This window comes from Vibrio sp. B172a, from assembly GCF_030248355.1.
In the GTDB taxonomy this organism is placed as follows: domain Bacteria; phylum Pseudomonadota; class Gammaproteobacteria; order Enterobacterales; family Vibrionaceae; genus Vibrio; species Vibrio owensii.
Map to the genome: position 1 here is coordinate 1 of NZ_JAHGAC010000026.1, position 57671 is coordinate 57671.

Consider the following 57671-nt stretch of genomic DNA (forward strand, 5'->3'; position numbering starts at 1 on the left):
GGAGCTTCCTGAGCACGAGAAAGCACGTCTGAAAGAGATGACGCCAGCGAACTACATCGGTCAAGCAATCGAGCTGACTGATAAGCTGTAAGAGAATCGAGAATCGAGAATCGAGAATCGAGAATCGAGAATCGAGAATCGAGAATCGAGAATCGGATAATAGTGAGGGTTGATGTGAAAGCGTCAACCCTTTCTTTTTATGAGAACGGGCTTCGCCCTAAGGAACACTAAGATTCGGGATAAAAGATAAGGTGGCAATTGCTATCAACACTTTCTAAACTCAACTTCCCTTCGTTAAACCTTCAACGCCCCACTCACGATTCCTAAAGCGATGCGCTCCCAAATCTCGATTCTTTATTTCTATTGCCTCTGGAAGAAAAGAGTAATCGTCCCTACTTCAACGCCAAACTTCTTAATCTTGGTGAGATTAAATACGTGCATTTCATCTTGGCGGTAAAGCCAGTCATCGAACGATACCGTGATAGTTGAATCATCCATCTTTAACTCGAAGTCGTATTGCCATTGCAGCGCATTACCCATCTCTTTGCCCGTGGCGACTCCAATAATGTCGTCCGCTTTGCCTTGATAGGTACCGTCTTCGAGTTTAGTAATGACCCATATACGCTGGTCTAGCTCGCCATCATCAAATACAAAGTCTTCCACAAGCGTCAGTTCATTGCCTTCAACCGTGCCAACGATATCGACTTCAAATCGACGAGTTTGTTTCTCGGTATAGTCCTGCACCATTCCCCATGCCTTGACGTCACCTTCGAAATAGCCAAACAGGTCAAAGGCTGGCGATGACGCTTGGTAATTATCAATGTCAGCAGAGCACGCGCTGAGCAACGTTACCGCCGCAATCAAGGGCGCTTTGAGCATTCGTTTTAGTAATTTCACTACCTTACCTGCCCTATCAGTTGTTTACGAAGTTTGGGAAATTCTGTTTGTGGCGACAGCCAAATAGAAAGGAATGCATCATTTAGGCGCTCATCCTTAACGTAGCCAACGGTTTGGTAAGGCTTGCTGCCTGCTTGGCGGTAAATAAGCTGACCGTTTTTACCATCGGTGAGGTAAGTAAGCTCGTCGCCTTTCTTGATGTCCGGGAACATCGTGTTCAATTCGGAAATCCACTGCTGACGATAGGCCTGAGTAAATCCCAGTTTCTGCCATTGTTCATCAGTAACATCCAAGAGCTGTTCCTTGCTTATATCGCGCTGGTAGTTAATCTCCAACGCAAAAGGATGTGGTGACACGTCACCAGACACTTGATATTGCCCATCGGGCGTTTTTAAACGAGACTTGTAAATGTCAAAAATAAACCACGTGAGCTGAGCTTCACCCACCGTCTGCCATTGTTGCCAACTGCTCGTGTCTGTTGTGATACTAGAACCCGCGACATTCTGAGCTTGCAAAGGCACCGCACAGAACAAGGAGGCGACCATTACACTGCTAATCAGCTTCCGTTTCCAATTTCTCTTCAAGCTTTTCATTTCCGTACACCTTGAGTATCAACAGCATCATTGCGCACCATTCGACGAATAAGATCATGAGAGTAGTGCCAACGCTAAATCCAAATTCAACGGCTTGGAGTTTATAGCCAGCAAAGTAGCTCGCTGTTCCTCCGAGTCCGCCTACTATTGATACGTAGATTTTTGGGAAACGGTACAAAATTGACTTAAGTTGATAGGCATACCAAGAAAACAAAACCCACAAGCATAATAACCAGATAGGCAGCCATGGGGTTGGAAAGACAAAAACAAAGAGTTGTTGATTGAGCGTATCAAGCACGAGCCCGATCGTGACGATCACACCAATACTTTTGAGCGAAGATGCGTCGGTTTTTAGACAATATAGTAGGGTTGCCAAAGTAAGGAATAACGTCACCCATTGCCATTGATAGGTTCCAAGCACTGCAGCAAACCAGCAGAGTTGGAACCATGTCGAAGCAAGAAATACCTTCATAACGAACTACGGGCGTTGAAACGTCATGTGAACGGCACTGATCGTGCGAGCCAAAAAGCCACCTTCACAGTAGCTCAAATAGTAGCGCCACATACGCACAAAGCGGTCGTCGTAGCCAAATGAGCGCACTTCACTCTCTGCTCGATTAAAACGTAGGTGCCATTCGTTCAGCGTCTTGGCGTAGTCCAAACCAATATCGAACAAGTCTCGCGTCACTAAGTCGCTGTACTTTGTTGTTGCTTGAGTGAGTGAGGTTACAGAAGGTAAAAAGCCACCAGGGAAAATGTACTTCTGGATGAAGTCGACATTGTTGCTGTAATAGTCATAACGCTGGTCGGCAATCGTAATCGCTTGAATCGCCATCAAACCACCAGACTTCAACAAAGACTCACAAACCTTAATGTACGAAGGTAGGAATTGTTTGCCCACGGCTTCAATCATTTCAATAGAAACAAGCTTGTCATACGTACCGGTTAGGTTGCGGTAATCTTCTTTGAGTAGAGTAATTTTGTCTTCTAAGCCACGCTCTTTGATCTTCTGCTCCGCGTACGCGTGCTGCTCTTCAGATATCGTTGTGGTGGTGACCTGACAACCGTATTGTTCGGCCATATAAATCGCCATAGCGCCCCACCCAGTGCCAATTTCAACAACATGATCAGTGGGCTTCAGCTCAAGTTGCTGACATAGACGATCCATTTTGTTGATTTGAGCCTGCTCTAGAGAGTCATCCGCATGATTGTAAAGCGCTGACGAGTACAGCATATTGGTATCAAGGAACGCTTCATAAAGGTTGTTACCCAAATCGTAATGGGCATGGATGTTTTTACGCGAGTTCTCTTCAGAGTTTCTGTTGGACCAATGACTGAACTTGTACAGCAGCTTAGTAAGCCAGCTGCCCTGCTCTTCCAGTTTGTCAAGCGCGCGCAAGTTAAGCGCCATCAGCTTCATTAGAGCCGTCAAATCTGGACTGTCCCACCAGCCGTCCATGTAAGCTTCGCCTGCGGCAATACTGCCACCTTGCAACAGACGCGAGTAAAATCCAGGATGCTTCACTTCAATGGTCGCCGCCACAGGTTCGCCATTGTAGTCTCCGTTTGGAGTTGAAAAGCGCTCACTGCGTTCCGTCGTCTCGGTCTTGAAGCTTTCAATCACCGTCAGACACCCAATTTCCATTTTTTGCAGACACTGGAAAAGAACTCCACGAGCCGCTTTTTGAGTCGTCGTTAATTCACGCGGCATTGCCATAGAAGTCGTATTTAACATGCAGAGTTCTCCTTGTGCTTATTATTCTTTTCTTCTTTACTCACTTGCTCAGGTTCTGTCGTTTCAGGTTGAACGTATTTAGGGTGTGAGTAAAACGGCGCGCCTTTAAGCCATAGTTTGAGAGCGTGCCAATAGATACCAACCATTACTTTTACCGTTTGAATTGGCGTAACGATCAAGCATTTCAATAAGGTTTTGCTTGAAAGCGGTTTGGCTTTCATTGCCATCGTGGCATCGAAGTGTTTTTCCCCTTTGTGACATTCAAGATGAATATTCAACTTGTCTGTCAGAGGCTTAACTTTCCAACGATAGAGTTGGTCAACCGGATTAAATGGTGAAACGTGGAACGCTTTGTCTTGCTCCCAACCAAATTCCTTGTCTTCTTTGTCTGCCGATACGGCGTAATAATGTCGTTCATTCCAAGGGGTATTACTCACCTCAGCTAGGAGGTATTTCCATTCACCTTCCTCGTTATAAACGTAGTAGAAATTAACTGGACTGAAATACAGCCCTAAATACCTCAGGTGACAAACTGCGACGACTTTGCCAGTACAGCGAACACCGGTCAGTTCTTCAACTTTGTTCTGCACTGCCGACTTAACGCTACCTTCACCGATGTAATCACTGCGCTTGAAGCGTGCCCAATGCCACCACCGCGAACCAAAGCCCCATACTTTTTTCTCTAAAGCATCAAGCTCATCTACATCGATGGCAGGCATAAACAATGAGTAGTTCAACTCATGATTCACGGGCGTGAATCGACGGTGGCGAACGTTTCCTATAAACAGTCGGCTGTTCATCTGGCTATCCATATCACGCCGCGCCTTTTTCAAAAGGAACCACATTTTGTTCGCGATACTTTTCTTCTAGCCCTTTAACTACGTCAATCGCGCTACGCACACCATCTTCATGGAAACCGTTGTACCAATAAGCACCGCAGAACCATGTGCTCTGTTTACCTTGAACTTCGTCTTTACGCTGCTGCGCTGCAATCGACTCCGTAGTAAACACAGGATGATGATAAGTGAATGAGCGCAGAATCTTGTTTGGGTTGATTTGATTGGTGCTGTTCAAGGTTACGCAAAATGTATGTTCTGATTGAACGTGCTGAAGGATGTTCATATTGTAAGTAAGCGAAGGAAGACGTTGCAGCTCATCCTCACTGCCTTCCAATAGGTAGTTCCAAGATGCCCACGCCGCCTTGCGTTTTGGCAATAGACCGGTATCGGTATGAAGAACAACCTCATTAGCTTGATACGTCATATCCCCCAATATTTCCTGCTCGATTGGGCTGATATCCTCTAGCATTCGCATTGCTTGATCGCTGTGACAAGCGAAGATCACGTCATCAAACCAATGTGTTTCTCCGCGAACTTGAACGCTAACACGCTTTTCGTTGCGAATTACTTTTTCGACAGGGCTGTTTAGACGAATATTCTCGGCAAAACCTTTGGTCAATGGTGGAATGTAAGAACGTGAACCACCTTTAACCACATACCATTGTGGTCGGTTGGTCACATCCAACAAACCGTGGTTGAGGAAGAAGCGCAAGAAGAACATGAGTGGGAATGCGCGCATATCCGCTAAAGTCGAAGACCAAATCGCAGCGCCCATTGGCAGAATATAATTGTCAGAAAAGAATGCACTGAATTTGTGCTCATCAAGAAAAGCGCCAAGCGTTTGAGATTGCGTTGATGGATCGTTAGCAAAGCGCTTTGCAAGTTTATTAAAACGCAAGATCTCGAAAATAAAGCGATAGAACTTAGGGTTTGCCCAGTTACGTTTTTGAGCAAACAATGTCGACACGGTATGGCCGTTGTATTCTAGTCCGTTCCCATCGTTTCTGACACTGAAGCTCATTTGAGTCGGCAGACCTTCAACGCCAATCTCGTTCATCATTTTGATAAAGTTTGGGTACGTACGATCGTTATAAACGATAAACCCAGTGTCGATTGCATACTCTTTGCCATTGAGGCTGACATCAACGGTTGCAGTGTGGCCGCCAATGTAATCATTCGCTTCAAACAGCGTTACGTCATGTTCTTTATGCAAGTAATAGCCACAAGTAAGGCCAGAGATACCCGTTCCAACGATGGCGATTTTCTTTCTTCCTGCCGTGTTCATGCTTCTTCCTTCTTATGATACGAGTTTTGCGGTTAGCCGAGCTTGCCAGCTGTATGGAAGCAACGAGATAAACCGTAAAATTCCGGTAAATCTCGCTGGGAAATAAATATGGCTTTTGTTGGCATCCAATTGTTTTCGGATGGCAGCCGAGGCCTGATTGGCCGTAACAATCATCGGCATATCAAATGTGTTCTTATCTGTGAGTGGCGTTTCAACAAAGCCAGGAAACACCGTCACGACTTTGATGCCTTTCTTTTTCAGGTCGACGGCTAGTGTGCGGGCAAAATAGCTGACTGCCGCTTTGGACGCGCCATAGGCTTCTGCACGAGGTAATGCCACCTCTGATGCGATAGAACCGACAATAACGACGCGATGCCCACGTTCAAACTGTCCCTGACACGCTTCAATACAATTCGCCACACCTACAACGTTAACGTTCATGACACGCGCCATGAGTTTCGCATCAACTATGCCGTCATCCATATATTCACAGTCGCCAGCGTTAAAGATCCAAGTTTCAGGAGTGAACGGCAGTTGTGAGAGCGCTTGAATCGTTTCATCGTACTGAGTCACATCGAAACGTGATGTCGAGATGTTAGTCGACGCTGCCTCTAGCTCAGCCAACACCGCTGCATTCCGGCCGCATGCAATCACTTTCCAACCTTCACTGGCGTAATCCAAAGCGAGCTGCTTACCAATGCCAGACGTCGCGCCAGTGATAAGAACTGAACCGCTCATTGTCCTAGCCTCTGCTTAATGGTTCTAACGACAGAGCCAAGTAGAGGAAGGTTTTCGTACAGCATCTCTCCTAAATCGAAATAGTCTCGATGGTAGATAACCTGACCTTCACTGAACTTGAGATGAGAAACACCATTGACTGAAATCGGCGCGCCTTTCTGTAGTTTTGGGTGCTGTAAATCCATGGTCCAAGTAAGAAACCCTGTCTCGCCCACCTGTTGATGATCGTGAATAATGAAGTCACAACGGATGACGTTGGTGTAGAGCGATTGAAAATAATCGGAAAGCGCAGGCCAGCCCTCTAGACGATGAGCAGCATCTTCAAAAACCACATCCTGGTGGTAAACCCCTTCAAGCAAGTGCAAATTCGCTTTGCTCAGCTTTTGATATATGTTGCCAACTGAATGAATGTCCATTTCTATGCTCCTATACTACTTCAACAGTTGTACAAAATTATTACATGTACAAGATAGACCAATCATGAAAAGTTGTACAAAAATATTTTTGTATAACTTTGTTTCTGTAGAGTGATACGTGATGGAGTGCGGTAGCGATCAATAGATACAAAAAAAGGCTTGGTCAAAAAACCAAGCCTTTTCAGGAGATTAACTATTTATTTGCTGAATGATTAGTACTGTTGGCTACGTAGTGCCGCAATACGCTTATCTAGCGGTGGGTGGCTCATTAGAAGCTCAGTCATTGAACGCTTACCGTTGATACCAAACGCCATCATAGTGCCATCCAGTTGAGATTCGTGGCTCATCTTCAAACGCTCAAGCGCCGCGATCATCTTCTCTTTACCCACAAGATGCGCTGCGCCTGCGTCAGCGTGGAATTCGCGATGACGGCTGTACCACATAGTCAGGAAGCTAGCTAGGAAACCAAATACCAGTTCAAGCACCATAGACACACCGAAGTAAACCATCATGTTTGTACCTTGGCCTTCCTCATCGTCATTCGAAGCAACAATGTTAGCAATGAAACGAGATAGGAAGATAACAAAGGTATTCACGACACCTTGCATTAGCGTCATGGTCACCATATCACCGTTAGCGATGTGGCTAACCTCATGCGCAAGTACCGCTTCCGCTTCATCACGAGTCATGTTGTGCAAAAGACCGGTAGATACTGCAACTAGCGAATCATCACGCTTAGCACCGGTTGCAAATGCGTTGATGTCTGCCGCATCATAAATAGCGACGGTTGGCATACCGATGCCCGCTTGTTGAGCTTGGCGACCAACTGTTTCTAGAAGCCAATGTTCAGTTTCGTTACGTGGGCTCTCAATCACCATGCCGCCTACCGAGCGTAGTGCCATGCTCTTAGACATCATTAGCGAGATGAATGCGCCACCAAAACCAAACACTGCTGCCATCAGTAGTAGACCAGACAGGCTGCCTGGCTGCATTCCAGTTACAGCGTAAACAATATTCAGAACAACACTAAGCACTAGCACGACTGCTAGGTTAGTTGCTAGGAATAACATAATTCGCTTCATTACTTTTCTCCGAGGAAGCTTATCGTTTTTATAAAAACGGTTGTTATATGAAACAGAACTCTACGAGGCGATTTCGCTAGATTCAAGCTCTGTTGCGTTATAGATATAGTCTATCCGCGTTAAAAACAAGGTTAAGCAATAAATTGCAACATTTGTTTTCGAGACTGAAATAATACACACCTTTTTACACTCTTAAATCAGCACTTTAGACCGAGTATAGACTTTGGTCTTATTGTGCGACTATCTGTACGTGCTAGATTCGGGTTAGATGAACGAAACGGGGTTAGCTTTTAGGACAATTAAGCAGCTCCAAACTTCCATGTCTTGAGGGAAAAATCATGGTAGAAACTAACGACTATCAAATGGCTATCGATTTACTTTGTTGTCACCTAGGTATCTCAGAGGATGAGGCAAAACAACAGCTAGGTATTTCAACAGATGCTCAAATGTCAAAGCGAGTTGCAGAAACACAACAAGCGTTGATGGGGCTTAGCCAAGAGAAATAAACTAAGCGTCGAATCTTACGATTAGGCACAAAGGTTTACATGAGAAAAGGGCTGCATGATGCAGCCCTTTTTGTATTTTTGTTTGTCGGTTAATTATACGTTTAGCAACGGTTCGACGTTGATGTATTTACCCAACTCTTTGCGCTTCGCACTTGGAATGTATGGGATCTCACCGAGTTTCGGCGCGTCTAGACGCTCTTCCAACATATCGATGATTTCTGCATAGTGCTCCGTGCCTGGGTTAACGCGGTTTGCCACCCAACCTACGAGATTCAGACCATCCGCTTTGATGATCTCAGCAGTGAGCAATGCATGGCTCAAACAGCCCAGTTTAATACCGACAACCAGTACAACTGGCAACTGTTCTTGTTGCACCCAAGTCGACAAACTGTCTGTGTCAGACACAGGCACACGCCAACCACCAGCACCTTCCACTAGAACAATGTCTGATTGCTCTTTGTGTTGAGCTAATTTTTCACTCAATACTTCGTATTTAATTTCTACATGTTCATGCTTTGCGGCGATGTGAGGAGAAGCAGGCAATTCCAAAGCGTATGGGTTTACATCGTCGTACGCGATATCCAGCGTTGCCGCTTTTTGCAGATGCAATGCATCCGAGTTGCGCCAACCTTCTGCCGTCTTATCGCTTCCTGCTGCCACTGGTTTGTAACCAATGGTGTTAAGCCCTTTCGCACCGAGTGCTTGCAAAATAGCTTTAGACGCTACCGTTTTTCCTACATCAGTATCCGTACCAGCAATAAAAAATGCATCAATCATTTAACTATGACTCCAAAACAAACCTGATAACTTGCAGGTAGAAGACCTTGATCGTTTCTAAATGCTTGGTACGCGCGCTCAACTTGCAATAAAGTGCGACGGCTCGTCAGGCCATGTGAGCGCCCGCTTACGTGATTTGCACCAATGCCTTTGAGATCACGCATGACAGAAAACGCTGAATCGTACCAAACTGTGATGGGGGTCAAGTCTAGATGATGGTTGTGGCACCAAGATTGCGCTAACGCAATTTTTACCTGATTGTGGGTAATAAAGTTATTCACGTGTTGATATGTATCAATTTTTGACCAAGCCTCACGTAACTCATAAAGCGAACCATCAACCAGCGTAGAGAAACACGCCTTTCCACCGGTTTTTAGTACACGCCGCGCTTCTCTCAATGGGTAGCTTAAATCTGTACACCATTGCAGCGCTAAGCTTGAAAACACGTAATCGAAGCTCTCATCGTCAAATGGTAAGTTTTCAGCATCAGCAATTTGGTAATGCATTCGCACTGCACCACAACGCAACTCAGCTTTATCTAACATGGCTTGAGATATATCGCCACAGACGACCTCCGCACCACGTTGTTGGAGCAGTTGGGAGAAGTAACCCGTGCCACACCCTAAATCTAATATACGTTTTCCCGTCAAATTTTCAGGAAGTTTATCAAGCAAGCGATGTCCAACATCACGCTGAAAGGCCGCGTGTTTGTCGTACGTTTCTGCTGCTTTACCAAAAGAAGAGGCGATCGCTTCTTTGTCTTGGTAAAAGCTCTCCAATGTCATATTTTCTGCATTATCCATTACAGCGCTCCTAATGCTTGCTTCAATGCCATTGAAAGCGTTTTAACTTGTTCGTTGGTGTGATTGGCAGTGAGTGTGATTCGAAGGCGAGACGTCCCTTTAGGCACCGTCGGAGGTCGAATAGCGGTAACCCAAATACCGTTTTGGCGACAAGCACCTGCCACTCGCAAAGCCAAATCAGATTCACCAATCACAAACGGCTTAATCGAAGTCTGAGTCTCAACAAAGCCCTCCAGATCGCTGAGGCAGTCTCGATACACTTCACTAAGCTCTGAAAGCTTTTCACGTCGCCAAGACTGCTCTTGAACCATAGAAACCGCATGCGTTAGCGCATAGGCTTGTGCCGGAGGCATCGCTGTGGAATACACATGGTGACGAGCAAACTGAGTCAAAAAGTCTCCCGTTGCGTGGTCACATAAAATAGCCGCGCCAGACATACCAAACGCTTTGCCGAAAGTAACGATCAGTATCTCGGGTTTAACCGTTGCCAACTCGCAAGAACCACCACCGGATTGACCTAGAACGCCAATACCATGAGCATCATCGACAGCAAACCAAGCATCATGACTGCGAGTGACTTTAGCTATATCACTAAGCGGCGCACGATCACCGTCCATGCTGAACACCCCTTCCGTCACAACTAGATGGTTGTCTTCGCTATTAATCAGCGACTTTAGGTGCTCGATGTCATTGTGTTTGAAGCGCTTCATCTTAGCTGGTGACAACGCCCCCGCTTCCATCAACGAAGCATGATTCAAACGGTCTTGGATCAATACGTCTGACTTTTCTAACAAGGTGAACAACAAGGCTTGATTAGCACTGAATCCAGAACCAAACAGAATTGCTCTGTCGTAACCCAGCCATTCGGTCAGTGCGGCTTCTAAATTACTGTGTGCTGCGCTAAAGCCAGTGACCATTGGCGATGCTCCACTGCCACTGCCGTATACGCTTAAACCTTGCTGCCAAGCTCGAACAAGCGCTTGGTCATTGGCCAATCCCAAATAATCATTACTTGAGAAATTAATGTAGCGTCTACCTTCGTGTTCCAAAACGGACTGGTTACCGGCAAACACCACATTCATAGAACGATTCAACCCTTGCGTTTTACGCTCAGCAAGGGCGGACTCGATACGAGATTTAAACGCTGGCATCGTAGAAAAGGTCGTCTTTTGTTGGACGAGCAGCAACACGCTCTACGACGCGATCCAGCAACTCGTCTTCTTCGATTTCATCAGGTTTTTGAGACACCTCTTGGCTGTTAATGCCGAGCTTGTTGAACAGCATCATGTCTTTGTCTTCAGAAGGGTTTGGCGTGGTCAGAAGTTTGCAGCCGTAGAAGACGGAGTTTGCACCCGCCATAAAACACAGCGCTTGCATTTGTTCGTTCATGTTTTCACGGCCAGCGGATAAACGAACGGCTGATTGAGGCATCATGATTCGTGCAATCGCAATCAGGCGAATGAAATCGAATGGCTCAACATCATCGACTTCTTCCAATGGTGTGCCCTTCACCTTCACGAGCATGTTGATTGGAACGCTTTCAGGATGTACCGGTAAGTTAGCCAATTCAACCAACAAACCAGCTCGGTCGTTAGCACTTTCACCCATGCCGATGATGCCACCGGAACAGATCTTCATGCCAGCGTCACGTACGTGAGACAAAGTATCTAAACGGTCTTGGTAAGTACGTGTGGTAATGATGTTGCCGTAAAATTCAGGTGAGGTATCGAGGTTGTGGTTGTAGTAATCCAGACCTGCGGTTGCCAATTGCTTTGCTTGATCTGGCGTCAGCATGCCTAATGTCATACACGTTTCTAAACCCATGCCCTTCACGCCTTTGATCATGTCAGTCAAATGCGGCATGTCACGCTCTTTCGGGTTTTTCCATGCTGCGCCCATACAGAATCGAGTAGAACCAGCATTTTTGGCTTTTTGCGCAGCATCGAGTACGCGTTCAACTTCCATCAGACGCTCTTTTTCGATGTCTGTGGTGTAACGAGCACTCTGAGGACAGTACTTACAATCTTCTGGACAAGCACCTGTCTTAATCGACAGAAGCGTGCTTACTTGAACATGGTTGGTTTGTTGATATTGACGATGTACAAGCTGCGCTTCGAATAGGAGATCCATGAATGGTTTTTCCATGAGATCGCGCACTTCAGCATGCGTCCAGTTATGACGAACTTCCACGTGTATTCCTTTAGTCACTTTTGTTGTTGTGTTGACAGTCTACTGAGTCTCGATAAACTGTCAACACAACACAAAAGAACAAAGTTTACACCTGTTTATTTTTTAATCTAAATTATTATTGGAATCGCACATGGATCTCGCCTTCGACCGCCAGCATATCTGGCATCCTTACACTTCGACATTGACACCTCTGACCTGCTACCCAGTGGCATCGGCAAATGGTGTTCACATTAAACTGGAAGATGATACTGAGCTTGTCGATGGCATGTCTTCTTGGTGGTCGACGATCCACGGCTACAACCATCCGCACTTAAATCAAGCCGCGCACAAGCAAATCCATCAGGTCTCTCACGTGATGTTTGGCGGGATTACCCACCAGCCAGCAATCAGTTTGTGTAAAAAGTTGCTATCCCTAGCCCCAAGTAATCTTGAACATGTATTCCTTGCCGATTCAGGCTCCGTTGCCGTGGAAGTCAGCTTAAAAATGGCACTGCAATATTGGCATGCAAAAGACGAACGCCGACCGAAGTTTCTTACTTTGCGACACGGTTATCACGGCGATACGTTTGCAGCCATGTCGGTTACCGATCCTGATAACTCAATGCACTCTCTCTACAAAGGCTTTTTGCCTGAGCATATCTTTGCGGAGTCACCAACCTGTGGTTATTGGGATGAATGGAAGCCAGAAGACCTTACCGACTTCGAGCACAAGATTGAGACTCACCATAAAGAACTTGCTGCGGTGATCCTAGAGCCTATCGTTCAAGGCGCAGGCGGCATGCGTATCTACCATCCAGAATTTCTCAAAGGCGTGCGTGAGCTTTGCGACAAATACGGCTTGTTATTGATTGCAGATGAGATCGCTACCGGTTTTGGACGTACCGGCAAATTGTTTGCCTGCGAACATGCAGATATTCAACCAGACATTCTGTGTGTTGGGAAAGCACTCACTGGAGGCTACATGACCCTCTCTGCGACCCTCGCGAGCAAACACGTAGCAGACACCGTTTGTGGCGGTGATGCAGGTTGTTTTATGCACGGTCCAACCTTTATGGGGAATCCACTCGCTTGTGCTGTAGCTACTGCAAGTTTGGAATTGATCGAACAAGGTGATTGGAAGCAACAAACCCAACAAATTGAAACGCTGTTTTCTGAGTTACTACCAAAACTTGAAGAATACGACTTGGTGAAAAACACCCGTTGGTTGGGTGCTATTGGCGTAGTGGAGACGCATCGCCCTGTGAATATGGAAACCATCCAAGCCTTGTTTGTTGAACACGGAGTGTGGATTCGTCCATTTGGCAAACTGATTTATATGATGCCGCCATTCATCAGCAAGCCGGAAGATATTGAGAAGCTAGTTAATGCGATTGATGCAGCGTTGCAACGTAAAGACTGCTTCGCTTCATAATCCAATTCAATACAAAAACGGTTTGAGTATGAGACTCAAACCGTCTCGTTATTTATTAGAGCAGTAAAGCTATCGAAGTTGACTGTCTTTACTCGCTCGTCGATTGAACAATGCTTGGCGTTGAGATACCAATTCGATTGTTGACTGACATTCGATACACAAACGAACGCCTTTCATTGCAAGACGACGCGCTTCTGGGATCTCATCACCACACTCATCGCAGTAATGGGCGCTCTCACCCTTTGTGATACTTCCACGAACACGGGAAATCTCGTCGTCTATTGTGTTTTGAATTTGTTGGCTGACGCTATCGTCGTTTGCCCACCCTACGGCCATAAGCCCTCCTCGTTACTTGAATGAGAAAATCTACTTACCGTGGTAAGGTGGATGATTATATCGATTACAAATAACAAGGTAATTAGGGTAAATTCGAAAACACTATTACGTTTTGGTAATAATCAATCTGTAATCGATTATTCGGCACTCTCATGGAAAAGCAATGCAAGGTTACTCATACTCCCTTCCTCGCATTCAAAATACTGTGTTTGCTCAAGCTCTCTCAAAGTAACACTAAGTATCTTCTCTGCCTCACCAAACTCCTCGCTAAAGTACTCACTGACTAATATGACGCGCTCACTAATACTAAATTCCAGTGACTTCTCATCTACCAACGCTCGATGGTAATGTTTGATACGATAATCTTGAGATTTAATGCGCAGTAAAACTTGGCTTTGATTCACAGCGGACTTATTAAAGATGAGCCCACCTTTACCTTGCTCTATCGAAATACTAAAGTTCGTAGTTTGGTTTACTGAACATTCAAAGACTTTTCTGGGCGAGGTGCTAGCAACGGCAAACGTGCTCATCATAGCAACACTTAAACCCCAAGTGACCACCAATCGTTTCATTACCATTTAGCCAACACTGTAAATAGCGCTTGTTCAGACATACGGGTTAATACATATCCGTGTGAAGATGAATATGAGCCACTGAGTACACTATTCTCTTTCTCAATGACGATATCCTCGATGCCGTCAGCGTTGTAATCACCTTTTGCTACAATCGTAATGACTTGAAAGCCATCGGTCGCGTCAAAGTACTCTGCTCTCACTTCACTGGAGACATGAGTTCTTTGGATATGGTCTGCTTCATCCCACGTTAATAGTGTCTTTGCTTTCTCAGCACTTTCGTTAGAAATAACAAAAGCAAGCGCACTTGGAGTCAAACTAGGAAAGCTATCATCTAACTTAAATTTCGATATATATGAGCGCTTAGAGGCGGTTAACTTTGCCATCTCACTCCATGTTTGGCACTGAGTTAAATACGCCTTATACGCGCCGTATTCATAAGCTTTAGCCGCAGTAAAGCCCGCAGAGTTTGCAATCGCTAAGTCTTTGCAATTAGACACCGATTCCGTCTCACCAGACGCACTTGCCAACTCAAGCCCGTACCCCCAGTCTAGTGAATTACGCAGCTCCATATTTTCTTTGGAAGGTTGCGCTAATTCGCGCGCAAAAAAGCGATCGGTTCGCTCACTATCTAAGTATTGAGGCCGAATAAGTTCACTTGCGATAACACTCTCACTAACGAGTAAGGTAAGCGCAAAAGTGACGAGAAATGAAAGATGATTTACTGGCATAACGTTTAACAACAAGGGCAGATGAAGCCATTAGCTTGTCACGTGAAATACCGCTTAGAAAAATATCATTTATCTCGTACTGCCAGATTCTGGGCGAGCTCGTCACTAATGCGTGTGCTAATTACATAACAACGTATTTTCGCTCGACGCAGATAACAAAAAACCCAGCACTAAGGCTGGGTTTTGGTGTTCTAGTGGTTAACGAATTAACCGATGTGCGTTGCGCCCGCCATGTACTTCTGAAGTACTGTAGGGATTGCAATGCGGCCGTCTGCTTCTTGGTTGTTTTCTAGGATAGCAACCATTGTACGACCTACAGCTAGACCAGAACCGTTTAGCGTGTGTACAAGCTCAGGTTTCTTCTCGCCTTTACGACGGAAACGCGCTTGCATACGACGAGCTTGGAAGTCCCACATGTTAGAACATGAAGAGATCTCACGGTAAGTTTCTTGAGCAGGAACCCAAACTTCTAGGTCGTAAGTCTTACGAGCGCCGAAGCCCATGTCACCTGTACATAGAACCACTTTACGGTAAGGAAGCTCTAGAAGTTGTAGAACTTTCTCAGCATGACCTGTTAGCTCTTCTAGTGCGTTCATTGAATCTTCAGGCTTAGTGATTTGTACTAGCTCAACTTTGTCGAACTGGTGCATACGAATCAGACCACGAGTATCACGACCGTAAGAACCTGCTTCTGAACGGAAACATGGCGTGTGAGCCGTCATCTTAATTGGTAGATCCGCTTCGTCAGAAATCGTGTCACGAACTAGGTTCGTTACAGGCACTTCTGCAGTAGGGATTAGAGACAGTTTACGCGGCTCTTCGTCGTTTACTTTTTCTACTAGCGGCTCAGTGTGGAAAAGGTCTTTACCGAACTTAGGAAGCTGACCAGTACCGAATAGGCTGTCAGAGTTTACTAGGTAAGGTACGTACATTTCTGTGTAGCCGTGCTCTTCAGTGTGAAGATCCAGCATGAACTGAGCGATTGCACGGTGTAGGCGAGCGAATTGGCCTTTCATCACGATGAAACGTGCGCCAGTGATCTTAACTGCACTTGCGAAGTCTAGACCGTCACCCATTTCGCCTAGGTCAACGTGATCTTTCAGTTCGAAGTCGTAAGACTTTGGCTCACCCCAACGAGAGATTTCAACGTTGTCGTTTTCATCTTTGCCATCTGGCACTTCATCTGCTGGGATGTTTGGTACAGAAAGCGTGAATTCGTCTAGTTGAGCCATTACTTGCTCAAGTTCAACTTTCTTCGCATCAAGATCGCTACCTAGAGTACCGATTTGTTTCTTGATCTCTTCTGCACCTTCTTTGTCGCCAGCCGCCATTTTTTGGCCGATTTGCTTGGAGATGGAGTTACGCGTGGATTGTAAATTTTCTACTTCTACTTGAATGGACTTACGTTGTTCTTCAAGTTTACGAATAGTATCTACGTCTAGCTTAAAGCCACGACGCGCCAGTTTAGCAGCTGTTTCATCCAGCTCTGTACGAAGTAATTTAGAATCCAGCATTGTTAATCCTATGCTTTTTGTTGTGAAATCACGCGCACTTTCCAAGCGTACGCGTTAAAAAAATTTACTGAACAAATGTATCCAAAAACGCCTACTTTTCATAGCGCTTTTGTGGGCTATTTGCGTCTAAAGTAGCCAAGTAATCTAACTTTTCGCCGATTTTGGTCTCTAGACCACGATTTGTCGGCTGATAGTACCTACGATCGCCCATTTCAGGTGGCAAATATTGTTCACCCGCAGCGTAAGCGCCAGGCTCATCGTGAGCATAACGATACTCTGCACCGTACCCCATATCTTTCATCAAACTGGTTGGTGCATTTCGAAGGTGATGCGGCACTTCATATTCAGGTAAGTTATGAGCGTCTGTGAGCGCTTGTTTCCATGCCACGTAAACAGCATTACTTTTCGGCGCACACGCTAAGTACACGATCGCCTGTGCAATCGCACGTTCACCTTCTGCTGGACCAACTCGGGTAAAGCAATCCCAAGCAGACAGTGCCACTTGCATTGCGCGAGGGTCAGCATTACCTACATCTTCAGAAGCGATCGCCAATAAGCGTCGAGCAATATACAAAGGGTCACAACCCGCGGCAATCATACGCGCAGACCAATACAGCGCAGCATCCGGGTTTGAGCCACGAATCGACTTGTGAACCGCAGAGATTAAGTCGTACCAGATGTCACCTTTGTTATCGAAACGAGAGACCTTCTCCCCTGCTACTTCCGCAAGCAACTTAAGCGTGATCTCTTTTTCACCCTGCGCATTGTCTTCTGCCATGTCGTAGAGCAGCTCAAGGTAATTGAGAGACATACGAGCATCACCGTTTACCAGTTCTGCTAAGCGGTCTAATACGTTATCAGCGAAGTGTGCAGGTGTATTACCCAGCCCACGCTCTTTATCGCTAATGGCTTGGTTCAACGCCAACGAGATTTCATCTTTGTCGAGAGACGTTAGCTTGTACACACGTGCACGTGACAGCAATGCGTTGTTTAGCTCAAACGATGGGTTTTCTGTCGTCGCTCCAATAAAGGTAACCGTGCCATCTTCAATATGCGGCAAAAACGCGTCTTGCTGAGATTTGTTAAAGCGATGCACCTCATCCACAAATAAGATGGTGCGGCGACCCGCCATTTTATTCTCACGTGCTTTCTCGATTGCTGCACGGATTTCTTTCACACCGGACGTCACGGCAGACACACGCTCAACTTCAGCATTGGCATAGTTTGCAGCCACTTCTGCTAATGTCGTTTTGCCTGTGCCTGGTGGTCCCCAAAGGATCATCGAGTGAATGTGACCCGCCTCTAGCGCACGGCGCAGTGGCTTACCGGGACCTAAAATGTGTTGCTGTCCGATGTACTGTTCGATCGTTTCCGGTCTCATACGAGCAGCAAGGGGACGAAAATCTTCGTCCCCCGAGAAATCTAATGTGTAATTACTCACTACCAATTAATTCCTTTGGTCATCCACTTCCACACCTTTTGGAATTGTGAATGTGAATCTGTCTGCTTTTGGTTTACCCAGCTTCACATTATTAAAGGTGAACAAACCTTTTTGACCGTCTTGTTCAACCACATTGAAGCCTTTCACCACACCTTTAGCATCAATATTAATCTGGAATTGACCTTGTGTGGAGTCTACTGCAGTAGGTATGAGGATGAACTCATCACCTTTTTGGGAAATCTTGTAGTTATCCCAATCACTTGCGCGATTACGCGTTAACAAAACAAATGGCGTTTGCTCTGTTGCTTGCTCTTGCCAGTAGATACTCACTTGCTCGATGAATGGGCTGTAGTACCACAATGTTTTACCGTCAGAAACCAGTAGGTTTTCATCTGGGAATGTCGTGCTCCAACGGAACAGGCTTGGACGAGCGATCTCAACCGTGCCTTCTCCTTCCATCACCGTTTCGCCTTCTGGGCTGATAACTTGCTGAGAGAAATCCGCACTGAAGCCATCATTCATAGAAAGGCGTTTGTTTAGTTCATCTTTGGGAGACGCGGCGTGTGCAGTAGAGAAGAGAGAAAAGCTTAAAACAAGCGCAGAGAAAAGTTTCGCTGAAAATAGTTTTTTCATTCAGATACCTATTGTTAGAACCACTCACCTCAGTTGGACTGAGGTGAGTAACACAAGTTCATTAATCTTTTGGTGGCGCAGGAGCCAGTACTTCGCGGTTACCATTGTGTCCCGGAGCACTTACGATGCCTTGCGCTTCAAGCTGCTCGACAATACGAGCCGCTCGGTTGTAACCAATCTTGAATCGACGTTGTACACCAGAAACCGAACCACGACGCGATTGCACTACGTGCTCTACGACTTGATCGAACAGTGGATCCACTTCTTCATCCGATTCCATCTGTTCACCCGGAAGCAGACTTTCTGGACCTTGATCACCGCTGATAATCTCATCGATGTAGTTTGGCTTACCACGTGCTTTCCAGTTGTTCACAACCGCGTGAACATCATCATCCGATGCAAACGCACCGTGAACACGGGTCGTATGGCTCGAGCCTGGTGGTAAGTAAAGCATGTCACCCATACCCAATAGCGATTCCGCACCGCCTTGGTCAAGGATAGTACGTGAGTCGGTCTTAGTTGATACGGTGAACGCCACACGTGTTGGGATGTTCGCTTTAATCAGACCGGTAATAACGTCTACCGATGGACGCTGTGTCGCAAGGATCAAGTGAATACCTGCCGCACGCGCTTTTTGCGCCAAGCGAGCAATCAGCTCTTCAACCTTCTTACCTACCACCATCATTAGGTCGGCAAATTCATCGACAACCACAACGATGTAAGGCAGTTTCTCTAGCAACGGCGGCTCAGTGTCCATGCTGTCGCCTTCTTGCCAGAATGGGTCGTGAATTGGGTGACCGGCATCTGCTGCCATCTTCAACTTCTCGTTAAAGCCTTTCACGTTACGTACGCCCAATGCAGACATCAGTTTGTAACGACGTTCCATCTCGCCCACACACCAACGTAGTGCGTTAGACGCGTCTTTCATGTCTGTTACTACTTCAGAAAGTAGATGAGGAATACCTTCGTAGATTGAAAGCTCCAACATTTTCGGGTCGATCATGATGAAACGCAGATCTTCTGGTGATGCTTTGTAAAGCATACTCAAGATCATCACGTTAACACCCACAGACTTACCAGAACCAGTTGTACCTGCTACCAGTACGTGAGGCATTTTCGCGATATCTGCAATCACCGCTTCACCCGCGATATCTTGACCAAGAACAACAGTCGTTGGTGACGTTGCTTGTTCAAACTGAGGGCTACTGATTACATCAGACAAGAATACTGTCTGGCGGCTCATGTTAGGCAGCTCTAGACCCACATAAGGTTTGCCCGGAATCACTTCTACAACACGTACCGCCATTGCAGACAACGCACGTGCCAAGTCCATAGACAAGCCAGAAATGCGGCTTACTTTCACGCCCGGCGCCAAATCAAGCTCGAATCGAGTGATAACAGGGCCTGGGTAAATGCCGACAACGTCTGCTTTGATCTTGTAATCAGCAAGCTTGGTTTCAACCAAACGAGCCACCTCTTCCAGAGCATCACGATCGATAAAGTTATCACGCTTCTCTGGGTGGTAAAGCAATTCTAGTGTTGGCAATGGCTCTTCTGGTACTGGCAAGTTTTGCTCTTGCTGTACCAAGAATGGGTTCTGCTGAGCAGCCACTTTCGCTTGAGCATTCGATACCAAGTTTTGGAATGCAGCCACATCTTGATCGCCATCTTGAACCTCTTCTACATCGACTTCTTGAGGTGCAGGTTCAAAGGTAGCAGAAGGCGCAGGCGTTACCGGTTGAGGTTGAACAGCAGCAGGTTGATGAACAGGTTGCTCTTGAACAGGCGATTGCTGAACTGGTTCTTGTGGCTGAATCGCTTGTTGCTGCGGCTCAGCATAAGCCGGTTGAGCTTGTTGAACTGGCTGCTGCGCCGGGTAATCGTCTTCGTCATCCAATACATCGAAGTTCGAAATCGTTGGTTCGATGTGTTGGCTTGGCTCTGTTTGTTCAGCAATGTTATCCAACGCAGAAGCGCTAATCACAGGTTCTTCGTGTGAAGGTTGCTCTGTGGTTGGCTGTTCGATTGGCGCGTGAACCGGCGCTGGTTCTTGTGCAACTTGGGCTTGTTGGGCCTGCTCTGCTTCAAACTGAGCATACTCATCGTAGCTTGGTGCGTTATCGAACGGTTCAGAGACAGTTGGTTCAGGTGTCACAAACGGTTCTTGTGGTACTTGTTGATGCTCGGCTTGCTGTGGAGCAAATTCCTGAGAAACAGATTGTGGAACTTCAGGCTGAGTTTGAACAGGAGCAACTTGCGCTTCTTGAACCTGTGGTTCTTCATCTGCCCAATCGTCAGCTTGTTGTGCAGCCGCTTCTAGCTCTTCAATCGTTACGTTCAATTGTTTAGTACGTTCAACGAATGGATCCACATTATCTGTGCTCACCGCACGCACTGGCTCAACAGTTTTAGCTTGATCTTCAACCTGAGACTGCATTTGAGTCTGCACAGGCGCGGCATTTACAACTGCAGGCTGCGGCGTTGGCTGAACATTAGCTTGCGCTGCTTGCTGCTGTCTCGGTTTATCTGCAGTCGATTGTTCTACCGCCGATTGTGGCATATAGATTGGGTATTCGTGTGTTGGTGTTTCTTGTTTCGGCTCTTCGACATCATAAGCAGTAAGATGAGGCATAGGCTCGTCTTCCATGTCATCTGAACCACGTTTGCTCATTACGCGGTCTTCAGCAAACTCGTCTAACTGCGGCTCTAGAGTTTCATGCTCAGTACCACGTGCTTTATTTGTTAACGCTGCCACAACGCCAAGTGCACGATCGCCCAACCACTCAACAATGTTAAGCCAAGAAATACCAGTAAATAGTGTGAAGCCAGCACCCCATAGGAAAAGAAGTACAAGCGTTGTGCCCAACACATTTAATGTAGGCAGAGACAAGCTCGTTAGTACGTCACCAACAACGCCACCAGACGAGAAATACCAAATGTCGTCAAAGTTGATATCAGCAAGACCACAACTGGTAAGAATAAGGATAACTAAACCAAGTAGACGAGTGCCCCACAGCATGAGGTCGATAGGGTCGTCTTCAGAACGCTTGCGACAAATCACCCATGCACCTGCAGTTAACAGGAAGGGTAATGGATACGCGAGGGAACCAAAGGTAAAGAATAACGTGTCGGCTAACCAAGCGCCGAACAGGCCACCAGCGTTATCGATCTCACCGCCCCAAGCAGTTTGGGACCAAGACGGATCGGCTGGACTAAATGTAAATAATGCAACGGCTAGCAATATCGAGCTAAGAACGCCAACGATAAAGCAGCACTCTTTTAAGCGTTGGAAGCCATTTAATCGTGAAGACTGAGGCTCTTCACTGGTTTTGATGATGGTTTCGACTTTCTTTGCGTTCTCTTTGAACATAAATCAACTTGAATATGGAAATGAATTAGGAATAAGCAAAACATTCCGAGCGGCACAAAGCCGCTCGGTAAATTGATTTAACCATATCAAAGAGAAAAACCCAATTACTCTATCGAGAAAGCGGAAGCATTTACCGCTTTCTTTGCAAGAATTTAACGAGTTTTAATCACAAGCTGGTTAGTTTGCTTCACTTCTTCCATAACTACGTAGGTGCGAGTGTCGTTCACGCCTGGAAGACGCAGTAACGTATCACCTAGTAGTCGACGGTAAGCACCCATGTCTGATACACGAGTCTTTAGAAGATAGTCGAAATCACCTGATACTAGATGACACTCTTGGATATCGTCTAGTTTTTGAACAGCCGCGTTGAACTGTTCGAATACATCAGGCGCACCACGGTTAAGGGTAATTTCTACGAATACCAACAGTGATGCATCTAGGAACTGCGGGTTTAATAACGCAGTGTACCCAGTGATATAACCTTGACGCTCTAAGCGACGCACACGCTCCAAACACGGCGTTGGAGAAAGTCCTACACGTTTTGAAAGTTCAACGTTCGAAATACGACCGTCTTTCTGCAGTTCATTAAGAATGTTGCGGTCGATACGGTCTAGTTCCTTGGACGGCTTCTTATAGTTGTCTGCCATTTTTTATTCCACCTTATTACTTCCTTGCAAAAAAATATACTACAACTTTTTAATATTTGGTGCCAAATATTACAAATCAACATCTATACTAGATATTAATTCGACAATAACACCCTACAAACAGTTAATACAACCATTTTAGAAAGAGGACACAGGATGATCATTGGCGTACCTAAGGAAATCAAAAACCACGAATACCGTGTGGGTATGATCCCAGCTAGCGTGAGAGAACTTATCTCACATGGTCACCAAGTTTTGGTTGAGACCAATGCAGGTGCCGGCATTGGTTTTTCAGACGATGATTACATCGCTGTAGGCGCATCCATTCTTCCTACTGCTACAGACGTTTTTGCGAAAGCAGATATGATTGTAAAAGTAAAAGAACCCCAAGCTGTCGAGAGAGCAATGCTCCGCGAAGGGCAGATTTTATTTACTTATTTACACCTAGCACCAGATTTTCCACAAACTGAAGAGCTAATCAAGAGCAAAGCTGTCTGTATAGCGTATGAGACTGTAACAGATAATATGGGTCGTTTGCCACTGTTAGCACCAATGTCAGAAGTGGCAGGTCGGATGTCTATTCAAGCAGGTGCGCAAACGTTGGAAAAATCACACGGCGGTCGCGGTCTATTACTAGGTGGCGTACCTGGTGTTGAGCCAGCGAAAGTTGTTGTAGTCGGCGGTGGTGTCGTTGGCGCGAACGCAGCTCGTATGGCTGTAGGTCTTCGTGCGGACGTAACAATCCTTGACCGTAACGTAGATACTCTGCGTAAACTAGACGAAGAATTCCAAGGTCGCGCTAAAGTGGTTTATTCTACTGAAGACGCTATCGAGAAGCATGTTCTAGAAGCAGACCTAGTGATCGGTGCGGTTCTAATCCCTGGTGCTGCAGCACCTAAATTGGTAACAAAAGAGCACATCGCTAAGATGAAGCCAGGCGCGGCGGTGGTTGACGTTGCTATCGACCAAGGTGGTTGTTTCGAAACTTCTCACGCGACAACGCACGCAGAGCCAACATACATCGTTGACGAAGTGGTTCACTACTGTGTTGCAAACATGCCTGGCGCTGTTGCTCGCACTTCAACATTTGCACTGAACAACGCAACGCTGCCATACATCGTGAAGCTTGCAAACAAAGGCTACCGTGAAGCACTTCTAGAAGACAATGGCTTCCTTGAAGGTCTAAACGTTATCCACGGCAAAGTGACTTGCAAAGAAGTTGCTGAGAGCTTTGACCTAGAATATGTTGAACCAGCGCAAGCAATCGCAATGTTCAACTAATGACAAAATAACGCATAAATTGTCACGTTTTGTTTACAAAAGCCCACTCTAAAGTGGGCTTTTTTGCATAGAGCATTTAATTATAAAACAGATCTAAATCTTATAAGCACAAATTAAAATGTTTCGAGGTGTGACTGATTTAGCGCAAAACTCTGCCAATCTAACACGATAACCACGTTCTTCAAGATAAAGTGCTTTGTCTAAAGCAAGCCAAATTTCCAACGGTCGTTGAAATACCAATTGAACCAGACTCGAACGCTCCATTTGCCAAAAGCGTTGTTCGCTTAACTTTTCAAAATGGTCGAAGTCGATTTCTTGTGGAAGATCGATGCCCTTCTGTTCCGCTGCCCAGCGACATAACGATTCAAAACCATCACTCAATTGCGACTTACGGATACTCGGCACCGGCTGATATCCTTCCATGCCCAAAGCTTGTCGCGTGATCAAATCAAACCCTAAACGGAACATCATTTCCTGCTGACGATGACGTCGTACGCGTTCACCACCAGTAACGGTTTGCTGTAACGGAATACGCAGTTCTTGCTTAGACAATGAGAGAGAAGAAGCCCTGCCCTGTGCCGACATCGGCTGATATTGCTCAGACTGAATCAAATGGTAGCAGCAAGGCGAGATTGTCATCGCGGCAATACCGTTTTCACTGCCGTATTGCATCAAGCGAACATGAAGATCACCGCAGGCATGGAGGGCAACTGCGTGTTGAGTTGGCTTAAACACCGCTTTCGCTTTGCTATCGAACGCGTCACCTTGAATAAACGTCATCTTCCAATGATGCTCATTAGCTGCTTGTTGTCCCGAATCGCACAGTGCTTGTTGGTATTCAAAACTGGTGACAGGCTGATCGGTTTGTGTGGTCAGGATTCGCCCTAAATAACCTTTGCCTGAGCACCACTCTAACCATTCGTCACCATGATGAAGCTGAATCGCCGCTTCACCCATCGAACTAATTTGCTCTAACTTACGACCGGGAATGCCGTTATCTAAACCACGAGCGAGTTCCAAGCCTTTTAAAGCTAGCGGTTCTAAGCGAGTGAGTTCTGAAAGTTGTTCAAGTTCAGGCAAAAACGGACTAAGTGCTTTTAAGGCAAGTTCCGGTTCCGCTTTGTATTCTTCAATTTGGGAGGGAGAAAGAGACGCTAACCACTGGCACAACTGAGGATGTTGCTCTTGCCAAGGTAATGATGCGTGAGTGCTGCTTTTAAAAGGCTCGAATCGCCACAAAGATTGGTTTTCGATTAAGCAGTCATTAATAAATTGAAATTGCGTTTTCATAGCTCCCCCTACAACGAGCGCATTGTAGAGGGAATCGAAACATCAATGAAGTGTTATCTGACCGGAAGCTCGATGTCTTTAAACATCTCTTCAATTTCAGTGTTTGATTTAAGCGAGATCGCTTGCTCCACCACAGGACGAGTTAAGTGCGGTGCAAAACGCTCCATAAAGTCGAACATGTAAGAGCGAAGGAAAGTACCACGACGGAAGCCAATGCTCGTTGTGCTCGCGCCAAACAAGTGGCTTGCATCAATCGCGACTAAATCGCTGTCTTGGTCTTCATCAACCGCCATACTCGCAATCACACCAACACCAATGCCCATACGAACGTAAGTTTTAATCACGTCGGCATCCGTTGCAGTAAACACAACGCGCGGTGTTAAGCCTTCACGATTAAATGCGGTATCCAACTCAGAACGGCCTGTAAAGCCGAATACATAAGTCACTAGCGGGTAAGCGGCTAAATCGTGGATAGTTACACGGTCTTTCTTTGCTAGTGGGTGATCTTTTGGTACCACGATAGAACGATTCCAGTGGTAACAAGGCAGCATGATGGCATCTTGGTATAAGTGAAGTGCTTCTGTCGCAATCGCAAAGTTTGCCGTACCTTTGGCAATCGCTTCAGACATTTGCGAAGGCGTACCTTGGTGCATGTGCAGCGATACTTTCGGATAACGTGCCGTAAAGCCTTTGATCACGTCAGGAAGTGCGTAACGTGCTTGGGTATGAGTAGTAGAAATGTTCAGTGTGCCCATTTCAGGGTGAGTATGCTCCCCTGCCACGGCTTTGATGCTTTCAACACGCGCTAGAATCTCTTGAGAAATTCGCACGATCTCTTCACCGGCGGGTGTCACCTGCGTTAAGTGTTTACCACTTCGTTCGAAGATCTGAATACCCAGCTCATCTTCCAATAGACGGACTTGTTTACTGATGCCCGGTTGAGAAGTGTATAGGCTTTCTGCTGTCGCAGACACATTCAGATTATGGTTCACAACCTCAACAATGTACTTCAGTTGTTGCAGTTTCATCGTAATCCCTTACTCATTGATTGAGATAATAACGTCATACTTATCTAGTCTACTCGCCCGAGTAGATATAATGATTAGTTATAACGTGTTAGCAACTAAATGAACAGTAATTTCTAACTTATAGCTCAAGCTCATAGCGAATTACTCACCTTCTCTAAATATGCATGGAGTTGAACCTTCAAAATTCGCTTTTTTAAACGGCTCACCGCATTCTGTGCTTAAATCCATAGGAAAACGTGTTTGGAGCAAAATAATCAAATAAATAGGGTGCCGAGAAAGATAAGATTCATGTATTCTTGAACGCTGGATACAGAAAAGTAACAAGTAGTAGAAGCAAAGATATGAATACTGGTTTAATAATCGCTTTGGTAGTCATCCTACTGGTACTGATCCTTGGCTATAACATCATGTTGCAGTACAAGGTCAAAGTAGAGACAGCGAAAAGACAAGAGTCTGCTCGCTACGTGGCACTGATTGACGGTACAGAAGAGCTGATTGGACACGCTCATCATATTCCTTTCAGCAAGGACTTACTGCTGTGTCTTAACAATCGTATTCTTGATGCACTTGAAAGCATGCGCGACCTTGATCCAAAGAATAAGCAACTCGTGCAGCGCATCGAAAACATGAAGCAGCAAATTGCTCAATTGAATGAGAGCAGCGCAAACGGTGAAAGCACCACATTCAAGATGCCAAGCAGCGATAAACAAGCCATTGTAATGTTAAAGCTCGTGAAACGTCTTCGTGATGCGGTTCGTAACGAGCACAACAAAGGTCGTTTAGATACGCAAACTTACGTAACTGAAAACGCGCGTCTTGAAACGATGCAAATTCGCATCAACATCGAGAACGTAATTAAGCGTGCGAATGACTCTATTGCTCGCGGTCAACCGGGAACCGCTCTGCAACTGCTTCGTAAAGGCATTGATGCGTTAAGCACCAAAAATGATGCTTACTCGATTCAAGCAAAACAAAAGCTCGAAGAAATGCTTGGTGACTTGGATAAGAAACGCCAAGACAAGAATGAAGCAGAAATGCAGCAAATTGCCGACAAAGAACGCGACAGTGATATGGATGCGCTCTTCGGCGAGAAGAAAAAGTGGTAAACTCCGCTTAAGCTTTCCGCCCTATCCGATTAAAGGCTGCGTTTGCAGCCTTTTTTGTGTCTTCTTGATTTGAATAGACATTAGCCGGATAAACCAAAATTGAATGTAAAGTACTAAAAATTAAAATGATTAATCTCGACGCCTATCAGGACCTTCTTGCTCCAATTAACCAATTCTTGCAATGCAGCACCCCAGATGAATGGGTTGAGGAAGCAAAGAAGCCTGAAAACCTTCCAACCATTTTATTAGACCACCTACTGTGCGAGCTAAAAGCGGGTCAGTCGGCAATGTTCCTGATCCGTAAATACGCAGTAGACCAAGCAAGCTCACATGCCCTACTCGATTGGTTCAAACCATACGAGGACTTTGCCTACCGTAAGACCGGCTCACTAGAGACGCTTAAAGGCAAGAGCAACATTTCAAAAGCCATCATCGCTAAATCAGATTCGCCGTACAGCCAAGATCTTATCGACAAGATGGTTCTGCTTATCAAAGAAGAGTTGCACCACTTCTACCAAGTGCTAGAAATCATGGAAAGCCGTGGCGTGGAATACAAAAACATTCCAGCAAGCCGCTATGCAAAAACGCTGATTTCGAACATGAAAACACATGAGCCAGAAACCTTGATTGATAAGCTCATCATCGGTGCCTACATAGAAGCTCGCTCATGTGAACGTTTTGCGAAGCTAGCTCCGCACATGGACGAAGACATCGCGAAGTTCTATGTTTCTTTGCTTCGCTCAGAGGCTCGTCATTACCAAGACTACCTAGTCCTTGCAGAACAAATCGCGGGTAAAGACATTAGCGAGCGCGTTGCAGAGTTTGGACGCATCGAAGCTGAACTGATTTCAACGCCAGACGAAGACTTCAAATTCCACAGTGGTATTCCTGCTTAATTCTAATCGCCTTAAGCAAGAAGCAAGACAGCCTAATCACTCGGTTTTCTCTGGTGCTTAAAGTCGAAAATAAAAAAATCCCACAGTAGCGATACTGTGGGATTGTTCATAGAGAGTCTCTAATTGTGGTTAGCTTTTCGCGTTAGCTAACTTTGGGCTTTTAGGCCCTCGTGCTGCGTTCACCAATAGAACACCCACCGAGAGAACAATCGCACCACACAAGATAAACAGTAGTCGACCTGATGGTTCGTTTGGAATCAGAGCCATCGCTAGGATACCGAAGCCCGCTACGCTGATAAGCTTACCAAGCATGCCGCGCTGTTTTGTATCTAAGTTCTGCTGCTCTTCGCTGTCAGCCACAAGTGGCGTGTTCCAGTTCTCGAACAATTGAGCCACTTCTTTCTCACGTTCAGGTGATAGACCTTTGTAGAAACGTGTTGTCAGTAGGAAGAAGCCACCAGTAAAGACAACGTGTGCCGCTAGGCTCAAGCCAACTTTCAGGTCAGCCCACTCACGGCCTGTAAACGCTTGTTCTAGACCAAATAGGCGCTCTACGTCTTCTGCTTGTAGTGAGATACCGAAGATGTAAGAAACAAAGCCACCAACAACCAGTGTTGCCCAACCAGCCCAGTCCGGCGTCTTACGAATCCACATACCAAGTAGTACAGGAATCAACATTGGGAAGCCAATCAATGCGCCCACGTTCAGTACGATATCGAACAGGCTCAAGTGACGTAGTGAGTTAATGAATAGACCGATACCAATGATGATGAAGCCCATCACGATAGTCGTTGCTTTACTCACAATAACCAGCTCTTTTTGTGACGCTTGTGGGCGTACAATCGGGCTGTAGAAGTTCATCACGAAGATACCCGCGTTACGGTTTAGACCAGAGTCCATTGAAGACATAGTCGCCGCAAACATTGCTGACATCAGAAGACCCACCATACCTGCTGGCATTACGTTTTGTACGAATGCTAGGTAAGCTGCATCACCACCTACTGAGCCGTATTGCTCTGCGAAATCAGGCATAAATGCCGCAACGTACCAAGGTGGTAGGAACCAAATGATAGGACCAACAATCATCAGCACACATGCAAGACCTGCTGCTTTACGTGCGTTTTCACTGTCTTTTGCACATAGGTAGCGGTAAGCGTTGATGCTGTTGTTCATTACACCGAACTGTTTAACAAAGATGAACACTACCCAAAGGATAAAGATACTGACGTAGTTCAGGTTGTTACCCAGCATGAAATCGCCGTGGAAGTTCGACACGATGTTGCCAATACCGCCACCGTGGAAGTATGCCGCCACCGCACAAGTGATCGTCACTGCCATGATAACCAACATCTGCATAAAGTCAGATGCAACAACCGCCCAAGAGCCGCCCGTTACCGCCATTAGCATTAGCACTAAACCAGTAACGATGATGGTCGCTTCCATAGGAATGTTGAAGACCGCTGCCACGAAAATCGCAAGACCATTCAACCAAATACCGGCTGAGATCAAGCTGTCTGGCATACCAGCCCAAGTAAAGAACTGCTCTGAAGTCTTACCAAAACGTTGACGAATTGCTTCAATCGCCGTCACTACACGTAGTTGACGGAACTTTGGAGCAAAGTAGAGATAGTTCATGAAGTAGCCAAATGCGTTGGCTAAGAATAGGATTACAACAACGAAACCGTCGTTGAACGCGCGTCCTGCGGCACCTGTAAACGTCCATGCTGAAAATTGCGTCATGAAGGCGGTAGCACCTACCATCCACCATAACATCTTACCGCCCCCTCGGAAGTAGTCACTGGTTGAGGTAGTGAACTTACGGAACATCCAACCAATTGCAACTAAGAAGAAGAAGTAGGCAAGAACAACAAGAGTATCAATAGTCATTTTTTCAGCCTTTCAAGTTTGATCATTTTCTAACGCCTAGACTACTCTGTTCATTATTTTATTTGTACTACAATAAGTTTTAATTGTGATCTGGAACATAAGTTATTTCATCGAGAAATTGGCGAGAAATCCTTTATTTTATTGGGCTAATGGCATTCTAAGTCAGAACATCCGCCCCTCAACAAGTAATTATATTGTAATACAAATAATCTATTGCAAATTCATTAAAGTATGGAATATTTTTCTTCTTCACGCTTTGTCTGAAGATCAAAAATGCGTGGTATTTCTTTGAGGGAAACGTAATGAGATGTTTCGAAGGAATTGGATAGAAAGTAGGATTTAGATGAATGTAACAAGCAAGATCTCCGACTCGCTCCTTCGTCGCTCTCGAGACCGACGCAAAGGAGGTTCTACGCATTTCTATTCCCAGCTCTCAAAGCTTATGCTTCTCCTCTCAGCTTTTCCCCTGCTCCTTACCGTCATTTCCTAGAAGGAGGAACGACTGAGTAGGAAATCTCTTTTCACCGACAAGTACCAAATCGTTACTTTAATGGGGCAAATCATTATTGAAGTTTCTTATTTGGCTCTCTGAGATCCCCGACTCGCTCCTTCGTCGCTCTCGAGGATGACGCGAGGAAAATCCAACGCTTTCCATTTCTACCTCTCAAACCTCGTTTCTCGATTCTCATCTCTCGTTTGTTTTTCTCGCATCTCGACTCTCCAATCTCGCCTCTTTCAAGCTTTCAAACACAAAAAAGCGAGCACTGAGGCTCGCTTTTCATTCTTTTCGCTAGTTTTATCGGGGTGTTACGACACTTATGCTACGTGAGCTACTGCGTCGCGAACCAGTGTACCTAGTTCATCCCACTTACCTTCATCGATAAGTTTTGTTGGCACCATCCAAGTACCGCCACATGCCAGTACTGAAGGGATAGACAAGTACTCGTCTACGTTACCTAGGCTCACGCCACCTGTTGGCATGAATTTCACTGGGTAAACCGCCGTTAGTGCTTTAAGCATACCAACACCGCCAGATGGCTCAGCAGGGAAGAACTTAAGTGTACGCAGACCCATTTCCATCGCTTGCTCAACTAGGCTTGGGTTGTTTACGCCAGGTACGATAGCCACGCCTTTGTCTAGGCAGTATTGAACCGTGCGAGGGTTAAAGCCAGGGCTTACGATAAAGTCCACACCAGCTTCGATCGCTTGGTCAACTTGCTCGTTAGTTAGGATCGTACCTGCACCGATCAGCATTTCTGGGAACTCAGCGCGCATAGCACGAATCGCTTCTGCAGCACACTCTGTGCGGAACGTGATTTCTGCGCAAGGCATACCGTTTTCAACCAAAGTGCGGCCTAGAGGGATCGCATCTTCTGCTTTGTTGATGGCAATAACAGGAATTACTTTTAGGTTTGCTAATTGTTCGTTTAATGTCGTCATAAGAGTGTACTCGTCGTCGTTAACTTGAGTTCAATAAATCACTGCGGAGCGCCGATTACTCAACGCTCCGCAAAAGAATTACAAAGGAAGATCTGGCATCACTTCGCGTGGAATGATGGCACCTTTATGTTGAATTACCGCACCAGCCATACAGTGGCCAGAGTAAGCCGATTCCGCTGCATTACCGCCAGTCAAACGCTTCGCCAAGAAGCCCGCACTGAAAGAATCACCAGCCGCTGTTGTATCAATCACGTTGTCGACTTTGTTTGGCGCCACGTATTGCGCTTCGCCATTCGCGACAACCAAGCAATCTTTGCTACCACGTTTGATGATGATTTCATCTACGCCCAATGCAGAGGTTCTCTCGATGCACTGCTCTAAATGCTCATCACCGTAAAGCATTTGCTCATCTTCAAATGTGAGCAGTGCGATATCTGTGTGCTTAAGGATCTTCAGGTACCAAGACATGGCATTCTCGCGGCTTTCCCACAATTTAGGACGGTAGTTGTTATCGAAAATAACCTTACCTCCTTGTGCCTTGAAGCACTCAAGGAAGCCAAACAGTTGCGTCTTACCTTCTTCAGTAAGGATCGCTAATGTAATACCGCTCAAGTAAACCGCATCGTACGAGTAAAGTTTGTCGACTAATAGCGGAGACTCGTTTTGTTCGAATAGGAACTTAGCGGCCGCCTCGTTACGCCAGTAGTGGAAGTAACGCTCGCCAGTTTCATCGGTTTCGATGTAGTAGATACCTGGTTGCTTTTCTTTAACGGAAAGAACCAGACTAGTATCGATGCCCTCTTCTTGCCATGCTGATAGCATTTCTTGGCTAAAAGGATCGTTACCCAGAGCAGTTACATAGCTGGTTTTGATATCGTGAGCTTTGGTCAAACGAGATAAATACAGTGCGGTATTCAACGTATCACCACCGAATGACTGCTTTAGCTGACCTTCCTTTTTCTGTAGCTCAACCATACATTCGCCAATGACCGCGATGTTTAATGATTTCATGTTGTCACCTTAGCAACTGAGGTTGCGCTATAGATTATTTTAAGAAGTCTTCACGTGCTGGGTTGAAGATGTCTAGAAGAATGCTGTCTTGCTCTAGTGCAACCGCACCGTGCATCATGTGCTTACGAGCAAAGTATGCGTCGCCTTCTTTTAGTACTTTCTTCTCGCCTTCGATTTCCGCTTCAAAGCTGCCACGTACTACGTAACCAATTTGATCATGGATTTCGTGTGTATGTGGAGCACCAATCGCGCCTTTGTCGAAACATAGGTGAACTGCCATTAGGTCATCTGTGTAAGCAACAATTTTACGTTTGATACCGCCGCCTAGCTCTTCCCACGGGTTCTCATCTAATACAAAGAAAGAATTCATCGTCATACTCCTAAAAAGTCTCTATTAAAGCGAACCCTACGGCACTTCATTCTTAACCATGCTTAATTAAAAGGTCCTCTTAAAAAAGCGTCGTATTGATAAAAGTGAAACGCGAAGCGAAAGGGTCTGCTGTCGAATTGGTAACGAGCATATCCGATCTACTTTAATTGTCATACAATATATCTAAAAATATGTGATATTCATCAAACGGCGCTCGTTAAAGCATTCCACTTAACGATTGATAACGCCGAAACATCAGTCACAACAAGGATTACCACACCAATACAAATCAATAAGTTAGCTAAATTCGCGTGATTTCACTCTCCCTTTTTGCCACAAAAACTACACCCAAACTTAATATTGTATTACTTTATAGAAAGTTTAAGAAAACAACACACTTCATCTGAGGGTGGTAAAGAAATGACTACACAACCGATTTTGTTGACTGAAGCAGAAGTCGAACTACTAAGAAAGGAAGTCGGAAAGCCGAGCTTAATGGGCAAATCCATTGAAGTGAATCGCAAGGAACTTGAAGCCTTCATGCGTCTGCCTCTAGACGTACCAGGTCACGGCGAAGCGGGTGGCTACGAGCACAACCGCCACAAACAAAACTATACCTACATGAACTTAGCGGGTCGTTTGTTCTTGATCACTCAAGAACAAAAGTACGCGCAGTTCGTTAAAGATCTTCTCGCTATCTATGCAGAGAAGTACCTCACCTTTGATTTCCACGTACAGAAAAACACTAACCCAACAGGTCGTCTTTTCCACCAGATCCTTAATGAACACTGTTGGTTAATGTTTACTAGCCTTGCTTACTCTTGCGTGGCATCAGTGATGACAGAAGAAGAGCGCACAGCCGTTGTTGAGCGCATTTTCGAACCAATGCTAGATATGTTCACCGTGAAATACGCGCACGATTTCGACCGTATTCACAACCACGGCATCTGGGCAGTTGCGGCTGTTGGTATCTGTGGTCTAGCCATTGGAAAACCTGAATATCTAGAGATGTCGGTATACGGTCAAGACCGTGATGATACCGGTGGCTTCCTAGCGCAAATCTCACAACTGTTCGCCCCTTCTGGTTACTACATGGAAGGTCCGTACTACCATCGTTATGCGATTCGTCCAACTTGTGTATTTGCAGAAGTAGTGCACCGCCATATGCCTGAAGTAGACATTTACAACTACAAAGACAAAGTGATTGGCAACACAGTACAAGCGATGCTGGCAACGGCTTACCCGAATGGTGAGTTCCCTGCCTTAAACGATGCATCTCGTACCATGAGTATTACCGACATGGGTGTTCAAGTTGCAGTGAGCGTTTACAGCAAACACTACGGTATGGATGACAACATCCTAGGCATGGCGAAGATTCAAAACGCCGTTTGGATGCACCCATGTGGTCTTGAGCTTTCTCAAGCCTACGATAAAGCCATCGCAGACCGTGAAATCGGTATGCCTTTCTGGCCAAGTGTGGAACTAAACGAAGGTCCAACGGGTAACAACGGAGCACAAGGCTTTATCCGTATGCAGGATAAAACCGGTGATGTGTCACAGCTTGTGATGAACTACGGTCAACACGGCATGGGACATGGTAACTTCGATACGCTTGGCATTACCTTCTTCAACCGTGGTCAAGAAGTGCTGCGTGAATACGGCTTCTGTCGCTGGGTAAACGTAGAGCCTAAATTCGGCGGTCGTTACCTAGACGAAAACAAATCGTACGCACGTCAAACTATCGCGCATAACGCGGTAACGATTGATGAGCAATGTCAGAATGGTTTCGATGTAGACCGCGCTGATTCAGTACACGGTTTGCCTCACTTCTTCAAAGTAGAAGGCACTGAAATCAACGGTATGAGCGCGTTTGCGAACGACCATTACCCGAACACAGACATGCAACGCAGTGTGTTCATGCTTAACCTAGATGAGCTTGAAGCACCGTTATTGCTAGACCTTTATCGCATCGAAGGTGAAGGCGAGCATCAGTACGACTACTCTCATCAATACGATGGTCAAATCGTACGTACTAACTTCGATTACCAAAGCTTTGGTGAACTGAACACGCTTGGCGATGACTTCGGTTACCAACACCTTTGGAAAGTAGCAAGCGGCAAAGTGCAAGATACGGCGCTGGTTAGCTGGCTACAAAACAACACCTACTACACTTGGTTAGGCACAAGCAGCAGCGCGAAACAGAACGGCGATAATGAAGTGATCTTCACTCGCACTGGCGCCAATGACCCGAGCTTTAACCTACGTAGCGAACCAGCATTCATTCTGCGCAGCAAGGGCGAATCGACACTATTTGCTTCTGTGCTAGAAACACACGGCTACTTCAACGAAGAGTTTGAACAATCAGTGAATGCGCGTGGTCAGGTGAAAGATATCCGCGTCGTGGGTTACAACGCCGTTGGCAGCATAGTAGAAATCACAACTGAAAAATCACTGGTTACTGTGATGATCAGCAATGTGCTAGGCGCTGACGACCAAACCCCACACCAAGTAGAATTGAACGGTAAAACCTACAGCTGGAATGGCTTCTACTCTCTAGAAGTGAACGCATTCGGGCAGGAGAAATAATAATGAGCTACCAAACCCAGTCTTACCAACCGCTATTAATGAACTTTGAAGAAGCGGCAGAACTAAGCAAAGCACTTGGCACGGATAGCCTATTAGGAAATGCATTAGCACGTGACATCAAACAAACTGACGCTTACATGGCCGAGGTGGGTATTGAAGTTCCAGGTCACGGCGAAGGCGGCGGTTACGAGCATAACCGCCACAAGCAAAACTACATCCACATTGATCTAGCGGGTCGCCTATTCCTTATCACTGGTGAACAAAAGTACCGCGATTACATCGTGGACATGCTAACGGCTTACGCGAAGGTATACCCGACGCTAGAAAGCAACACCAGCCGTGACTCTAACCCTCCGGGTAAGATCTTCCACCAAACTCTGAACGAGAACATGTGGATGCTATACGCGTCTTGTGCGTACAGCTGCATTTACCACACGTTGGAAGAAGAGCAAAAAACACTGATTGAAAACGACCTGTTCAAACAAATGATTGAACTGTTCGTAGTCACTTACGGTCACGACTTCGACATCGTACACAACCACGGTCTGTGGGCAGTAGCAGCAGTGGGTATCTGTGGTTACGCAATTAACGATCAAGATGCGGTAGACAAAGCGCTTTACGGCTTGAAACTGGACAAAGTCAGCGGCGGCTTCCTAGCTCAGTTAGACCAACTGTTCTCGCCAGACGGCTACTACATGGAAGGTCCTTACTACCACCGTTTCTCGCTGCGTCCAATCTACCTATTTGCAGAAGCGATTGAGCGTCGTCAGCCGGAGCTTGGTATTTACGAGTTCAACGACTCGGTCATCAAGACCACGTCTTACGCAGTATTTAAGACGGCATTCCCAGATGGTACTTTGCCAGCATTGAACGATTCATCGAAGACGATTTCGATTAACGATGAAGGCGTAATCATGGCAACGTCAGTATGTTTCCACCGTTACGAGCAGTCTGAAACGTTACTTGGCATGGCAGACCACCAGCAAGACGTTTGGGTTCATATCTCAGGCAAAACGTTGTCTGATGCGGTTGCAGCAACAGACAACATCAAACCGTTCAACTGGGGTAGCCTATTCGTGACTGACGGTCCAGAAGGCGAAAAAGGCGGCGTAAGCATTCTTCGTCACCGTGACGAACAAGACGACGACACCATGGCGCTTATCTGGTTTGGTCAACACGGCAGCGATCACCAATACCACTCAGCGCTAGACCACGGTCACTACGATGGTCTGCACCTGAGCGTATTTAACCGCGGTCATGAAGTGCTGCACGATTACGGCTTTGGTCGCTGGGTAAACGTTGAGCCTAAATTTGGCGGTCGTTACATTCCAGAGAACAAGTCTTACTGTAAGCAAACGGTCGCGCACAACACAGTAACGGTTGACCAAAAGACACAAAACGACTTCGACACAGCACTAGCAGAAACCAAGTTCGGTTCTAAGCACTTCTTCAAAGCTGATGACGAAAAACTGCAAGGCATGAGCGGTCGTATTTCTGGTTACTACAACGGTGTAGACATGCAGCGCAGCATCATTCTTGCTGAATTGCCAGAATTCGAAAAACCACTTGTGATTGATGTTTACCGAATCGAAGCAGATCAAGAGCACCAATACGACCTGCCAGTGCACTACTCTGGTCAAATCATCCGTACGGATTTTGAATACGATGTAGAAAGCACGCTACGCCCAATGGGCGAAGACAACGGCTACCAACATCTATGGAATGTGGGTTCAGGCCAAGTTGAAGACAGCTCGCTTGTTAGTTGGTTGCACGACAACAGCTACTACTCGCTAATCACAAGCGCAACAAACGGCGGCAAAGTGTTCTTCACTCGCACTGGCGCAAATGATCCAGACTTCAACTTGAAGAGCGAACCAGCACTGATCTTACGTCAATCTGGTCAGAACCACGTGTTTGCTTCTGTTCTAGAGACACACGGTTACTTCAACGAGTCTATTGAAGCATCGGTTGGCGCTCGTGGCCTAGTAGAGTCAGTAACCGTCGTTGGCAACAACGAAGTGGGCACCGTGATTCGCCTGCAAACCACAACAGGCAACGCTTACCACTTCGCTATCTGCAACCTAGACGAAGACAAACAGAACGCGGCACATCGCGTTGAGTTCGACGGTGTGACTTACACTTGGGAAGGCGCATTCGCACAAATTTAATCTTTAGCTAGTCACTAAAAATTAATGTAAAAATCGGGAACTAATTCAAAGCCGGACGTCATGTTCGGCTTTTTTTCGTCTTCATAAAACCGATCTTCGCTCACAATTATTCATATTGTATAGCTTGTAACCCTCTATTCTTGAAAGACTTTTCTAAGCTTTAATACCTACAAAGTGCTATCGCGCTTCCAAACCAAAGCAGCATGCTAAAGAATTACATTGCAAATAGTTGCGTAAGATCGCTAGTTAGCAGCAACCAAAATACAGAAGTTCGCTTTTCATCTTCATCTTTGTTCTATGGAGGAAGAACCAACGCTTATTTGTGTTATTAAAATACATGAAGCACAACTTACTTCTACAGGATTAGAAGATAAGCCATCGTTGAAAACCGTGGAGAACAACATGAAAAGCAAGTTAGTCAATATTGTCGGCAGTGCCGTTTTACTGAGCTCTTTTGCCGCACACAGTGCCGAAGTCAATCTCGTTAACCCAAGTTTTGAACAAGATTTTTCTGGATGGACAGAGGTGGATCCAACCGCAGTCTCCGGTGTTGCCTATGACGGCACAAAGTCAGCAAAATTCTCTGGCAGCGGTGCGCGTCTAGAGCAGTCAGTTCCTGTCACAAGCAATACCGAATACACTCTGAGCGCGTACGTGCTGGCAGATGCAAACATCGGCGTGGATTTTGGCAGCGACACCTTTAGCAAAACCGCATCAAACTCAGATTGGGCGCAAACCACCATTACCTTCAACTCTGGAGATGCAACGGAAATCACTGTGTTTGGTGAATACAGTGGCGCTGAAGGCCGTGTCGATCTCTTCAAACTCACATCTTCTGAAATCATTGATCCGCCGACCACTTCCCTGCCAGTCTTCGATCTCGACCCTACCCTGCCGCCATCAGGCAACTTCGACTTATTAGATTGGAAACTCGACCTGCCAGTTGATGATAACGGCAATGCGTCTGGCGATGCTCAAGAAGTGAAAGAAGACGAACTCTCTAGCGGCTTTGAGAACAGCGAGTTCTTCTACACTGGTGATGACGGCGGTTTGGTGTTCATCTCACCCGTCGAAGGCGCAACCACATCTGCAAATACCAAATACACACGTTCAGAAATGCGTGAAATGCTTCGTCGTGGCGACACCAGTATCTCAACCACAGGCATCACCAAAAACAACTGGGTATTCGCGAGCGCACCAAGCGATGATCAAAACAATTCTGGCGGTGTGGATGGCGTTCTAGAAGCAACATTAGCCATCAACGCGGTAACGACAACGGGTGATTCCAGCCAAGTGGGTCGCGTAATCGTCGGCCAGATCCACGCAAATAACGATGAACCAATCCGCCTCTACTACCGTTTATTGCCGGGCCACACCAAAGGTTCGCTTTACTTTGCCCATGAACCTAACGAAGACGCGTCATCAGATCCAGAGCAGTTCATTAATCTAATTGGTAGCTCAGCATCCAACGCTTCAGAACCTGAAGATGGCATCGCACTGAACGAGTTATTCTTCTACCGAATCGAAGTGCAAGGTAACCAACTTATCGTCACCATTAAGCGTGATGACCACGAAGACGTCACCGAAACGGTAGATATGACCACCAGTGGCTACGATGTTGGCGGCCAATACATGTACTTTAAAGCGGGCGTGTATAACCAAAACAACTCTGGTGACCCAACTGACTATGTTCAAGCAACGTTCTACTACCTAATCAACTCGCACGACGGGTATGAATTCCCGTAGTGAGTTCGACCAATAGTTGATTAAAGCAAATACGAAAAAGCCGGACATCACGTCCGGCTTTCTTTATTCAGTTTGATGTTAGCATTCATTTTAATGAAGAGGTCCCCGACAACACGCTCTCGTCTCATCCTCTTCAAGAGCGAGTTGGGGATCGCTATACACCTAAACTAGGAACGTGCGCTTAACTCCACACGTTCCAAATTCGCATCAATACTCTGGTCGCCTTTCAACCTTTCCCAAAGTTGACCTAACAAATCCAAGCTACGCTCACTTGGGTAGCGTTGCGTTGATTCCAACAATTGCCAATCGCCATCTTTGCCCTTCTCCGCAAAGATAAATTCAAAGGAAAGGTTGTTCGACATTCCTAAACGCAAGTCAGACACAATCAGTGCATCATCTTCTACTCGATAGTTCAGATAGTCATGGGAGAAAGCCTTGAGACCTTTCAAAGTCTCCGGCTTGTCTGCCAAAGGCCAACTGCCTAGCGGGTGTGAGACAAAATCAATACGCTCATCGCTATCGAGTACCGATGCCAAGCCTTCGTAATATTGACCATCATCCATCACCACCACTCGCCACAGGAAGGTATTAAACGGTGTTGGCGTAATCAGAACTTGTTGATTCGGTAAGTTCTGCGCCGCTAAGTTTTGCTCCACGCGAGATGCAATAATTTGCTGCGATGCGTAACCCCAACCGAGATAGAGCGTAGAGATAAGCACTACACTCTGACACCAACGTCCGCCGCGGGTTTTAGAAAACAGAGCCACACCAATCGCAAGCAATAAAGGCAGAGTGTAAAGCGGATCGATAATGAACACGTTCCGCAGCTCAAAATAGCCCTCAAATGGCCAAATCAACTGCGTGCCATACGTTGTCATTGCATCCAACAAAGTGTGGGTGACGAACACGCTCACGGTTAAAAAGAACACACGAGAAAGCGACCAAAACGTATCTGGTCGCCAGCGGCAATAGAGCCAAGCGATCAGCAAAGCAAAAGGAGGTAACACCAAGAGAGAATGCGTAAAGCCACGATGCTTGATTGTGTTTTGTACTGCGTCACCATAATCCAGAATCACATCCAGATCCGGCAAAGTGCCGAGCGCAGCACCCATCAGTAATACCTTCGCATTACAGCGCTTACCGGCGATCGCACCGGCGACAGTCGCCCCTAATGCAGCTTGTGTGATTGAATCCATATCCTGCTATCTATACCCATTCATGACAAAGATTGATTGAATCGAAAACTAAAACGCATTTCCATAAGTGTCAAACCACTCACTAGCTTTGACTCTCTTATTTACTTACTTTTACACATTGAGTGTCGATCAAATGTCTTGGATAGTTTGAGGACAAGTTACTTAAAAACGGCAGTCTCTGGGCGGGATATTTTCATGATCAATGCTTCACGTCTAAGCTCTAAAATCTCATCAATCAATTTCTCTTTTGCATTGATGCCAAAGTGCTGATCGTAGTTTTTCACTTTTTCGATTTCGTGTGGGTGTAAACGGTACACTTCTTCTTTTAAGCGGGCTTCAGCTTCGCTTTTAATAAAGCCTTGGTTTTGTAGCAACTTAATGATCACTTCATCGGCTGCGTTTACTACTCTTGCCATGATTCTCCAATCTACTGGTTACGTTGTTCGCCAAATGGTTTACTTGTTTCATCTGGCTTGGGCTTCTCATCTGGCATAGCCATTTAAGTCGCACAACTTATAACCCAAACATGACAGCTTTATTGCAGCCCAAGGTCATTTATTAGCAAAACATGAAATGCACCACATCGGTTCAACTGTCTGTTTTTCCTCACCATCATGGTTAGCGAATACCTACTTATTGTCTCGTGGATTCGTCCTCAAGCCTTGTCCTGCTTACCATTATCCCCTTTGTCGTTGATTGGCATACATCTCGCAACAGTCACTGCGCTTTTAATGGTTTTCGGTTGTTACACTCTATTGACAAGGGCTTGCTCGAATAAGTCAAAAACCATGGATTTTCAAACGATTCAATGGAGTGACTTATGAACAAAAACGCGATCCTTCTATCTTTACTTGGTACGGCTTTCTTCTCTTCTCACGCGACGGCAGACGTCACTGCTATCCGCTCTAGCCTATTACATTTCATCAATGATCCAGCCAAGGTTGAACACCTGCCTGATGCCTACCAGTACTTCGAAGACGGTTTGTTAGTGATTGAAGATGGACACATCAAAGCCATCACAGCGTTCAGTGAAAACGATTCGACACAGTACCAAGAGATTGTCGATCACAGGGGAAAACTCATCGTGCCTGGCTTTATCGACACACATATCCACTACCCACAAACACAAATGATCGCCGCCTATGGTGAGCAGCTGTTGGAGTGGCTAGAAACCTACACCTTTCCCACAGAAAAGCAGTTTGAAGACAAAGCTCACGCCAAAGCCATCTCCCAGTTTTTTATCAATGAACTACTGAAGAACGGCACCACCAGCGCATTAGTGTTTGGCACGGTGCACCCTCAATCTGTAGAAGCGTTGTTTGAGGAAGCGCTAGACAAGAACATGCGCATCATCGCGGGGAAAGTCATGATGGATCGCAACGCGCCAGACTACCTGCTCGACACACCTGAAACGGGTTACCAAGAAAGCAAAAACCTGATCAACAAATGGCATAACCAAGGGCGATTGCAATACGCCATTACGCCTCGCTTTGCGCCGACCTCAACGCCAGAACAGTTAGCGGCGGCCGGAAAGCTAAAAGCCGAGTATCCAGATGTGTATGTGCACACACACTTGTCAGAAAACAAAAACGAAATCGAATGGGTGAAATCACTCTTCCCGGATCGTGAAGGCTACTTCGATGTTTACGAGCACTATGGCTTGACTGGCAAACGCTCCATCTTCGCCCACGCTGTTCACCTTACTGATAAAGAGTGGAGTGCATTTCAGCGTACCGATTCCGTGATTTCTTTTTGTCCCACGTCCAACCTATTTCTCGGTAGTGGTCTGTTTGATTTAGAAAAAGCAGAACAAAAAGATGTACGTGTCGGTTTGGGGACAGACGTTGGCGCCGGCACCAGTTTCTCTCAGTTAGAATCTTTAAATGAGGCTTACAAAATCATGCAGTTACAAGGAAAGAAACTCTCTGCGTTTAAAGGCTTGTACTTAGCGACATTGGGCGGCGCGAAATCGCTGAGTCTCGATGACAAAATAGGTAATTTCGAAGCAGGTAAAGAGGCCGATTTTGTTGTCCTTAACTGGGCAGCAACAGATTTGCAGAAGTTGCGTTATCAGCATTCAAAAAGCTTAGAAGACAAGTTGTTTGCCTTGATGATGTTGGGTGACGAAAGAAACGTCGAAGCCACTTACATTGCAGGTGAGCTTGCGTATTCTACCGATGGCAAAGTCGCGACAAAGAGCAAAGTGAACGAACCAATCTAAGCAGATTAAGCCCTGCGCACAAACAGCAAAAAGCCGGACTCTGATGTCCGGCTTTATCGAATTTATCTTGGCGAAACGTTCTTTATTCGCCCTCAAATCCATCTAATTTATCTCTCCATAGGGCCATTTATTGTCTTAGTTATAAAACTTGATTCAGCCCTCACTTTTATAACCCATATCCTTATTAAAGTTAGATCCCTCGCACTATTCTCTTGATTCACAAGTGATCTGACCATCATTTAATCGTTTCGTACGTTTCGCAATCACTTGTCATACAATATCATTTCTTTTGCAAGTTCAGGTAAGAACATCAAAAGGAATCAATGATGAAAAGTCATGTTGAAATTGCCATGGATGCTGTCGAGTTAGTCAAGCCATCCATAGAACGATTATTCGAACGAACCAATCGAAAAGAACTTCATATCGTGGTGATGGATCCTAGAGTCAAACCGTGGGAAGCGTCTTTTACTGATGCCGTTCTCTATGAAACATCTCTGGGAAAACCACAAGAATGGACCATTCCATTTGATGAATTCGCAAGAAACAAAGCACAACAAGCGTGGCGCAACGGCCGCCCTAATATTCATAACCAAACCACCCAAACCTCTTCTCTACAAGAAAACGATTTACTGTTCTTCGGCTCATTTGTACATGGCGACGTCGTCGTTGCGTGTAGTGGTGTCGAGCAATGGTATGACATGCTCATAAGCGGCTGGATCGCCGTCGCGTTTGAGCAGCTCTGCATGAGCGAATATCAAAACAATAAAACAAACCACCCTACACAAGCATACAAAAACTAACGGAAACAAAAGGTCGATTATTATGAACAAGCTTCTTAAATCTCTACTTGTCGCCGCTGGCATCATGGTCTCTGCAACGGCTATTGCCGCGGATTATCCAACGAAAAACATCCGTCTTATTGTTCCGTTTGGTGCAGGCGGTGGTACAGACGCCGTCGGTCGAACTCTGGCTAACTCCGCAAAAGATGTACTAGGACAAAACATCGCCGTGATGAACCGCACTGGAGGCGCTGGCGCGGTAGGCATGAGCTTTGGTGCGCAGCAGCGTCCAGATGGGTACACGCTTACCGTTGTCACTCGTGAAATCGCTTCTCTCCCTCAAATGGGTTTAATGCGACATGATGCGAGCGACTTTAAACTGATTCGAATGGTTAACCTCGATCCTGCCGTGGTTTTGGTTCATAAAGACAGCCCTTTCAACACCATTAATGACCTGATCGCCGAAGCCAAAAAAGGCGAAGGTAAAGTGAAGTTTGCCTCGACTGCGGCGCCAAACTTCTACCTGATGGCATTAGAGCAAAACCAAGGAATCAAACTTAACGCCATTCCATACAACGGTGCATCGGAAGCAATTCCCGCAGTACTTGGTAAACACACAGACGTCACCATGGTAACGCCAGGAGAAGCCATTGCTCAGCTGCGTTCAGGTCAATTGAAAGCATTGGGCGTCATGTCAGACGAACGCATTGAATACATCGCCGATGTTCCAACATTGAAAGAGCAAGGTGTTGATGTTGTTACTGGTACATGGCGTGGTATTGGCGCACCAAAGAACACGCCAGATGAAGTTATTGAAACGCTGGGTAAAGCCTTTGATGAAGCGATGGCATCGGCAGAGTTCAAAGAGTTTATGGAAAAAGGCGCAATGACGATCCACAACATGGATGCAGAAGCGTTTACCAAGTTTGTTGATGAAGACAGCAAAGCACTCGCAAAACTAATTCAGTAAGTGATGTTCTAAGCGAAGAGCATCACCACGATGCTCTTCGTGTTGAGGAGAATCAGCATGAGTCAAAATAGCCTACAACAAAGCGGCTCACAGCCCACAGAACCTATTCAAAACCAACCCTCATCAAAACTGGATAGAGAGATCTTTTTCCCGCTTTTGATGATCGTCATTAGCAGCATCGTACTTGTGCTCATCAGCCAATTCGATGAACCACACTACCAAGACGCCAGCGTTAACGCCCAATTCTTTCCTAGCGCTATCGCAATTGCACAAATCGTCATTTGCATCGCTCTTATCGTTCAACGAAAGCTAAAAGCATCCATTCAACAGCCAGCCGTTCCCGTGTTTTCAAAAATGGCGATATTTGGCATCAGCTTTCTCGTGGCTTATGCGCTGCTGATTCATATCGTCGGTTATTTGATCGCAAGCTTAATCGCGTTCACCGCTTACTTGGTCTTTTTCAAAGTCAAAAAGCCGCTGTATTACCTTATCGCTTGGTGTTTTGTATTTGGGGTGTATTACCTATTTGGAGAGGTGTTTTACATCGCTCTACCCCAAGGCTTGTACTATTAAGGAGAGGCTATGTTTGAACACTTACTCAATGGCCTACTAACCGCATTTAGCCCAGAAGTATTGCCCATCTTAATTTTCGGCGTTGTCGGCGGAATCATCTTAGGCGCACTACCCGGACTGACGGCTACAATGGGCGTGGCGATTCTATTGCCTTTTACCTTTGGTATGGATTCCACACCGGCACTGGTGATGCTTATTGGCGTCTATATCGGTGGTATTTACGGAGGCTCAATTGCCGCCATTCTATTGAAGACACCGGGTACTCCGGCTTCAGCCGCGACGGTACTCGATGGACACACCTTAGCAGCAAAAGGACAAGCTGCTCGCGCGCTCAGTATTTCTGCGGTGGCCTCGTTTGTCGGCGGACTACTGAGCACGATTGTCTTAATTGCCATCTCCCCGCTTTTGGCAAACTTTGCACTGCGCTTTAACGCGCCTGAGTACTTTGCGCTCGCTCTGTTTGGCCTAACCATTATTGTTAGCGTTTCTTCTCAAAACATTTTGAAAGGTTTGTTGGCTGGTAGCATTGGTTTATTGGTGTCTACGGTTGGTCTTGACCCTATCAGTAGCGTTCCGCGCTTCACATTTGGAATGATGGATCTTTATAGCGGCATCAATGTTATTCCGGTGCTTATTGGCTTGTTTGCCTTGTCAGAAGCCATCAATCAGATCGAGAAGATCATCAATGAGAAGCATGCAGAAGTGCCAACGTTTGATCGTAAAATCCTAAGTAAGAAAGACCTTAAGACAATCCTGCCTACAGCGACTAAAAGCGGCCTGATTGGTACTGCGATTGGCTCTGTACCCGGCGCTGGTGCAGATGTCTCAGCTTTTGTTTGCTACAACGAAGCCAAACGTTCAGCGAAAAAACCGGAGGAGTTTGGTAAGGGGTCACTTCATGGATTGGCCGCAGCTGAATCCGGCAACAACGGCGTAACCGGTGGCTCATTAGTCCCTTTGCTCACACTAGGTGTTCCAGGTGATGCCGTTGCAGCAGTCTTGTTGGGCGCACTTATTGTGCAAGGTTTAACGCCTGGGCCTCTGTTGTTTAGCCAAAGTCCCGAGGTGGTTTATGGCGTCTTTAGCTCAATGTTGGTCGCTAATATCGTCATGCTGCTTGTTGGCTTACTTGGTATTCGTTTCTTCTGTCGCATCATCGAAGTTCCGAAAATACTGATGATTCCAATCATCATCTTCCTGTCCGTGGTTGGTGCTTATGCGATTAACAACTCCATGTTTGATGTCGGCATCGCTATCGCGTTCGGTTTATTGGGCTTCGCCCTCGGCAAGATGGACATTCCATCCTCGCCAATATTGTTGGCCATCATTCTAGGGCCAATGGCAGAAACCAACTTACGCAAAGCCTTGCTCATGTACGACAACTCATGGTCATTCTTGTATGAGCGACCAATCGCACTGGCCTTCGTGTTGCTCGCGATCTTCTCGGTTTACTCAACATTAAAGATGAAAAAGAAAGCGAAACCCCAAGCCACAACCTAGAAAAGGTTGCATAACGAATAACACACAGCAAAAAGCCGGACTCTGATGTCCGGCTTTGGTTTTATGAGGGTTTGATTTCGATGCGGCAAATTAGTAGAAGTACACCAACATCTCGACGTCATCCCCTTGCTGCTCTGCATTTAAAGAGAACTGGACATAGCCTTCTTCTGACACTGGGATTTGCAGGTATTCATTACTACCCCAGTAGTTTGATGCGTATTCGTGTTGCCCTACTGTTGGCCAATAAGCTTTGCTCGCATACAGGTCAACATTGCCATTGTCTGCACTCCCGTTTTTGTCGGTTAGCCATACTCGCACCTCCTGTACGCCTTGCGGTACATAAACCGCTGCGTAACGCTGTTGGTGCACCGTTAAGGTTTGCGCTTGGCCAGATTCCAATACCACTGGGGTTAAGTCATCTTGCTCTTGTGCTGGCGGGGTTGGGGTTTCTGTCACTAATGACGCCTGTAACGTCACGTCATTAAAGTCCGAACGGCCCGCAATGCTGATGTAGTAACGACCCGGCTTAATGTAACCCGATGGCTCCGGCTCAAACGTCACTAACTCGTTACTGCCATCGCCATATTGGCTGAACTCAAAGTCATAGTAATGGGCTTCTTTCTCAAAGCTCATGTACAAATCGGCATCGCCTTGACTATTGCCATGAATCGCCACGTCAAAGTGAGTTGTGTTCTCTGGCACATCCACATAGAACAGCTGCTCGCTGTATGCTGCGCCACTGAGCACCACACTTTGGTTTGCTACAAGCTGCGTTACTTGATCAGAAGGTTCTGTCGGCTCACCCGGATTTGGATCTGGGTTCGGATCAGGCTGCTGAGGGTCACTTGAGATTGAATCTAACCAACGGTCAAACTCGCCATTGTATTGCTCACCCAATAATTGAACCTGCTTTGCCCACTCAGCAAACTGACCAGAACGAGAAAGCGCCAGTAAGCTATCTACCTCTTGCGGATGCTCTTCCAACATAAAGCGAACCGCCAAGTAGCCCCAACGATAAACACGATTAGTATCGTGAGAGTAAGTGGTCGCCAACACGTCCGATAGGCTCATCTTGCCGTCAGCAATCAGCCCAATCGCTGCATCGTAACCTTGCTTGTAATGCATATACTCAGCAAAGCCCTCCAGCCACCAAACAATGTAACCATGTGCCAAGTTATCGCTGAATGAGCCATATTGGTTGAATCGTGCATCTAGGTAATGAGTGTATTCATGCTCTAGGTTGAGAATAGAAAGCGCCTCACCATTGTCATAACGGTAAGCGACAAAGCGCGCAACGTTGCCTGCTTGTGCTGGATTACCCTCAAGGTACTGACCGCCGTTATCTGTCGTGTTACCAAACAAGAAAGACGAGTAATCCACGTAGCTGCCGTTGCTCGCAAACACTGCGACTTCCACTCGCTCGTTGTTGTCGTCCGCAACAGGTTGACGCCCTGTGTTCGCCACTTGGTGGAAGTCGGCCTCTTTTGCGGCTAAAACCTCACAAGCTTCAATAGATTGGGCTTGGGTTAAATCTTGAGAACGAATGATGGCCGGACCATCACACTCATGACGATTCGGTAGCACGCGAGCCGCCAAATCACGCTTCGCTTGATCTAAATCCAGACCATTTAAACCCTCTGGCGCGAAGTAGCTCATCATCTCTACTGCGGCTAACCAAAGCTTATCGTGTTCACTACCAAGCGGGTTTTGTTCCATCACTTGTTGCATCACACGCAGCGCTTTCTCTTTGGTTGCTTGGTTTGGGCTGGCTAGTAAACGTCCGGTTTCGCGAACGGCGTTGTAAACCAAGAAGCTCGCATCCGTATCCAATGCCCAAGCATTATCACGAGCAAACGCCGCTAACGTATCAATGTGTTGCGTATGGCTTGCCATGTATTGGTAAAAATCATCTCGCGAAGCATGGCCAGCCATCGCACGGAAAAGGTTATTCAACCCATCGACCCACTGTGTATCTTGCGCCGTTTCACGATTGAAGTGACGTAGTGCCGTAAGTTGTGCTTCCATCGTTAGAGGAAGTTGCTTCACATTGTCGACCATCAACGTCAGGCTTTTCATCGCCCCTACTTGCTCGCGTCCTTGGTCTAACGCGTGTGGATTCGCTAAAAACGCATTAATCGACTGAGCAAAACGTTGGCCTAATGCCTGAGAAAAGTCCGGCTGTTGCGCGTTGTAACGAACGTAATAAGCCGCGCGGACAAACTCACCAAGGTTTTCGAGTTTGCGCGCTTGTTCTGCCTCACCACGGTAACTTGCAATGGCTTGGTTTAACGCAATCTGAATACGGCTTAAGCTCGCTTCACTGTAGATATCGTTCAGCGAATCAGCAGGTGCAGAGAACCAAGCACCATAGCAATGATGAGTCGCTTCAGAAACGGCTAAAGCAAGATCAGGCGCCTGTTGAAGATCAGGAATATCACACTGCTCTTGTGCGAATGAGAAACTGGAAACACTGGCAAGCATGCAAGCTAGCGCCAAGCGATGACGTGGGAATAGACGGGTATGAGACATAACAACACTCATTAATTAGTTATATGTTTGAGGGCGCTGTTATATTCCTTACAACAAACAAGGTGAATTGAGTTGCATAGGATTTATGAAGTTAGTTCAGAAATTAGATATTTAACTCTAATTTATAAACCAATTGCCAAATTTGCAGATTATCTCTCGCCGAAAACGTTACACAACTGATTGAAATATCAAAGATAAAGTCAGTTAACTAGAAAGAGAAAAGCCAGACATGTGTCTGGCTTTGACTCAGTTCAATATGCTAGATATCTATAAACTTACTTATTTCAAATTGAATCAAATCATCTTGTTTACTTAAATAGTCAAAGAAATCTGGTTTACACTCTACAATACCAAATTCATTGATATTAAGATTAGCTATCTGTCCATCCTTGTCTAATTTATTTATTAATGAGCCACTAATTCCCAACTTAACAAACTCTGAATTTGATTTATTGTCTGTACCATATATGTATAAGTCATATTCAGATTCATTGATCAGTCCAAGATCGAAAAGTACATTGACATAATCATTTAAATCATAAGAAACAAAATCACTCTCAATTTTAATTTTAACCAGCGCAATGTTTGCCATTTCCTTTCTTGTTTTAGTCGAGAGGTCTAGGTACAGATTATTACCATTACTTCCATCTCTTGAAAACTCACCATATGAGTCTCCGATAAAAAACAACCTTCCTTCTGGTTTATTTTTTATTGCTTGAAAGTAAGAAATATTTCCCGATATATGCTCTTTTAGTGTTAATCTGTGCAGATTATCTGTAAACATTTTATAAAAGCTTCTTGCCTTTTCATGCTTTAGACGTAAAATTTTTGGGTTTGATATACGACTTTCCAAGCCATCAATAAAGAATAGATATACCTTATCAATTACATGCGCACTATCCCAATCGTTATGTAACTGTACATAATTAATTCTATTTTTTAATAACTCAATAGCTTCATTCTTATTGTCATAGATAGATAATACCTCAGACTCTAATAGAATCTTTTTTACTCTATTAGGACCTTCATCATCACTATTAATTAAAAAGTCTTCTTTTTCCAAAACCTCAAAGTACTTTGATATCTTCTCTTCGATTTCCATGATCTTATTAAGGTCACCTTTATTCTTGTATTTTTCTAATTGATCACGTAGAGTCTCGATATCAAAGTTATAAAGCAATGGATTGTTCAGAGAATCACTAAAAACACTACTTTTTAGCATTTTAATTTTATTTTCCATCTTTACACCTTTGTTAAACTCATCAGAGTTAATAAAGTGAACATTTGGAACAAGTTTATCCAACGATCTCCTATCGATATCAAAAACCTCATTTAACCTATTAACACGACCAATTAAGTTAATTAATGATTTATGGTCTAGTGAACGAGCGTTAAGTATATACATATTGTCTACTGGCAAGTTCACTCCCTCAAGAATAACACTATTTGCCACAACATATTTTACTTCATTATTATTGGAAAATTTATATTCTAGATACTCTTTAATAAGATCAGGAAGTTTTCCATGAAGATAAACTAATCCTTTCTTTATATATTCTACGCAATAAAAATCCTTATGAACATTTTTAGACACAGTGTCAGACAATATATTCAAACTTTCTGAATCTAAGATTTCCAATTTATCAGATAAGCAAATTGATAGTTCTTCAACCTTCTTTGGCGCACGTAAATATAAGAAGTTTTTATTTTTACTACTATTGACAATATAATCCAAATAGCATGACTTATTGGTTAAATTAAAGAAGCAATCTAAAAATCTATTATATTGTCTAATATTACCATCTTTCTCATACTCATAAATATCAGCTTCTTTTATGTTATTTATTATCTTTCTCTCAAAGAAATCTTGGTTAGTATCTACTTTTAAGTTACTAGAATCTGAAATAAGTGGCGATAAGTAGTAATTAGTCGACTTTGTATTTCTCTTCCTATTTCTTCTAATTAATCTCGTTAGCAATATACTTCTTGCACCCTTATCAAAAAGGTTATGTGCTTCGTCAATAATCAACAAATCAAAAGATATGCTTTCATCTTTCAACAAACGCAATGCTCTCTCTTGAGTGAAAATTGCTATAAAATCATTAGATCCATCATACATCTCATCGTGGAATATGATATTCTTACCTGAAAAGTGTCTTTTAATTAACTTATAAGTTTGTATTAATAAAGATTTAGTTGGTACGATAATCGCAACTTTATTATATTTTTTGTTTTTAATTATTTCGACAATTAAGGAACTCTTACCAAACGATGTTGGAGCAATATAACAATTTTCTCTATTATCACTTTCTATCAAAACCTCACGAGACTGTTTTTGGTCATAGGTCTCTATGATTCCATTGTACTTAAATCTATTCAATTCTAAATCTAGCTTAAACTCCGTAGTGCTATCATTTGAAAAAAGCTTATTCTCAATAATGTACTTTGATATTGGATAGAACCCATAGTTTGTACTGACGTCTAATAGTGGTTCATAGTTATTGTTATTTAATGCACATTTCAAAACAATATAATAACCAAACTCAAAATATTGATTTTTCCTTTTGTCTCTAGAATAGTCCATTAGAAATATGATAGCGCAACTAAGAATAAACTCTAATTCCTTGTCATCTAGAGGAATGTTTACAGTCATTTTCTCTAAAACTGACACAAAGTAATCGTCTTTTTTTAGCCAAGTCAATGCATATGCCATTTATGACTCCAAGTATTTAAAGAAGTTGTTTAAACTGGTTTTTGTTATACAAATAGCAACAATGCTCAAAGCATTAAATTCATCAATAAAGTCACAGTCATTAAGAATCTCTAGGTTTTTTCCACTGTCCCAAAACGAATTAAGAAATATAGTTGAGCAAGGGATTACATTATAATCTTCAACCTTAGTGTATATTTCATTATCATACATATCTCTAAGTTCTCTAATTTTATCCCTTATACTTCTTTTACTCCCTACATCACAATGACTTGCATGATTGAATGCGTTTCTCCAGGGATTATTCTTTCCTTTTTCACTTTGGCCAGAAACATACTTAGTGATATCTGAAAATGCAGTTTTTAACTTTGACTTGTGAGATATTCCTTTAGAAAGGATACTGCCAGACTTACTTTCCACTAGATATATTTTAGAATCTCTTGTGAATACACCATCAAAACCTTTTTTAATTGAGTTCTCCTCTAAGTTGAGAAGTAGAAACTCTTGTTTATAATTTTCTTGATTTAGAAATAAATGAACAAAAAATTCTGCAACCGCTCCCATCTGAGTTCCTTCATTTTTTGTTTGAAGAAACATAAGAAATCTTTTTTTAACTAACTTCAAATCGCTAGGTGAATCGCCTTCACAAATAGATACAAAATGCTTATCCAATAATTTTTGCAACTCACCTTCAATAATATCCACATCAATAACATGCAGAAGTTTCTTTGGCGAAATACTTTTCGTTTCGGGGAGTAACATTCTATTCTCTCGTTATATTAAGTTGTTAGGCATATCAATACGGAAAGTTTAATTTTTAAAATAATGCTCACGGTGATACTGAAGAAACTTCTCTTCTATCTTGTGTTTCTTGTTCAGCGTTAACTGTCCGTCTAGGCCAATCAAACTGAAATCATCCGCGATTGAGAACACTCCGTTATCAAACATCACGTGATGGTTCGGGCATAAGCACAAAATATTTTCGACCACATCAGGGCCGCGATGCGGCTCACCCAACGGTTGAATGTGTGCAGCTTCTGCGTAGTACCCTGCTCCAGTATCAATGGCCAAACCGCATACTTGGCATTGGTATTGATGCCAGTCTTTTACCTGCTTTGCCTTTTTGTAGTCTCGGACGATCTTGTTGACCGTAACGGCTTGGCGAGACGTTACCTCATAACGTGCTTTGCTTGTGTCTTGTACCTCTGCCGCAGGTTCCGAATCAATTTGGACAAGTTTGTAACGCCATACTTTGAAGCCAGACAATCCACGCTCGCACCAATAGTCTTCAACGCGGTATAAACCCGCATATTGGTAACCTTTGGCTGGAGAATAATGGCTTTGGTGCTTATGACTTCGAGTAACGCGGACGGGCAAATCCTCCAGCTTGTTTCTAGCCAGAGCGAGGTTGGTGCGTTCTAATTTTTGATCGGCAATTTGTTTGTTGGTGTTTTCGTCGCGACCACCAGCTCCGGTATAGATAATGACGTTGCCAAAATCTTCGTCGTCTTCATAACCACCGGAAAGTACGATTGAGTCAGCGCCTTCTTTCGCGCCGCCACTGATACCAGCCTGCGTTGGAGGATGGATGCCTGATTTGGCTAACGCAGCTCGATTTTCGAACATGTCACCGACTTCAGTATCGGGTATGTGTCCAAAAACTCTCATAGTAAACCCTTGTATGTGTACTACTCAGTGGGAAAACGTGTCGAGAAAAGTGACGAATTTCCAACTGATACATACGCTAACGGTATCACAATCAATCAGGCTTATATGCGTGAAACCTTCTCATTTTTCACAAGAAGTTTTTATGGTGACAATCGTTTATTTTCATATAGATAGCGAGCAGCATCGGGTAAACAAAGTCGTTCAAATTGCAATTCAATCCGAACAAAGATCACAACTCGCTAACTATTTCTGCTGAGTGCCTTTCTGTCATCCATATTTAACGTGCTAGTCATATTTATAAATAAGAATTATTGCTCTAACACAACTTATGGATAAACAAGATGAAATTTTCGCAGTGGAGTCTTTTGCTAAGCGGTTTAGTGGCATTACCGAGCTTGGCAGATACGGACGTATACCTCACCAATAACTCAGACCAACCGTTAACCATTCAGGTGAAACACGAAGGCAGTGATTTACTGAAATACGGAGAAGAATGGCAGCAGCATGTACAAGTGCTTGGCCCTTGGGAAACCAAATCCGTACTGAGCTTTAATCGCTGGGAAGGCGTGAAATCTGGTCAGAACTATCGCTTTGAAACCGTGGTGTCTAACCCACAAGGTGAGAGCATCACGCTTAACCAAGTGATGGAAGGCCATTGGTATAACTCTACGATTGAATATGGCTTGTCTGCGGCGGATGTGGACTTAGCACTCAAAGACGATCGCAATATTCACCGCTCTCGTACCGATGCATTTGGCGACCGTACGTCAGAACTGGCGTTCAAATCTGCCAGCACAGCTCGTTATGATGATTTGTATTACACCATCACGCCGAACAAGGTGGATGAAGTCGTCGATACCGATGAGCAAAACCTGAAGCTAATGACTTATAACATCTGGGCACTGCCTGCGATTGCTTCTCACATTGGCGATCGTTACGAGCTCATTCCTGATTACGTCAAAGGTTACGATGTGCTGGCACTGCAAGAAGTGTTTGCCAGCGGTCGTGACGCGTTTTTACGTGAACTTGCAAAAGAATACCCATACCAGACTAAGATGCTGGATAAAGATGGTTTCAATATCTACGACGGCGGCGTGATCATTGTGAGCCGCTACCCTATCGTCAATCAGGCTCAATACGTCTTCCCAGATTGCTCAGGCACGGATTGTTTTGCCGATAAGGGCGTGAATTATGCGGAGATCATCAAAGGCGGTCAGGCTTACCATGTGTTCGCGACTCATACTGCGTCTTTTGATACGGATACGGCGCGTGAGTATCGTCAGCGCCAGTTCAAGCAGATGCGTACAATGGCTCAATCTCTAAATATCCCTACCAACGAGACTGTGGTCTACAGCGGTGACTTTAACGTGAACAAGCTGAAGTTCCCTGGTGACTACCAGCAGATGATTGCGAATTTAAGTGCGATAGAACCGCAGTACTCAGGTTATACCGCTTCGACCTTCGATCCTCGCATCAACAACTTTGCCGGAGAGGCTTTATCTGGTGGCGAGAATGTCGAGTATCTCGACTACGTGATGGTGAGTAATGAATATAGCGTGAAGTCGTTCAACGATAACCGTGTCGACGTTCTGCGCTCTACCGCAGAGAGTTTATGGAAACATTACAATCTGTCGGATCACTTCCCTGTTAGCGCTGTGATCAAACCATGAAGCGTATTGCGTTAGTTACTGTGTCGGCCGCTGTGGCGGGCACGATTTGGTTCTCAATGGCGGGTGATAAGCGTGAAAGCTTGTTGCCGTTTTCTTCTGTGATTGAAGGACGTGCTGAACAAGATACCAGTGGCCATTCTTCTTCATCAGTAAACCAAGCTGCCAGTAAAAAAGTCGTACCGAAAGCCAAAGATACCCCTTCTCCAATTAAAGCGATTGCTGGGCGTTTGAATGACGCCAAAGGTCGTGCATTAAAAGCCGAAATAGAGACGTTCTGGCATACGTGTATGTCTGACCATAACTGCGAATCTAAGCTGACCGAATTGGAAAGTTATATGTCGGGTGAGCGCTTTGCCTTATTGGCGAACTACCATCAGCTCAATAGTTTGTGGCAACAAAGTGTGGGTGATTTGTTGTTTGATGAGCAGCAACCACTCGCCTCTCGTGTTGCTCTTCTCAAAGCGGAAGCGAGAAAGATATGGGGTGAGCTGGCCGAAGTCATTTTTGCTGATGAATTTGCCCTTTACGATTTTAGTTTGCAGGCAGAACAGTTGGATTCGACTCCCGCTCAGGACTACGTGCAAGCCTTTGAGGATTTAGTTCAAGAGTGGCAAGGCAATGAAGAAACGTTGGGATTAGCCAGCGCGCAAGCAAAGTATGAGCGTGCGGTGGCGTTAATTCCGGATAACATAAGCCAAACAGAGCGTGAGGCTTTGATTGAAGAGCTTCAACAAGCTTACCTTTCAGAACAAGAGAGTGAAGAGATACACACTCGCGAACGACAAGTCGCCAAGCAAAAGCAGCAAGTGCGCGATTATCAGAGTGAGTTGCAGCAACTTGAGTCCAAACTAGCAATGCAAAGAGCGACTAGCCACGCGGTTTTATCGGACTCGGAATGGCAGCGTTATTACCAACAAGAGGTGGCGGATTTTCGTCGCAAGTTCTTTGAGGGTTGATGGCTTGTTTGTCTGAGCAATTGGAAATGAGAGATTCCCTACTCGCTCATTCTTCGCTCTAGGGAATGACGCTGTTTGGGGTCGTGATCGTAGGCAACAAATACGGCTTCCACTAACTCAAAACTTAAGCTGGGTCATTCCAGCAAGCCTAGGCGCGACTAGGAATCTGGTTTCGACGAGCTGTGAATTAGAGATAACACCAAGATTCAACAGCACTTGGTAAGTAGATTCTGAATTACACTCGTCCCTCGTTTTTCAGAATGACGGTATTAAGACATAAGTATGAAATGGGCTTCCCTCTCATTCATCTTCGCTTTAGGGAATGACGCTGTTTGGGGTCGTGATCGTAGGCAACAAATACGCCCTCCACTAACTCAAAGCTTAAATTGGGTCATTCCAGCAAGCCTAGGCGCGACTAGGAATCTGGTTTCAACGAGCTGTGAATTTGAGATAACACCAAGATTCAACAGCACTTGGTAAGTAGATTCTGAATTACACTCGTCCCTCGTTTTTCAGAATGACGGTATTTTGAGCATGAGTGTGAAATGAGCTTCCCTCTTATTCACCTTCGCTCTGGGAAATGGCGATGTTTGAGTTCATGGTCATCGATAGCAGATAAGTCCTCCGCTAACTCAAAACTTAAACTGGGTCATTCCAGCAAGCCTAGGCGCGACTAGGAATCTGGTTCCCGCGAATGCTTGATACAAGAAGGTCGCTCAATTGAAAGCGAGCGACCTTTTGTTATTCATTCTTTGCTGCAACTCAAGGGTTACAACACTCGTAAGCACTCTTCCGGAGGCAAACTCAAGAGCGTGTTAGCGAAGTTGATCTTCTCATCACGCCATTTCAATGCGGCTTCTCGGCTGTCTTGCGAATGTCGGTCGGCTTCAAAGTAGCTTTTTCTTGGTAGTCCGTTTGCTGGCGTCATCACCATAGATTGTTCATTCAAACGAATCGTAAATAGGAACTGACCACGTTGCCCAGTTTGCGCTGCTGGGTGGTGCAATGTGGTATCGCAGCAATATCGTTTATCACGTAGTGCGCGGCATGTGTATTCAAAGGCATCTTGAGCACCACGACCAGGGAACGCGGTATAAATACTGATGCCATCTCGTTGCAAAGACTGATTACCTGCCGCCAGTTGCACCGCGTATTGGAGCATCCTAAAGCCCAGAACCACGCCACCAATGCTGTTCAATCCACTGTATTGAATTGCGCCTTCTAAGCTCAGACGAAGTTTGTCTTCCCCTTCATAAAGAAAAAGATCAGGCGATGCCCAATCACTCTTTGGAATAAGCAGTTGAGTAATATCCGAGTGTTCCATGTTGGTCTCCGCAACAATGAGTGTATTTGAGACCACAAACATACCGTAATGAGAATTATTATCAATAAATTTAAGTCAGAAACGTTACTGTCAGAAAGATTTAAGGTTCAGCTTGAAAGGACTTAAAGCAGCAGACGCCCGTTTGGTCTTGGGTCACTTTACATTCGTTCACCAAAATACTTTTGAGCTCTATTCGGGCTCGACGTAAACGCGCCTTCACAGCTGGCAGGCTAAGCTGGTGTTTCTCTGC

Annotated in this window: 50 protein-coding genes (1 of these 50 running past the window's edge); 15 read left to right on the plus strand and 35 right to left on the minus strand. The window is 45.2% G+C overall.

The annotated features are described in order from the left end of the window. Window positions 1-360: 360 nt before the first annotated feature. The 9 genes from KIT90_RS20670 to htpX all read right to left on the minus strand — a co-directional run bounded on the left by KIT90_RS20670 (window position 361) and on the right by htpX (window position 7585). Entirely contained in the window at window positions 361-879 is a 519-nt protein-coding gene (locus tag KIT90_RS20670; protein ID WP_171370280.1) for a DUF3833 domain-containing protein, read from the minus strand. Window positions 880-896: 17 nt separating this feature from the next. Further along, the gene (locus KIT90_RS20675; protein ID WP_171370155.1) at window positions 897-1490 is read right to left on the minus strand and encodes a chalcone isomerase family protein; all 594 of its coding nucleotides are present in this window, start codon (window positions 1488-1490) and stop codon (window positions 897-899) included. Next, on the minus strand, window positions 1450-1962 hold the full coding sequence (locus KIT90_RS20680; protein WP_199454360.1) for a DUF2878 domain-containing protein: 513 nt from the start codon (window positions 1960-1962) through the stop codon (window positions 1450-1452). The genes KIT90_RS20675 and KIT90_RS20680 overlap by 41 nt, the downstream gene beginning before the upstream one ends. Window positions 1963-1968: 6 nt before the next feature. Further along, the gene (locus KIT90_RS20685; RefSeq protein ID WP_005437202.1) at window positions 1969-3225 is read right to left on the minus strand and encodes a cyclopropane-fatty-acyl-phospholipid synthase family protein; all 1257 of its coding nucleotides are present in this window, start codon (window positions 3223-3225) and stop codon (window positions 1969-1971) included. Continuing rightward, on the minus strand, window positions 3219-4037 hold the full coding sequence (locus KIT90_RS20690; protein ID WP_285378464.1) for a DUF1365 domain-containing protein: 819 nt from the start codon (window positions 4035-4037) through the stop codon (window positions 3219-3221). Before KIT90_RS20690 ends, KIT90_RS20685 begins: the two co-directional genes overlap by 7 nt. 1 nt (window position 4038) lies before the next feature. Beyond that, complete coding sequence (locus KIT90_RS20695; protein WP_285378466.1) at window positions 4039-5349, minus strand: NAD(P)/FAD-dependent oxidoreductase; 1311 nt, start codon at window positions 5347-5349, stop codon at window positions 4039-4041. Window positions 5350-5361: 12 nt separating this feature from the next. Further along, window positions 5362-6087, minus strand: coding sequence for an SDR family oxidoreductase (locus KIT90_RS20700; protein WP_285378468.1), 726 nt, complete (start codon window positions 6085-6087; stop codon window positions 5362-5364). Then, window positions 6084-6503: a nuclear transport factor 2 family protein gene (locus KIT90_RS20705; RefSeq protein ID WP_005437198.1), complete on the minus strand. Its 420-nt coding sequence runs from the start codon at window positions 6501-6503 to the stop codon at window positions 6084-6086. Before KIT90_RS20705 ends, KIT90_RS20700 begins: the two co-directional genes overlap by 4 nt. 212 nt (window positions 6504-6715) lie before the next feature. Then, window positions 6716-7585, minus strand: a complete 870-nt coding sequence (htpX, locus tag KIT90_RS20710) for a protease HtpX (protein ID WP_009705745.1) — start codon at window positions 7583-7585, stop codon at window positions 6716-6718. 338 nt (window positions 7586-7923) lie between these two features. Between htpX and KIT90_RS20715 the strand changes: the two genes are divergently transcribed. Next, complete coding sequence (locus KIT90_RS20715) at window positions 7924-8091, plus strand: hypothetical protein (RefSeq protein WP_005450789.1); 168 nt, start codon at window positions 7924-7926, stop codon at window positions 8089-8091. A gap of 93 nt (window positions 8092-8184) precedes the next feature. On the opposite strand, the gene bioD is transcribed toward KIT90_RS20715, so the two are convergent. The 4 genes from bioD to bioB are packed head-to-tail and all read right to left on the minus strand — an operon-like array spanning window position 8185 to window position 11861. Next, window positions 8185-8868, minus strand: coding sequence for a dethiobiotin synthase (gene bioD / locus KIT90_RS20720; protein ID WP_009698190.1), 684 nt, complete (start codon window positions 8866-8868; stop codon window positions 8185-8187). After that, window positions 8865-9671, minus strand: coding sequence for a malonyl-ACP O-methyltransferase BioC (bioC, locus tag KIT90_RS20725; RefSeq protein WP_039841673.1), 807 nt, complete (start codon window positions 9669-9671; stop codon window positions 8865-8867). The genes bioD and bioC overlap by 4 nt, the downstream gene beginning before the upstream one ends. Further along, window positions 9671-10822 (minus strand): 8-amino-7-oxononanoate synthase, encoded by a 1152-nt coding sequence (gene bioF / locus KIT90_RS20730; protein WP_285378471.1) that lies wholly within the window; start codon window positions 10820-10822, stop codon window positions 9671-9673. The genes bioC and bioF overlap by 1 nt, the downstream gene beginning before the upstream one ends. Beyond that, window positions 10809-11861, minus strand: a complete 1053-nt coding sequence (bioB, locus tag KIT90_RS20735; RefSeq protein WP_285378473.1) for a biotin synthase BioB — start codon at window positions 11859-11861, stop codon at window positions 10809-10811. The genes bioF and bioB overlap by 14 nt, the downstream gene beginning before the upstream one ends. A gap of 130 nt (window positions 11862-11991) precedes the next feature. Here bioB and bioA point away from each other — a divergent pair, with 130 nt between their 5' ends. Further along, entirely contained in the window at window positions 11992-13272 is a 1281-nt protein-coding gene (gene bioA, locus KIT90_RS20740; protein ID WP_285378474.1) for an adenosylmethionine--8-amino-7-oxononanoate transaminase, read from the plus strand. Between the two features lie 69 nt (window positions 13273-13341). Here the strand turns inward: bioA and KIT90_RS20745 are convergent, their stop codons facing one another. From KIT90_RS20745 to lrp, 8 genes are all read right to left on the minus strand, one after another. Beyond that, window positions 13342-13608, minus strand: a complete 267-nt coding sequence (locus KIT90_RS20745) for a DksA/TraR family C4-type zinc finger protein (RefSeq protein WP_005437185.1) — start codon at window positions 13606-13608, stop codon at window positions 13342-13344. Between the two features lie 137 nt (window positions 13609-13745). Continuing rightward, window positions 13746-14186, minus strand: coding sequence for a hypothetical protein (locus KIT90_RS20750; protein ID WP_285378475.1), 441 nt, complete (start codon window positions 14184-14186; stop codon window positions 13746-13748). Beyond that, window positions 14180-14752 carry an ATPase gene (locus KIT90_RS20755; protein WP_285378476.1) on the minus strand — a complete coding sequence of 191 codons (573 nt, stop codon included), beginning with the start codon at window positions 14750-14752 and terminating at the stop codon, window positions 14180-14182. Before KIT90_RS20755 ends, KIT90_RS20750 begins: the two co-directional genes overlap by 7 nt. 365 nt (window positions 14753-15117) lie before the next feature. Then, window positions 15118-16425 (minus strand): serine--tRNA ligase, encoded by a 1308-nt coding sequence (serS, locus tag KIT90_RS20760; protein ID WP_005437179.1) that lies wholly within the window; start codon window positions 16423-16425, stop codon window positions 15118-15120. 91 nt (window positions 16426-16516) lie between these two features. Continuing rightward, window positions 16517-17872 (minus strand): replication-associated recombination protein A, encoded by a 1356-nt coding sequence (locus KIT90_RS20765; RefSeq protein ID WP_020196990.1) that lies wholly within the window; start codon window positions 17870-17872, stop codon window positions 16517-16519. Continuing rightward, window positions 17873-18499 (minus strand): outer membrane lipoprotein chaperone LolA, encoded by a 627-nt coding sequence (gene lolA, locus KIT90_RS20770; protein WP_009705737.1) that lies wholly within the window; start codon window positions 18497-18499, stop codon window positions 17873-17875. A gap of 61 nt (window positions 18500-18560) precedes the next feature. Beyond that, window positions 18561-21869: a DNA translocase FtsK 4TM domain-containing protein gene (locus KIT90_RS20775; RefSeq protein WP_285378477.1), complete on the minus strand. Its 3309-nt coding sequence runs from the start codon at window positions 21867-21869 to the stop codon at window positions 18561-18563. 152 nt (window positions 21870-22021) lie between these two features. Then, entirely contained in the window at window positions 22022-22516 is a 495-nt protein-coding gene (gene lrp / locus KIT90_RS20780) for a leucine-responsive transcriptional regulator Lrp (RefSeq protein WP_005437169.1), read from the minus strand. A 156-nt stretch (window positions 22517-22672) separates the two neighbouring features. On the opposite strand from lrp, the gene ald reads away from it, so the two are divergent. Then, the gene (ald, locus tag KIT90_RS20785) at window positions 22673-23797 is read left to right on the plus strand and encodes an alanine dehydrogenase (protein ID WP_005437167.1); all 1125 of its coding nucleotides are present in this window, start codon (window positions 22673-22675) and stop codon (window positions 23795-23797) included. A 93-nt stretch (window positions 23798-23890) separates the two neighbouring features. On the opposite strand, the gene KIT90_RS20790 is transcribed toward ald, so the two are convergent. Both KIT90_RS20790 and cysB read right to left on the minus strand, forming a co-directional pair. Beyond that, the gene (locus KIT90_RS20790) at window positions 23891-25087 is read right to left on the minus strand and encodes a methyltransferase (protein WP_285378478.1); all 1197 of its coding nucleotides are present in this window, start codon (window positions 25085-25087) and stop codon (window positions 23891-23893) included. A 53-nt stretch (window positions 25088-25140) separates the two neighbouring features. Then, a complete protein-coding gene (cysB, locus tag KIT90_RS20795; RefSeq protein ID WP_005437164.1) occupies window positions 25141-26115 on the minus strand; it encodes an HTH-type transcriptional regulator CysB in 975 nt (324 codons plus the stop codon). A gap of 341 nt (window positions 26116-26456) precedes the next feature. Here cysB and KIT90_RS20800 point away from each other — a divergent pair, with 341 nt between their 5' ends. Together KIT90_RS20800 and KIT90_RS20805 are read left to right on the plus strand one after the other, a co-directional pair. Continuing rightward, the gene (locus tag KIT90_RS20800) at window positions 26457-27221 is read left to right on the plus strand and encodes a hypothetical protein (protein WP_005437162.1); all 765 of its coding nucleotides are present in this window, start codon (window positions 26457-26459) and stop codon (window positions 27219-27221) included. A gap of 125 nt (window positions 27222-27346) precedes the next feature. After that, window positions 27347-28117 carry a tRNA isopentenyl-2-thiomethyl-A-37 hydroxylase MiaE gene (locus tag KIT90_RS20805; RefSeq protein ID WP_005437159.1) on the plus strand — a complete coding sequence of 257 codons (771 nt, stop codon included), beginning with the start codon at window positions 27347-27349 and terminating at the stop codon, window positions 28115-28117. Window positions 28118-28246: 129 nt separating this feature from the next. Here KIT90_RS20805 and KIT90_RS20810 read toward each other — a convergent pair whose 3' ends face one another. The 4 genes from KIT90_RS20810 to KIT90_RS20825 all read right to left on the minus strand — a co-directional run bounded on the left by KIT90_RS20810 (window position 28247) and on the right by KIT90_RS20825 (window position 32825). Further along, window positions 28247-30004, minus strand: coding sequence for a sodium:solute symporter family protein (locus tag KIT90_RS20810; protein WP_005437156.1), 1758 nt, complete (start codon window positions 30002-30004; stop codon window positions 28247-28249). A gap of 816 nt (window positions 30005-30820) precedes the next feature. Further along, window positions 30821-31444, minus strand: a complete 624-nt coding sequence (locus KIT90_RS20815; RefSeq protein WP_005388506.1) for a bifunctional 4-hydroxy-2-oxoglutarate aldolase/2-dehydro-3-deoxy-phosphogluconate aldolase — start codon at window positions 31442-31444, stop codon at window positions 30821-30823. A gap of 78 nt (window positions 31445-31522) precedes the next feature. Beyond that, the gene (locus KIT90_RS20820) at window positions 31523-32455 is read right to left on the minus strand and encodes a sugar kinase (RefSeq protein WP_285378480.1); all 933 of its coding nucleotides are present in this window, start codon (window positions 32453-32455) and stop codon (window positions 31523-31525) included. 34 nt (window positions 32456-32489) lie between these two features. Continuing rightward, window positions 32490-32825: a cupin domain-containing protein gene (locus KIT90_RS20825; RefSeq protein WP_005450851.1), complete on the minus strand. Its 336-nt coding sequence runs from the start codon at window positions 32823-32825 to the stop codon at window positions 32490-32492. A gap of 420 nt (window positions 32826-33245) precedes the next feature. Between KIT90_RS20825 and KIT90_RS20830 the strand changes: the two genes are divergently transcribed. From KIT90_RS20830 to KIT90_RS20840, 3 genes are all read left to right on the plus strand, one after another. Further along, window positions 33246-35411 (plus strand): heparinase II/III family protein, encoded by a 2166-nt coding sequence (locus KIT90_RS20830; RefSeq protein ID WP_285378482.1) that lies wholly within the window; start codon window positions 33246-33248, stop codon window positions 35409-35411. A gap of 2 nt (window positions 35412-35413) precedes the next feature. After that, window positions 35414-37579 (plus strand): heparinase II/III family protein, encoded by a 2166-nt coding sequence (locus KIT90_RS20835; RefSeq protein WP_285378484.1) that lies wholly within the window; start codon window positions 35414-35416, stop codon window positions 37577-37579. A 402-nt stretch (window positions 37580-37981) separates the two neighbouring features. Continuing rightward, on the plus strand, window positions 37982-39325 hold the full coding sequence (locus KIT90_RS20840) for a polysaccharide lyase family 7 protein (protein ID WP_285378486.1): 1344 nt from the start codon (window positions 37982-37984) through the stop codon (window positions 39323-39325). Between the two features lie 167 nt (window positions 39326-39492). On the opposite strand, the gene KIT90_RS20845 is transcribed toward KIT90_RS20840, so the two are convergent. Beyond that, window positions 39493-40521 carry a metal-dependent hydrolase gene (locus tag KIT90_RS20845; protein ID WP_285378487.1) on the minus strand — a complete coding sequence of 343 codons (1029 nt, stop codon included), beginning with the start codon at window positions 40519-40521 and terminating at the stop codon, window positions 39493-39495. 158 nt (window positions 40522-40679) lie between these two features. After that, complete coding sequence (locus KIT90_RS20850; protein ID WP_285378488.1) at window positions 40680-40937, minus strand: hypothetical protein; 258 nt, start codon at window positions 40935-40937, stop codon at window positions 40680-40682. 404 nt (window positions 40938-41341) lie between these two features. Between KIT90_RS20850 and guaD the strand changes: the two genes are divergently transcribed. From guaD to KIT90_RS20875, 5 genes are all read left to right on the plus strand, one after another. Continuing rightward, window positions 41342-42742, plus strand: coding sequence for a guanine deaminase (guaD, locus tag KIT90_RS20855; RefSeq protein WP_285378489.1), 1401 nt, complete (start codon window positions 41342-41344; stop codon window positions 42740-42742). A gap of 326 nt (window positions 42743-43068) precedes the next feature. Next, the gene (locus KIT90_RS20860) at window positions 43069-43542 is read left to right on the plus strand and encodes a hypothetical protein (protein WP_009705725.1); all 474 of its coding nucleotides are present in this window, start codon (window positions 43069-43071) and stop codon (window positions 43540-43542) included. Window positions 43543-43564: 22 nt separating this feature from the next. Further along, a complete protein-coding gene (locus KIT90_RS20865) occupies window positions 43565-44491 on the plus strand; it encodes a tripartite tricarboxylate transporter substrate binding protein (RefSeq protein ID WP_009705724.1) in 927 nt (308 codons plus the stop codon). A 159-nt stretch (window positions 44492-44650) separates the two neighbouring features. Further along, window positions 44651-45064 (plus strand): tripartite tricarboxylate transporter TctB family protein, encoded by a 414-nt coding sequence (locus tag KIT90_RS20870; RefSeq protein WP_285378605.1) that lies wholly within the window; start codon window positions 44651-44653, stop codon window positions 45062-45064. Window positions 45065-45073: 9 nt separating this feature from the next. Then, window positions 45074-46564 (plus strand): tripartite tricarboxylate transporter permease, encoded by a 1491-nt coding sequence (locus KIT90_RS20875; protein ID WP_038867030.1) that lies wholly within the window; start codon window positions 45074-45076, stop codon window positions 46562-46564. Window positions 46565-46654: 90 nt separating this feature from the next. Here the strand turns inward: KIT90_RS20875 and KIT90_RS20880 are convergent, their stop codons facing one another. The 4 genes from KIT90_RS20880 to KIT90_RS20895 all read right to left on the minus strand — a co-directional run bounded on the left by KIT90_RS20880 (window position 46655) and on the right by KIT90_RS20895 (window position 53471). Continuing rightward, window positions 46655-49093, minus strand: coding sequence for a M9 family metallopeptidase (locus KIT90_RS20880; protein WP_285378495.1), 2439 nt, complete (start codon window positions 49091-49093; stop codon window positions 46655-46657). A 259-nt stretch (window positions 49094-49352) separates the two neighbouring features. Next, on the minus strand, window positions 49353-51806 hold the full coding sequence (locus tag KIT90_RS20885; protein ID WP_199437325.1) for a DEAD/DEAH box helicase: 2454 nt from the start codon (window positions 51804-51806) through the stop codon (window positions 49353-49355). Next, window positions 51807-52565: a hypothetical protein gene (locus tag KIT90_RS20890; protein WP_171306138.1), complete on the minus strand. Its 759-nt coding sequence runs from the start codon at window positions 52563-52565 to the stop codon at window positions 51807-51809. It abuts the gene before it with no gap. Between the two features lie 48 nt (window positions 52566-52613). After that, window positions 52614-53471 carry a YDG/SRA domain-containing protein gene (locus KIT90_RS20895; RefSeq protein ID WP_285378498.1) on the minus strand — a complete coding sequence of 286 codons (858 nt, stop codon included), beginning with the start codon at window positions 53469-53471 and terminating at the stop codon, window positions 52614-52616. A 341-nt stretch (window positions 53472-53812) separates the two neighbouring features. Here KIT90_RS20895 and KIT90_RS20900 point away from each other — a divergent pair, with 341 nt between their 5' ends. Both KIT90_RS20900 and KIT90_RS20905 read left to right on the plus strand, forming a co-directional pair. Then, a complete protein-coding gene (locus KIT90_RS20900) occupies window positions 53813-55141 on the plus strand; it encodes a sphingomyelin phosphodiesterase (protein ID WP_285378500.1) in 1329 nt (442 codons plus the stop codon). Continuing rightward, window positions 55138-56097: a chromosome partitioning protein ParA gene (locus KIT90_RS20905; protein ID WP_285378502.1), complete on the plus strand. Its 960-nt coding sequence runs from the start codon at window positions 55138-55140 to the stop codon at window positions 56095-56097. The genes KIT90_RS20900 and KIT90_RS20905 overlap by 4 nt, the downstream gene beginning before the upstream one ends. A gap of 769 nt (window positions 56098-56866) precedes the next feature. Here the strand turns inward: KIT90_RS20905 and KIT90_RS20910 are convergent. Further along, on the minus strand, window positions 56867-57421 hold the full coding sequence (locus tag KIT90_RS20910) for a hypothetical protein (protein ID WP_285378505.1): 555 nt from the start codon (window positions 57419-57421) through the stop codon (window positions 56867-56869). 100 nt (window positions 57422-57521) lie between these two features. Continuing rightward, window positions 57522-57671: the end of a sigma-70 family RNA polymerase sigma factor gene (locus KIT90_RS20915; RefSeq protein ID WP_285378507.1), read on the minus strand. 366 nt of this gene lie beyond the right edge of the window; the window shows 150 of its 516 coding nt (coding positions 367-516); its start codon lies beyond the right edge, outside the window; it ends in the stop codon at window positions 57522-57524.

Bases quoted from the DNA above. Each gene is read 5' to 3' on its own strand.
- KIT90_RS20840 (WP_285378486.1), top strand. From the start codon at position 37,982: ATGAAAAGCAAGTTAGTCAATATTGTCGGCAGTGCCGTTTTACTGAGC.
- KIT90_RS20905 (WP_285378502.1), top strand. From the start codon at position 55,138: ATGAAGCGTATTGCGTTAGTTACTGTGTCGGCCGCTGTGGCGGGCACG.
- KIT90_RS20845 (WP_285378487.1), bottom strand. From the start codon at position 40,521: ATGGATTCAATCACACAAGCTGCATTAGGGGCGACTGTCGCCGGTGCG.
- KIT90_RS20910 (WP_285378505.1), bottom strand. From the start codon at position 57,421: ATGGAACACTCGGATATTACTCAACTGCTTATTCCAAAGAGTGATTGG.
- KIT90_RS20790 (WP_285378478.1), bottom strand. From the start codon at position 25,087: ATGAAAACGCAATTTCAATTTATTAATGACTGCTTAATCGAAAACCAA.
- KIT90_RS20745 (WP_005437185.1), bottom strand. From the start codon at position 13,608: ATGGCCGTAGGGTGGGCAAACGACGATAGCGTCAGCCAACAAATTCAA.
- KIT90_RS20875 (WP_038867030.1), top strand. From the start codon at position 45,074: ATGTTTGAACACTTACTCAATGGCCTACTAACCGCATTTAGCCCAGAA.
- KIT90_RS20815 (WP_005388506.1), bottom strand. From the start codon at position 31,444: ATGACGACATTAAACGAACAATTAGCAAACCTAAAAGTAATTCCTGTT.
- KIT90_RS20835 (WP_285378484.1), top strand. From the start codon at position 35,414: ATGAGCTACCAAACCCAGTCTTACCAACCGCTATTAATGAACTTTGAA.
- guaD (WP_285378489.1), top strand. From the start codon at position 41,342: ATGAACAAAAACGCGATCCTTCTATCTTTACTTGGTACGGCTTTCTTC.
- KIT90_RS20705 (WP_005437198.1), bottom strand. From the start codon at position 6,503: ATGGACATTCATTCAGTTGGCAACATATATCAAAAGCTGAGCAAAGCG.
- bioC (WP_039841673.1), bottom strand. From the start codon at position 9,671: ATGGATAATGCAGAAAATATGACATTGGAGAGCTTTTACCAAGACAAA.
- KIT90_RS20820 (WP_285378480.1), bottom strand. From the start codon at position 32,455: ATGAAATCATTAAACATCGCGGTCATTGGCGAATGTATGGTTGAGCTA.
- KIT90_RS20880 (WP_285378495.1), bottom strand. From the start codon at position 49,093: ATGTCTCATACCCGTCTATTCCCACGTCATCGCTTGGCGCTAGCTTGC.
- lrp (WP_005437169.1), bottom strand. From the start codon at position 22,516: ATGGCAGACAACTATAAGAAGCCGTCCAAGGAACTAGACCGTATCGAC.
- KIT90_RS20670 (WP_171370280.1), bottom strand. From the start codon at position 879: ATGCTCAAAGCGCCCTTGATTGCGGCGGTAACGTTGCTCAGCGCGTGC.
- KIT90_RS20860 (WP_009705725.1), top strand. From the start codon at position 43,069: ATGAAAAGTCATGTTGAAATTGCCATGGATGCTGTCGAGTTAGTCAAG.
- KIT90_RS20895 (WP_285378498.1), bottom strand. From the start codon at position 53,471: ATGAGAGTTTTTGGACACATACCCGATACTGAAGTCGGTGACATGTTC.
- KIT90_RS20690 (WP_285378464.1), bottom strand. From the start codon at position 4,037: ATGGATAGCCAGATGAACAGCCGACTGTTTATAGGAAACGTTCGCCAC.
- KIT90_RS20800 (WP_005437162.1), top strand. From the start codon at position 26,457: ATGAATACTGGTTTAATAATCGCTTTGGTAGTCATCCTACTGGTACTG.
- KIT90_RS20700 (WP_285378468.1), bottom strand. From the start codon at position 6,087: ATGAGCGGTTCAGTTCTTATCACTGGCGCGACGTCTGGCATTGGTAAG.
- KIT90_RS20865 (WP_009705724.1), top strand. From the start codon at position 43,565: ATGAACAAGCTTCTTAAATCTCTACTTGTCGCCGCTGGCATCATGGTC.
- KIT90_RS20675 (WP_171370155.1), bottom strand. From the start codon at position 1,490: ATGAAAAGCTTGAAGAGAAATTGGAAACGGAAGCTGATTAGCAGTGTA.
- KIT90_RS20810 (WP_005437156.1), bottom strand. From the start codon at position 30,004: ATGACTATTGATACTCTTGTTGTTCTTGCCTACTTCTTCTTCTTAGTT.
- KIT90_RS20775 (WP_285378477.1), bottom strand. From the start codon at position 21,869: ATGTTCAAAGAGAACGCAAAGAAAGTCGAAACCATCATCAAAACCAGT.
- KIT90_RS20825 (WP_005450851.1), bottom strand. From the start codon at position 32,825: ATGAATTCTTTCTTTGTATTAGATGAGAACCCGTGGGAAGAGCTAGGC.
- KIT90_RS20715 (WP_005450789.1), top strand. From the start codon at position 7,924: ATGGTAGAAACTAACGACTATCAAATGGCTATCGATTTACTTTGTTGT.
- KIT90_RS20830 (WP_285378482.1), top strand. From the start codon at position 33,246: ATGACTACACAACCGATTTTGTTGACTGAAGCAGAAGTCGAACTACTA.
- KIT90_RS20870 (WP_285378605.1), top strand. From the start codon at position 44,651: ATGATCGTCATTAGCAGCATCGTACTTGTGCTCATCAGCCAATTCGAT.
- KIT90_RS20850 (WP_285378488.1), bottom strand. From the start codon at position 40,937: ATGGCAAGAGTAGTAAACGCAGCCGATGAAGTGATCATTAAGTTGCTA.
- htpX (WP_009705745.1), bottom strand. From the start codon at position 7,585: ATGAAGCGAATTATGTTATTCCTAGCAACTAACCTAGCAGTCGTGCTA.
- KIT90_RS20900 (WP_285378500.1), top strand. From the start codon at position 53,813: ATGAAATTTTCGCAGTGGAGTCTTTTGCTAAGCGGTTTAGTGGCATTA.
- cysB (WP_005437164.1), bottom strand. From the start codon at position 26,115: ATGAAACTGCAACAACTGAAGTACATTGTTGAGGTTGTGAACCATAAT.
- bioD (WP_009698190.1), bottom strand. From the start codon at position 8,868: ATGATTGATGCATTTTTTATTGCTGGTACGGATACTGATGTAGGAAAA.
- KIT90_RS20685 (WP_005437202.1), bottom strand. From the start codon at position 3,225: ATGTTAAATACGACTTCTATGGCAATGCCGCGTGAATTAACGACGACT.
- KIT90_RS20695 (WP_285378466.1), bottom strand. From the start codon at position 5,349: ATGAACACGGCAGGAAGAAAGAAAATCGCCATCGTTGGAACGGGTATC.
- KIT90_RS20755 (WP_285378476.1), bottom strand. From the start codon at position 14,752: ATGGAGCTGCGTAATTCACTAGACTGGGGGTACGGGCTTGAGTTGGCA.
- KIT90_RS20890 (WP_171306138.1), bottom strand. From the start codon at position 52,565: ATGTTACTCCCCGAAACGAAAAGTATTTCGCCAAAGAAACTTCTGCAT.
- serS (WP_005437179.1), bottom strand. From the start codon at position 16,425: ATGCTGGATTCTAAATTACTTCGTACAGAGCTGGATGAAACAGCTGCT.
- KIT90_RS20805 (WP_005437159.1), top strand. From the start codon at position 27,347: ATGATTAATCTCGACGCCTATCAGGACCTTCTTGCTCCAATTAACCAA.
- bioA (WP_285378474.1), top strand. From the start codon at position 11,992: ATGGATCTCGCCTTCGACCGCCAGCATATCTGGCATCCTTACACTTCG.
- KIT90_RS20680 (WP_199454360.1), bottom strand. From the start codon at position 1,962: ATGAAGGTATTTCTTGCTTCGACATGGTTCCAACTCTGCTGGTTTGCT.
- lolA (WP_009705737.1), bottom strand. From the start codon at position 18,499: ATGAAAAAACTATTTTCAGCGAAACTTTTCTCTGCGCTTGTTTTAAGC.
- KIT90_RS20750 (WP_285378475.1), bottom strand. From the start codon at position 14,186: ATGGTAATGAAACGATTGGTGGTCACTTGGGGTTTAAGTGTTGCTATG.
- bioF (WP_285378471.1), bottom strand. From the start codon at position 10,822: ATGCCAGCGTTTAAATCTCGTATCGAGTCCGCCCTTGCTGAGCGTAAA.
- KIT90_RS20885 (WP_199437325.1), bottom strand. From the start codon at position 51,806: ATGGCATATGCATTGACTTGGCTAAAAAAAGACGATTACTTTGTGTCA.
- ald (WP_005437167.1), top strand. From the start codon at position 22,673: ATGATCATTGGCGTACCTAAGGAAATCAAAAACCACGAATACCGTGTG.